A 54,984-nucleotide genomic window follows, 5' to 3' on the forward strand; every position below is an offset into this window, starting at 1 on the left:
CCGATGCACGAGGCGGTCGGGCCGCCGGGCGACGGCTCGACCGCCTCGTGCATCGGACCGTCCTCGATCACAGGGCGGCCTCAACCGCCGTGCGCGCGGCGATCCTGGCCGACAGCACGTGCTTGCACGGCCCGCGCGACCCCCGGTGGTCGAACCACCACGGGCAGTTGCACGTGCCCTCACCGACGCGCACCCGCCGCAGCCCGCCGTCGGTGGTCACCTCGGCGTGGTCGTCGGGCAGCAGGCGGACGGCCCCCGCCTCGACGAGCTTCCTGGCCGCCGTGAGGCGCGGATTCAGCTCGGCCACCTGGTCCTTGTCGTAGGGCAGCTCGCGGTGGAAGTGGGCGGCCTCGTGCAGGTCGTAGCCGACCCGCCCGGACGTGCCGAGCTGGGTGAGCGCCGCGCGGACCCGCTCGACGGGCAGCCCCGAGCGCTCGGCGAGCAGCCCCAGCTCGACGGTGGGCTCGAAGTTGAGCAGCATGCCCACGAGGTCGGCGTCGGCCGCGGCCTCGTCGGTGGCCAACGCGTCGAGGACCTGGCCCTCGCCGGAGAAGCCGCGCCACGGCTCCGGCGAGACGGCCAGCGTGTACCGCATGCCGGGCAGCTCCAGCTCCCAGGCCCCGGCGGTGGACGAGCCGTCGGCGGGCCCGTAGACGCGCAGCGCCTTGGCGAAGCGCAGCAGCGGCAGCAGTGTGGCCACCCGTCCGGCGCCCGACAGGCACACGCCGCCGCGCCCCGGCCCGGAGGACAGGCGCAGGTCGCGCCCGGCGGGCACGGCCCAGACGGTGGAGCGGGCGCCCTTGGGCAGGGAGCGCAGGAACCGTACGGCCTGCGGCCCGGCCAGTTCGGCCCGCAGGTCCCAGCCGGCGGCCATCACCTGCACCTCGGCGAACCCGCGCAGCCACCGGGTCGGCAGCGGCACCTTCTTCTCCACCACCGCGCCGTCGAGCGTGGTGACGGCCAGTTCGTCGGGGCCGACGCCGACGTGGAGCGGGTCGCGTCCGCCGACCCTGGCCAGCGCCTCCCGCAGCGGGCCGTTGACGTCGACGTTGGTGGTGCCCCGGTCGAGCACGTCACCGTCGAGGGCGAGCACGTCGAGCCGGGCGTAGACGCCGCCGCAGGCCGAGAACGACTCGAACCTGAGCCGCCCGCCGTCGCACGTCACCACCGGGTCGCGGGTCCAGCCCGGCCGGGGCTGGTGGTAGCGGGCGAGCGCCACGTCGGCCACGGCCAGCAGCCCGGCGGCGGCGGGCGCGGCGTGGGTGAGCAGGCCGCTGAAGAACCGGGGGTGGGCCGCAGGGCCGGATAACGCCGTGCCGCCGGAGGTCGAGAGGCCGAGCCTGCCGTCGGTCAGCACGGACGGACCGGCGTAGGTGTAAGCCTGTACCGCAGAAGTCATGCCCCGAACGATAGAGATGATCACCGACACAATCGGGGCCCGTACGTAAACCATCCGATGCGTGACATGAGGTGCAAAAGCACAATGGGGCTGGTGCTCACCGTCGATCTGGCCCGTGTCGCCTTCACCCGCTTCACGGTGTCCCCTGAAGCGACCCCCGAAGCGACCGCGCCCCCCGGAGCCGGGACGACGGCAGACAGGACGACGGGAGCCGGGAGGTGGATCGGCGGCGAGCGCCCGATCGGCTTCCCCGCCACCCAGATCGTCCCGTCGTGGACCGCGCGCACCCCGCCGGGCACGTGGATCGAGGTCGCGCTGCGGGCCAGGACCGCCTCCGGCGACCTCACCAAGTGGTACGTCATGGGCCGCTGGTCCGAGCACGGCCGTCCGCGCACCTCGGTGCCCGGCCAGGGCGACGAGGACGGCGACGTGGCGGTGGACACGTTCGTGGCCAGACGGCCGGTGACGGCCTACCAGGTACGGATCACCGGGCACGGCGCGGGAGCCCTGGTGACGGGGCTGGGCGTGATGGCCTCCGCGCTGCCGCGGCAGCCTCCGCCGCCGAGCGCGCCGGGGCCCGGCGGGGCGGTCGAACTGGCGGTGCCCCCGTTCTCGCAGCACGCGCACGCCGGCCACCACCCGCGTTACGACGGCGGGGGCGCCAACTGGTGCGGCCCCGCCTCGGTGGCCATGGTGCTGGCCTTCTGGGGCCGCGGGCCCGCGCCGGACGAGCTGGCCTGGGTGGGCGACGGCGATCCGGCCCCGGCTGTCGACCACGCGGCGGCGGGCACGTACGACGAGAGCTACCAGGGCACCGGCAACTGGCCGTTCGGCGTGGCGTACGCGGGGCGGTTCGGGCTGGCGGGGTTCGTGACGCGGCTGCGGTCGGCGGCGGAGCTGGAGCGGTTCGTCCGCGCCGGGATCCCGGTGATCACCTCGCAGTCGTTCAAGGCGCACGAGCTGCCCGGCTCCCGCTACTCCACCAACGGCCACATCCTGGTCGTCACCGGCTTCACGGCCGGGGGCGACGTCGTGGTGAACGATCCGGCCGCGCCCGACGCCGAGGTCCGGCGGGTCTATCCGCGGGCGGCGTTCGAGCACGTGTGGCTCAGGAGCTCCGGCAGCGGCGGCATCGCGTACGTCCTGCATCCCGCGGACATCACTCTTCCCCCTTCTACCGACGGCAATTGGTGAGTTCATGAGCATTCGACCGATCGACGTGGCCCGTACCGACGGCGGCCCTCAATGGGTGGAGGCGGTGGCCACGCCCGCCGGTGTCGAGGTCTGGTGGGACGAGCCGCGTCCGCACGAGGGCGGCCGGCGCTGCGTGGTGCGCCGCCTGCCGGACGGCTCCCGCGCGGACGCGCTGCCCGCGGGCTGGAACGCGCGCAACCGGCTCGTCGAGTACGGGGGCCGGTCGTGGCGTCCGCTGCCCGGCGGCGGGCTCGTCTTCACGAACTGGGCCGACCAGCGCCTGTACCGGCTGGACGGCGGCGACCCGGTCCCGCTCACGCCGGAGGGCCCGTCGCGCTACGGCGACCTCTACCTCCCGCCGGGCCGGGACGAGGTGTGGGCGGTCAGGGAGCTGTCCGACGTGCGGGACCTGGTGGCGGTCCCGCTGGACGGCGGCCCGCTCAGGGTCATCACCAAAGCCCAACATTTCTTGATGAATCCCCGCATCTCCCCCGATGGCCGCCATGTCGCCTGGATCGGCTGGGACCACCCGAACATGCCGTGGGACGGCACCGAACTGTGCGTGGCCCCGCTGCGCGCGGACGGCACGGCCGGGCCGTACGAGGTGGTCGCGGGCGGCCCGAGCGAGTCGGTGTGCCAGGCCGAGTGGCGCGACGCCACCAGCCTGTACGCCGCGACGGACCCGACCGGCTGGTGGAACGTGCACCTCGTCCCCCTCGACGGCTCGCCCGCCCGCAACCTCACCCCGATGGAGCTGGAGTTCGGCACGGCGACGTGGAAGCCGGGCACGGCCTGCTTCGCCGTGGCCGGGGACGGCCGCCTGGTCGTCGTGCACGGCACCGCCGACCACCGCCGCCTGGGCGTGCTCGACCCGGAGAACGGCGAACTGCGGGAGATCGGCGGCCCGGCCACGTTCTGGTCCTCGACCGTCTCCGTCGCCGACGGCAGGGCGGCGGCCGTGCGGGCGACGCCGTGCACGCCGCTGGAGGTCACGCTGGTCGGCCTGGACGACGGCGGGCACGAGGTGGTCTCGGCCCCCAAGCCGCTGCCGGAGCGCGCCCTGCTGCCGGATCCGGAGGCGGTGACGATCGAGGGGGTGCACGCGCACCTGTACCCGCCGTCGGGGGCGAGCGGCCCGGGACCGTACGTGATCTTCGTGCACGGCGGCCCGACCGGGAACCTGCCGATCGTGCTCGATCTGGAGATCGCCTACTTCACCAGCAGGGGCATCGGCGTGGCCGTGGTGAACTACGGCGGCTCCACCGGCTACGGCCGCGCCTACCGGGAGCGGCTGCGCCACCAGTGGGGCGTGGTGGACGTGCACGACTGCGCCAGGGTGGCGCGCGGGCTGGTCGAGCTGGGCCGCGCCGACGCCGCCAAGCTGGCCATCAGGGGTGGCAGCGCGGGCGGCTGGACCACGGTGGCGGCGCTCGTGCACAGCGACGTGTTCGCGGGCGGGGTGGCCCACTACGCGATCACCGACCCGGAGAGCTGGGCCGCCGAGACGCACGACTTCGAGTCCCGCTACCTCGACGGGCTGGTGGGCCCGCTCCCGGAGACGCGCGAGCGCTACACCGAACGCTCCCCCCTGCTGAACGCCTTCCGCGCCTCGGGCCCGTGCCTGATGCTGCACGGCCTGGAGGACGCGATCGTGGACGTCTCGCAGGCCGAGCGGTTCACCGCCGAACTGGACCGGCACGGCAAGGAGTGGGCCCTGCGCACCTTCCCCGGTGAGCAGCACGGCTGGCGCAGGGAGGAGACTGTCGTCGCGGTGCTGGAGGCCGAGCTGGCCTTCTACGGGCTGATCTTCGGCATGGAGACGCCCGAGGTGCCGCCGTTGTCCTTGAAGGGAAGAGTGTGAAGAGCGTTGCCGAGATCTGCTCGGATCTGATCAGGTTCGACACCACGAACCCGGGCTCGGGAGAGCGCCCGGCGGCCGAGTACGTCGCCACGCTGCTGGCCGACGCGGGCCTGGAGCCGGTGGTGTTCGAGTCCGCGCCCCGGCGGACCACGGTCGTGGCCAGGATGGACGGCGACTCCTCCGACGCGCTGCTCGTCCACGGCCACCTCGACGTGGTGCCCGCCGACCCGGCGGAGTGGCGGCTGCACCCGTTCTCCGGGGAGATCGAGGACGGCTGCGTCCACGGGCGCGGCGCGATCGACATGAAGGGCTCGTGCGCGATGACGCTGGCCGCCGTGCTCGGGATGCGGGCGCGCGGCGAGCGGCCGAAGCGGGATCTGGTGCTGGCGTTCCTGGCGGACGAGGAGGCCACGGGCGACTACGGCTCGCGGCACGCGGTGAGCGAGCACCGCGAGTTGTTCGACGGCGTGAGCCAGGCGATCAGCGAGTCCGGCGGCTTCAGCGTCGCCTCCGACGGGCACCGGGTGTACCCGATCGCGGTGGGCGAGCGCGGCACCGCCTGGATGAAGGTGACGGCGCACGGGGTGGCCGGGCACGGGTCGCGCCCGGCCGTGGACAACCCGGTCGCGACGCTGGTGCACGCGCTGTCGCGGGTGGCCGCGCACCAGTGGCCGGTGCGCCTGACGCCGTCGGTGGCGGCGCTGGTCCAGAGCCTGTCGGAGATCACCGGCCGGCCGATCGACCTCGACCGGCTGGACGACGAGGCGGCCCGGCTCGGCCCGCTGGGCGGCCTGTTCGAGGGCCAGATCCGCAACTCGGCGAACCCGACGATGCTGGAGGCCGGGTACAAGGTCAACGTCGTGCCCTCGACGGCGTCGGCGCACGTGGACGGACGCTACCTGCCGGGCCTGCAGCAGGAGTTCCTGGAGACGATCGACCGGCTGCTCGGGCCGAAGATCACCCGCGAGTTCGTGAACCTCGAGGAGGCCCCGGACGCGCCCTACCCGTCGCCGTTCTTCGACGAGCTGGCCGGGGCGCTGGTGGCCGAGGACCCGCAGGCCAGGCCGGTCCCGTACGTGATGGCCGGGGGCACGGACGCCAAGTCGTTCGCCAGGATCGGCATCGAGGGCTACGGGTTCGCCCCGCTGATGCTCCGGCCCGATCTGGACTACTTCGGGATGTTCCACGGCAAGGACGAGCGGGTGCCGGTGGAAGGGCTGGAGTTCGGCACCCGGGTCCTGACCCGCCTCCTGACCTGACGCCTGATCGCCGGGCCCGCGCGAGGCCGGCCCGGCGGTCAGGCGAACTTGCTCTTCGGGCGCTCCTGCAGCACGCCGTCCACGTACACGTCGAGCTTCTCGTCGTAGAAGGCGATCAGCCCGGCGATCTTCTCGCTCTCGGGCAGCGGCGTCCGGTACGACCAGGCGAGGTCCTCCTCGCCGTTGACCGCCCAGTACTCGGCCGTGCCCTTGTACGGGCAGTGCGTGACGGTGCCGGTGCGCTCCAGCAGGTCGAGCCGTACGTCGGTCTTCGGCAGGTAGTAGCGGGTGGGCAGGCCGGTCTCGAAGAGGATGCGCGGGGCGCGCGAGTCGGCCACGGTCACGCCGTCGACCTCGATCCGCACGTGCCGCGAACCGGTCAGGATGTCCACCCTCGTGTACGGGTCGCGCGGGTGGACGTACACCTCCTCGTCCTCCTCGAACCAGGCGTCCATGGCCGCCCATTCGAAGCGGACGTGCCCGCGGAGTTGCTCCAGCGGCGAGTCGGGGTAGGCCAGCGCCGCGTCGGCGGCCTCGGCGGCGCCGGAGGTCACGGTGTAGAGCACCGCCTCGCCCCGGCTCGGCGAGTGCCGGGTGGCCCCGCTCGCCTTCAGCGCGGACGCGTCCACGTCGTCGAGCGGGAAGTAGTAGGTGGGGTAGTACGGGACCTCCCACACCAGCAGGGCGCGGGTGGTGTCGGCCACCACCCGGCCGCCCAGGTAGGTCCGCACGCGCTTGGCCGTGCGCTCGACACGCACCCGGCCGCGGTTCGTGGCATCCATGTACGCGCCAACCCCGCGCGCGCCACCCCTATTCCGGCGGCGGTCAGCCGACCCCGAAGGCGGTCAGGGTCGCCCACGTGGTCAGCGCGCCGACCGCCGCTCCGGCCGCGACCTGGGCCGGGGTGTGGTGCGCGAGCCGTACCCTGGCCCAGCACACCAGCCCCACGACGGCCGCGCCCGCGATCGCGGTCGGCCACGGGGGCAGCACGTGGGCGAGCACCACGACGGTGCCCGCGGAGACGGCGGCGTGGAAGGAGATCTTCCAGCGCAACGTGATCGGCACGGTCACGGCCAGCGCGACCAGCATCGCGGTCACGGTCGCGACGAGCAGCGTCGGCGCGCCCAGCACCACCAGCAGCGCCAGCGCCAGCAGCACGGCGGCCACGGCCGCGAGCAGCGGGCCGGTGCGCCGGGCGCGGTCCACGATGTGGTGCGAGTCCAGCTTCCCCGAGCGCACCCCCACCGCGATCACCGCGGCCGGCACGCCGCCGCAGAACGCCGAGGCCATCAGGCCCCACGCCGCGCCGCTCCACCCCTGGGCGATCAGGCCGACGACCGGGGGCATCATGATCACCAGCACCTGGGGCGCCAGCACGTTGGTCACCCGTTTCGCCACAAGGTCGGCCGTCATGCGGAAACCCTACGCGATCATGCACACCGCGCCGCGCAGGGACGCCGCCGCCGGAAGCGGATCAGCCCTTGCCGGCCGCGTTGACGATGCGGGTGGTCGAGCGGTCGGCGATGGCGGACATCTCCCAGCACTCGGCTCCGAGGATGGCCGCCGCCGCCGCGCGGGCGCCCGCGTGGGGGTCGCCCGCCGTGTGCGCCAGGGCGGCGGGCCGCATCGGGGCCAGCAGGTCGATGTAGTCTTCCGGCCCGTGCGCCTCGGGCGGGCCCGTCACGATGAAGACGCCGGTCACGAAACGGAGCGCGGCGAGCACCTCGGCCCGCTCCGCCGAGGGGTTGAACGGGCGGCTCGGCCCCTTCCAGGCGCGCACGCGCGGATCGTCCTCGACGCCGACGATCAGCGGCAGCCCGCGGGCCGCCACCGCGCCCAGGTAGCGCACGTGGCCCACGTGCAGGATGTCGAAGACGCCGGTCACGACTGCCGCCCCCGGTCGCTCGTACGGCTGCGTCCAGACGGCCTCCAGGCTGCTCACGTGACCTCCCGCTCCCCCATGGGCCTAGACGACTCGTCGATCGCAGCGTACTCGGTCGGCGCACCGGCACGTGCAGGCGACCTCGGGAAAGGTCATTCCTACCTTTTCGCGATAATCTCCGGGCCACCCCCGGCGCGTCTCATAACGTCACCGGATTTGGGGGAGGTCGCCGTGGCATCGCCGGACTCGAACCACGCGAATGGAGACGATCAGCCCGGCGCAGGCGACGTCGTGGCCCGGTTGCCGGGGACGCCGTCGCAGGTGGCCAGGGCCAGGCAGCTCGTCACGGCGGCGCTCGGGCGCGATCACCCGCTCTACGACGAGGCGGTGCTGCTCACCAGCGAGCTGGCCACGAACGCGGTCCTGCACACCGAGTCGGGCTCCGGGGGCTCGTTCACGGTGACCGTGAACAGCACGGCGACGGCGGTGCGGGTGTTCGTCGCCGACGGGGGCTCGGAGCAGCCGCCGTGTGTGTGCCGCGCGAACGCACGTGCCACGAGCGGGCGCGGCCTGCCGCTGATCGAGGCGCTCAGCGACCGCTGGGGGTTCACCCGCGAGGAGGGGGCCACCACGGTCTGGTTCGAGATGTCGCACGACCGGCTGCCCGCCCAGGTGGCGGTGTAGCCGGGGTTCCGGACCGTCCCGAGCCCGGGTCGCCCGGGGTTCCGGCCCGGCCCGGCCTTGATCGGGAGCCGCTCCCGCAGGAGCATGGTCGGCGGGACCCGAGGACGGGAGACGACTCGGCGTGAGTGAGCACGGCGTGGACGAACAGGGCGTGGACGAACACGGCGGCATCAGGAAGATCGAGCGGCCCGGCCCCGCGCCGCGACCGCGCACCTGCCCGATCGGCCGGGCGGACGACGGCGTCTGGCAGGTGAGCGGCCAGGCGGCGGCCCGCGCCGTGCTGCGCAGCGACGCCACCGTGCAGGCCGGTCTCGGCATCGAGACGATGAACAAGCTGCCCACGAGGATCCGGCGGCCGGTGTTGTACCGCGACGGCCCCGAGCACCGCGAGGACCGGCGGCAGACGGCCCGCTTCTTCACGCCCCGCCGGGTGGACGAGCGCTATCGCGCGATGATGGCGCAGGTCGCCGACGCGCAGCTCGCCAAGCTGCGGGCGGCCGGCACGGCGCAGCTCTCCGAGCTGAGCTTCGGGATGGCGATCGAGGTGGCGTGCACGGTCATCGGGCTCACCTCCAGCAGGCCCGGCCTCCGCGAGCGGCTGGAGCGCTTCTTCCCCGAGAAGTTCGGCCGGCCGGGCCTGAGGAGTTTCTCGGGCGTCTACTGGGCCGTCCGGCAGAACGTCAACTGGCTGCGCATCTACCTGGGCGACGTGCGCCCCGCGATCCGCGCCCACCGCCGCGAGCCACGCGACGACCTCATCTCCCACCTGCTGGACGACGGCTGCTCGGCCCCCGAGATCCTCGGCGAGTGCCTGACGTTCGCGGCGGCCGGGATGGTGACCACCCGGGAGTTCATCTGCGTGGCGGCCTGGCACCTGTTCACCGACGACGCGCTGCTGGCCCGCTACCGGGCGGCGGACGAGCCGGAGCGGCTGGCCGTGCTGCACGAGATCGTCCGGCTGGAGCCGGTGGTGGGGCGGCTGCGGCGGCGCACGACGGCCGCGATCGAGCTGCCGACCCCCGGCGGCCCGGTCACGGTGCCGGCCGGCGAGGTGGTCGAGGTGCTCGTGGACGCGGTCAACGCCGATCCCGACGCCGTGGGGGCCGAGCCGCTGGCGGTGCGGCCCGGCCGGGCGATCGAGGGCGGCGCGGGGGCCGCGGCGCTGGCGTTCGGCGACGGCCCGCACAAGTGCCCGGGGGCGGGGATCGCGATCCTGGAGACCGACGTCTTCCTCAGCCGGCTGCTCGCCATGGAAGGGGTCGGGATGGCTGAGGCTCCGAGGGTGACGTTCAACAACGACATCGGCGGATACGAGATCAGGGGCCTGGTCGTCAGCGTGTCATGAGCCGTCCCCGTCCGGGCCGGCGGCCTCGCAGGCGTGCAGCCTGTCGCGCAGGTGCGCCCGCTCGGGCTCGCTCCCGGCCAGGGCGAGGGCCTCGCGGTAGGCGCCGGCGGCGGCCCGGTGGCGGCCGAGCCGGCACAGCAGTTCGGCCCGCGCCGCCGCGTACGGGTGGTGGCCGCGCAGCAGCGGCTCCCCGGCCAGCGCGTCGAGCAGCGCGAGCCCGGCCTCGGGACCGTCGCGCATGGCCACCGCCACGGCCCGGTTGAGCGCGACCACGGGCGACGGCGTGAGCGCGAGCAGCACGTCGTACAGGGCCACGATCTGCGGCCAGTCGGTGGTGGCCACGCTGTCCGCCTCGTCGTGCAGGGCGGCGACGGCGGCCTGGACGCCGTACGGGCCGGGCGGACCTCCGGTGAGCGCGGCGACCACGAGGTCCTGGCCCTCCTCGATCATCGCGCGGTCCCAGCGGCCGCGGTCCTGGTCGCCGAGCAGCACCAGCTCGCCGCCCGACCCGACGCGCGCCTCGTGGCGGGCGTGGACGAGCAGCATCAGGCCGAGCAGCCCGGCGCTCTCCCGCTCTCCGGGCAGCAGCCGGCGCAGGATGCGCGCCAGCCGGATGGCCTCCTCGGCCAGGTCGAGCCGCTGCAGGTGGGGGCCGGAGCTGGCGGCGTACCCCTCGGTGAAGATCGAGTAGATCACCTGGAGCACGCCGGGCAGCCGTCCGGGCAGCTCGTCCGCGCCGGGGACGCGGAACGGGATGCGGGCCTCGCGGATCTTCTTCTTGGCCCGCACGATGCGCTTGGCCATGGTGGCGGCCGGCAGGAGGAAGGCCCGCGCGACCTCCGGCGTGCTCAGCCCGGCCAGGCAGCGCAGCGTGAGCGCGACGCGGTCCTCGGCCGACAGCGCGGGGTGGGCGCAGGTGAAGAAGAGCTGCAGCCGCTCGTCGGGCAGCCCGCCGTCGAGGCCGGCGGGCGCGGCGGGACCCGCCCGGTCGGCCTCCACCTGGAGGACGGCCAGGCGCGCGGCGTACGTGCGGTCGCGGCGCAGCCGATCGACGGCGCGGCGGCGGGCGGTCGTCATCAGCCACGCGCCCGGGTTCGGCGGCACGCCGCCGGCCGGCCAGTGCACCAGCGCCGCCTCGATGGCCTCCGAGGCGACCTCCTCGGCCAGGTCCAGATCGCCGAACCGGCGCACCAGGGCGGCCAGCAGCCGGCCGTGCTCCTCGCGGAAGACCGCCTCGACGGACGCCGTCCCGCCCCCGCTCCCGTGTGTCACCCGCGACCGGTCCGGCTCAGCCGAAGTCCGCGACCGGCCGGACCACGACGGAGCCGCCGCCGCGCGCCCCGGGGCAGCGGGCCGCCCAGTCGAGGGCGACGTCGAGGTCGGGCACGTCGATGACGTAGAAGCCGCCGAGGACCTCCCGCGTCTCGGCGAACGGCCCGTCGGTGACGGCACGCTCCCCGGACGGGCCGACGCGGACGGTGGTGGCGGTGGTCAGGTCGGCCAGCGACTCGCCGCTGACGTAGGCGCCGGACTCCCTGACGGTCTTGTCGTAGGCCACCCACTCCTCGAACGAGGCCGCCCCGGCGTCGTCGTCGCCGGTGGCGGCACTGTTGATCAGCAGCATGTACTTCACGGTGGTTCTCCTGTGTCGTCCGCGCGGCGGTGGCGCCGCGTCCCCATCTCCACGAACGGGAAGGGCGCGCGAGGACACACCCCGGAGACTTTTCTACCGTCGCCTGCCGGATGCGCGGGCCGCGCTCAGGCGAGGTCGAGGCGGCACAGCCCTTCGGCCAGGGCCTTGGTGGTCAGGCGGGTGCGGCTGTCGCAGCCGAGCTTGGCGAAGATGTGCTCCAGGTGCGTGGTGACGGTACGCACGCTCAGCACGAGGGCGGCGGCGATCTGCGGGTTGGAGTCACCGGCCGCCACCCGGGTGAGGACGTCCACCTCCCGCCCCGTCAGCTCGTACGGCAGCCGGCACGGCCGTTCGGCGGCCACCGCGCCCTGCACCGAGCCCTGGAACCCGACGCCCGCCCGCAGCAGCCGCACCTCGTGCCAGCGGCCGTCGGCGCCGAGCCAGAGCCCGTGGCGGCTCAGCTCGCGCGAGTCGATGAACGCCCGCGCGCAGGCGGCCATCGCCGGGTCGTCCCACAGCGCCGGTGAGCTCTCGTGGCCGGGCACCGCGCGCCGCCTGCCGAGCCGGTCGAAGGCGACGGCGCGGAAGTCGGCGGGCAGCCCCACGGGGTCGATCACGCACCTGCTCAGGTCGGTGACGTGCGCCAGCAGCGGGCTGACGGCCGTGACCAGCGCCCCGGTGATCCGGGGGAAGCCCTGCCGGGTGGTCAGGTGCAGCAGCCCGGTGTAGCGGCCCTCGTCGAGGAAGAGCGGCGCGGTGAGCCCGGCCCGCCAGCCGTAGGGGGCGAGGTGGCGGCGGAAGTAGCGCTCGGTGCCGGGCTCCGGCATGGGGACCGGCGCGCGGGTGGTCATGGCCCTGCGGTACGCCTCCAGCCCGGCGTACTCCTCGGCCGCGTCGTCGTCGATGCGCGGGTGGCCGTCGGAGACGACGCTGTGGTGCCGGCCCGTGGCGGGGTCGTAGGCGACGAACTCGTAGGCGTCGAGCGGGACCACGCGGCGCAGCGCCGCCATCGCCCCGTGCGCGCCCCCGCCGCCCGCCACCTGGTAGCCGACCTCGGCGAACGCCTGGAGATGGCGCACGTCCACGGTGATCTGGGCCACGCAGCTTTTATATCACTTGACGATCTCCAGGCCAGGGATCCATCAGGGCGTGCCCCGGCCGGTGCGGTGGAAATCAAATGGGTAACAGAGGCTTCCCTGATCACGCAAACGGCTCGTAAAGTCCCTGCAAAGCCGTGTCGGGGAAGGACTGACTTGACCGAGCTGAGCGATCGTGAGGCCGAACTCGTCTCCGCCCACGAGCAGGAACGTCCGGCGCGGCAATTGGGCGGACCGCTCAAACTCGGCGTCTGGGTCGTGGGCGGGCTGCTTTCCGCGTACTCGCTGGTGGTGGTGTTCCGGCCGGTCGAAGCGATCGAGCACCGGATGACGTTCCTGGCGGTGGCGCTGCCGCTGGTCTTCCTGTGTTACCGCTCCGGCCTCGCGCCGCAGGTCCGGCGGCTGCTGCGGCGGCCGGAGCCGGCCGCGCCCGCCGGGCGTCCGGGGGTGGAGTGGCCGAACGCGGCCGACTGGCTGCTGGCCGCCGCGTCGCTGGCGGTGCTGGTCTACCCGCTGCTCGACATCGACGGGTTCCGCGATCGGGGCTCGGGCGCGGCGCTGACGGACCTGGACGTCGTGGCGGGCGTGCTGCTGACGGTGTTGCTGCTGGAGGCGGTACGGCGCACGGTCGGCTGGTCCTTCGCCATCATCTGCGCCATTTTCCTGCTTTACACCTATTACGGCTCATATTTGCCTATTGATTGGTCTATTGGCCACTCTGGGTTCGATATCGGACAAATCGTGTCGCAGCTCTACACCGGCACCGAAGGCTTCTTCGGCGTGCCGATGCAGGTGGCGGCCAGTTACATCATCCTGTTCACCATTTACGGCGCGGTGCTCGACTACTCGGGCGCCAGCAGGTTCTTCATCGACCTGAGCTTCGCCGCCTTCCGCAGGTCCCGCTCGGCCCCCGGCCGCACCGTCACCACCGCCGGCTTCCTGCTCGGCACGGTGTCCGGCTCGGGCGTGGCCACCACGGTCAGCCTGGGCAGCGTCGCCTGGCCGGTGCTGCGCCGGGCCGGCTACCCCAGGGAGCAGGCCGGCGGCATCCTCGCCGCGGGCGGCATCGGCGCCATCCTGTCGCCGCCCACGCTGGGCGCGGCGGCGTTCATCATCGCCGAGTACCTCGGGGTCGGCTACCTCCAGGTGCTCCTGTACGCGACGATCCCCACCCTCCTGTACTACCTCGGCATCTTCCTGGCCATCGAGATCGACTCGCGGCGTTTCGGCACCGAGGCCGTACCGGTGGACGCGCCCAGGCCCGGACGGCTGCTGCTGCGCTTCGGCTACCACTTCAGCTCGCTGATCCTCATCATCGTGCTGATGGCGCTGGACCGCTCGGCCTTCCAGGCGGTGGCGATCGCCACCGCGATCGCGTTCCTGCTGTCCTTCCTCGACCCCGAGCGCCGGATGGGGCCGAAACGCATCGGGCAGGCGCTGGCCAAGGGCACGCTGGAGGTGCTGCCGGTGACCGCGGTCTGCGCGGCGGCGGGCATCATCGTCGGCGCGATCACGCTGACCGGCCTCGGGCAGAAACTCGCCGACATCATCGTGGACATCGGCGCCGGCAGCCTGATCCTCACGACCGTCATGGCGGCCATCGCGGTGCTGCTGCTCGGCCTGGCCGTGCCGGTGACCGCCAGCTTCATCATCGCCGCCGTGATCATCGGGCCCGCGCTCTTCGACCTCGGGGTCACCAGGCCCGAGGCGTACATGTTCGTCTTCTACTACGCGGTGCTGTCGGAGGTGAGCCCGCCCACGGCGCTGTCCGCGGTCGCGGCGGCGGCGATCACCGGCGGCAACACGTACCGGACCATGATGCTGACCTGGCGTTACACGTTGCCGGCGTTCCTGGTGCCGTTCGCCTTCGTGCTGACGCCGAACGGGCAGGCGCTGCTCGGGCAGGGGCCGATCGGCACCGTGCTGCTGATGACCGCCGTCTCGGCGATCGCGGTGGCCGCCCTCGCCATGGCCACCGGCGGGCTGGCCGCCTGGCCGGAGCGGCTGCTCGCGGCGGTCGCGGCGGTGCTGCTGCTGTTCCTCGAACCCGTCCCCATCGTGACCGGCCTGGCCGTGCTGGCCGTGGCCGTCGCCGTGCACCTCATCAGAAGAAGGAGAAGGAACCCAGCGTGAAGCGCATTCTCACGATCGTCGCCGCCGTCCTGGTCGCGGCGGGCTGTGGCGGCCAGGGCGCGGGCGGGGGCGCGGGCAACCGCATCTCGATCGCCACCGGCGGGACGACCGGCGTCTACTACGTCTACGGCGGCGGCCTGGCCAAGCTGCTCTCGTCCGGCATCCCCAACACCAACGCCACCGCGTCGGTCACCTCGGCCTCCGTCGAGAACATCAAGCTGCTGGCCTCCGGCAAGGCCCAGATCGGCTTCTCCCAGGCCGACACGGCCGCCGACGCGGTCAACGGCAAGGACACCTTCACCACCAAGCAGCCGATCAAGGCCCTCGCCCGCATCTACGACAACTACGCGCACGTCGTGGTCGCCCCCGGCGTGGACGCGACCAAGATCGCCGACCTGAAGGGCAAGCGCGTCTCGCTCGGCCCCGCCAACTCCGGCACGCAGGTCGTGGCCAGGCGCATGCTGAAGGCCGCCGGGATCGACCCCGACACCGGCGTCACCAAGCAGCAGCTCTCGATCAACGAGGCGGTGCAGGCGGTCAAGGACGGCACCATCGACGCGTTCTTCTGGGTCGGCGGCCTGCCCACCGCCGGCATCACCGACCTCGCCACCAGCAGGCCGGACATGAAGATGCTCGACGCCGGCGACGTGCTGGGGACGATGCACACCACCTACGGCGAGCAGTACGTCGCCCTCGACGTGGACATGGCCGCCACCTACAAGCTGTCCGGCTCGCTGAAGACCGTCGGCATCGCGAACGTGCTGCTGGTGCCGGACTCGATGAGCGAGCAGCTCGCCCACGACATCACCAAGCTGCTGTTCGACAAGAAGGCCGATCTGTCGGCCGTGCACCCGGAGGCCCAGAAGCTCGACCCGGCGCTGGGCCGGCAGGTGGCCCCGGTCGAGCTGCACCCGGGCGCCGCCCGCTACTACCAGGAGCTGGGCTGAGCCTGACGGGCCGGTTTCCGGTGGCGCTCGCGCTGGTGGCGGCGCTCGGCTCCGGCGGCGGCGCGGGACGCCCGGCCGTGAACGGCCTGCCCGTCGTGGCGGGCGCCTTCGCGATCGGCTACGTGCACTCGATCTACCGCGCGCCCTCCGCGGAGGTGTTCACCGTGGAGGGCCGCCGCTTCACCATGCGGGCGGTGCTGTCGGTGAACGAGGGCGTGCTGGACTACTACGCGGTCGAGGGCGAGCGGGTGCGCCTGCCGGGGGACGTGTGGCTGCTGCGGCTGGCCGAACCGGCCTCGTACGAGGAGCTGTCGCTGCTCACGACCTCGATCGGGCGGCGGACGGTCGTCTCGGGCGGTCGCTGCCTGCCCCTCTACCCGGCCACCGGCGCGCGCGAGGTGCGGCTGACGGTCGGGCTCACCCAGGACGCGCACGGCGGGCCGTGCGATCACAACCAGTCCTTCTTCTTGAAGACGATGTACAACCCCACCGACATCGCCACCATCAGCACCGAGGACACCCAGAAGCCCCAGACCTCCCCCGTGCCCGGATAGGGCAGGTTCTGGCCGTAGAAACCGGTGATCGCGGTGGGCACGGCGATGATCGCGGCCCAGCTCGTCAGCTTCTTCATGATCTCGTTCAGCCGGAAGCCCTGCTGGGCCAGGCGGGTCTCGCGGACGTTGGCGAGCATGTCGCGGATGGACTCCACCCCCTCGCTCACGCGCAGGACGTGGTCGTCGACGTCCTGGTAGTAGGGGGTCATCTCGGGGTCGCCCACCACGTTCTGGTCGTGGCGGAGCAGGGTGCCGATCACCTCGCGCATGGGCATGGTGATCCGGCGCAGCTTGGTGGTGTCCTTGCGCAGCAGGTACATGGACTGCTGCAACGCCCGGCCGTCGCGCACGTTCTGCGCGAACAGCGCCTCCTCCATCGCCTCGACCTGGCCGTCGAGCTCCTGCACCAGGTCGTACTGGCGGTCCACGACGTAGTCGAGCAGGCCGTGCAGCAGGAACGTCACGCCGTGCCCGGCCATCCGGGAGGCGGCGTCCCACCGCCTGACCACGCCGCCGATGTCGAAGTGCTCGTTCTCCCGCACGGTGACCAGGGCGTTGGGGGTGACGAAGACGTTCACCTCGACGGGGACGAGGCGGCCGGCGTCGAGGTGGGCCCCGTACACGGTGATGAACAGGTGGTTGTCGTAGACGTCCACCTTGGGCCGCTGGTGGTCGCCGAGAACGTCCTCCACCGCCAGCTCGTGCAGCCCCAGCTCCTCGCTGATCACGCCGAGCTGATCGGGCGACGGGGCGCACAGGTCGAACCAGACCGTGTTGCCGGGGTCCGCCAGGTAGTCGGAGACCTCCTCGATCGGGAAGCCCACCTTCTCCAGGACGCCACGGCGGTAAAGGCGTGTGTTCACCGGCAGAGTCTGGCAAATCGTCTGGCGTTGCGCACGGCGGCCCCTCCCAGGTCGTTGTTGAAGTAGACGTAGGCGTCGGGCCAGCCCGCCTCCCGCAGCCGGGCCGCCCAGGTGCGCAGGGCGCTCTCACCGTACTCCACGCCCGAGCGGCCCTGGTGCAGGCGCAGGTAGCCCCAGTCGGCGGTGCGCCAGAGCGGCGTCAGCGGCCGGCTCAGCCGGTCGGCCCAGCACAGGGCGGCGCAGCGGGCGCGCAGCAGGTCCCGCACCTCCTCGGTCCACCAGGACGTGTGCCGCGGCTCCACGGCCACCCGCACGCCCTCGGGGAAGCAGCCGAGGCACCGGTCGAGCCGCGCCGGGTCGGCCTTGAGCGTCGGCGGGAGCTGCAGCAGGATCGGGCCGAGCTTCTCCTTCAGCCCGGCCGCGGCGGCCATCAGCCGCGCGACCGGCTCCTCCGGCTCGTCCAGCCGCTTGATGTGGGTGAGGTACCTGCTCGCCTTCACCGCCATCACGAAGCCGGGCGGCGTACGGTCGCGCCAGGCGGCGAACGACTCGGCGCTCGGCAGCCGGTAGAAGGCGTTGTTGCTCTCGACGGTGGCGAACTCGGCCGCGTACGTCTCCAGCCAGAGCCGCTGCGGCACGCCCTCCGGGTAAAGGACCCCCCGCCAGTCCCGGTACTGCCATCCCGAGGTCCCCACCAGCCGTGTCATGCCGTCTGGCCTACCCCGCAGGGCCGGGTGCAGTACAACTGTCCTAGTTCGTCAGCCGAGGAGGACTTTCCACGCAATGGGCGCCAACCACGCGCACAGCACCGCCGTCCCTCAGTCGCGGCGCACGGTGGTGGCCGGTCTGGCCGTCCTGGTGCCGCTGGCCGTCGTCACGCTGGCCGCCCTGGTGTGGCTCTGGCCGGACGGCGGCGAGGAGGCCGCCCAGGCGCGGTCCGGCGTGCAGCGGCTCGCCGGCACGGTCGTCGGCGTCACGCTGAAGAAGTGCCCGGCCGCCCTGGAGGGCTCCCCGCAGCCGGACCCGGCCACCTGCGGCAACGCCGTCGTCAAGGTGGGCGACGGTCCGGACGCGGGCCGCGACGTCGAGCTCCGCCTGCCCAGCGGGCCGGGGGCGCAGCACTTCACCGTGGACGACGCCGTCATCCTGCTGCGCGCGGACGACGGCACGTACCAGATCTCCGACCACGACCGCTCGACGCCGCTGTGGCTGTTCGGGGCGGCGTTCGCGCTCGCGGTGATCGCCTTCGGGCGGTGGCGGGGGCTGACGGCGCTGGTCGGGCTGGCGTTCACGTTCGTGCTGCTGCTGACGTTCGTGCTCCCCGGCATCCTGGAGGGCCGGCCGCCCATGCTGGTGGCCATCGTGGGGGCCGCGGCGATCATGCTGACGGTGCTGTACCTCACGCACGGGTTCTCGTCGTCCACGTCCGTGGCCGTGCTCGGGACGCTGGCCAGCCTGTCGCTGACGGGGGCGCTGTCGTACGGGGCGCTCGGGTTCACCCGGCTCAACGGCGTCACCGACGACAGCGCGCTGGCCCTGGACATGAGCCTGTCCATCGACACGCAGGGCCTGCTGCTGGCCAGCATCATCATCGGCGCGCTGGGCGTGCTCGACGACGTGACGGTCACCCAGGCGGTCACGGTGGCCGAACTGGCCCGCGCCAACCCGTCCTACGGCTTCGCCCGCCTCTACCGGGCGGCGAGCCGGATCGGGCGGGCGCACATCGCGTCGGTGATCAACACGATCATCCTGGCGTACGCGGGGGCGTCGCTGCCGTTGCTGCTGCTGTTCAGCATCGGCGAGCAGCCCCTCGGGGAGGTGATGACGACGCCGGTCATCGCGCAGGAGATCGTCCGCAGCATCGTCGGCACGCTGGGGCTCATCGCGGCCGTCCCCATCACCACGGCCCTGGCCGCCCTGACGGCCTCCCGCCGGTGGGACGCCGACGCCGAACCGGACGAGAGCCCCTCCCCCCGGGGCGGCGGCCTGTTCTCCCGCCGCCCGCGCGCGGACGAGCACGACCACGACGACGACGGCTTCTTCTCCCGGCGGCCGGACCAGGACGACCACGACGACTTCTTCACCCCGCGACCCCACGCCGACGTGCCCGCGACGCACGCCGGGCCGTCCCCGTCGCCGGCGCAACCGCCGTCCTTGGCGCAACCACCGTCACTCGCGCAACCGCCGTCGCTGGCGCAACCAGCGTCATACCCGCAACCGCCGTCACAACCGCAAGCGCCGGCGCAGCTTCCGAGCCGCTCGGCCCGGCACCGCCGCCGCGCGGACCCCTGACGAGCGGAAGCGGCGCGGTCAGCCGGGCTCGGTGAGGCCGCCGTCCACGCGCAGCTTGCGGCGGGCGCGCTCGTAGAACGTGGTGCCCAGCCGCACCACCTTGGCGGCCCCCGGCCAGGCCGAGACCGTGACGCTGTCGCCCGGGTGCAGGTGGCCGACCACGGCTCCGTCCACCTCGACGGCCAGCCGCCCGCTGCTGGGCAGCACCTTGAGCGTCACCTCCTCGTCCGCGGGCAGCACCAGCGCCCGGTTGAACGACGAGTGCGCGGCGGCGGCCACGACCAGCACGGCCTCCACCCGGGGCGAGACGATCGGCCCGCCGGCGGAGAAGCTGTAGGCGGTGGACCCCGTGGAGGTGGCCACGATGACGGCGTCGGCGGAGTAGCTCACGAAGGGGCTGCCCGCCGGGGTGACGGACACGCCGGCCAGCCCGTCGCCGGGGGTGCGGACGAGCGCGATGTCGTTGAACGCCGTCACGTGCACCCCGGCCACCGTGCTGCGGATCGCCATCCGCGGCTCGATCGTGTACGCGTGCTCGTCGATCGCCGACAGCGTGGCCTGCAGCTCGTCCACGTCGATCTCGGCGAGGAACCCGAGCCGGCCGAGGTTCACGCCGAGGATGGGCGTCGGCCGGCCGGCCAGCAGCCGCATGGTGCGCAGCATCGTGCCGTCGCCGCCGAGCCCGACCAGCAGGTCGGCCCGCTCCACGAGCGTGGTGGCGTCGACGGCGACCGCGGTGCAGTCGATGCGGCCCACCTCCTCGGGCAGGCCGAGCACGGTGGCGCCCTTGTCGGCGGCCCAGCGCAGGATGGTGTCTATCGCCTTCTTCGAGTCGCGCTGGGGATGCAGCACCAGCCCGACCGTCCCGACCATGCCCATGGCGCCAACACTACGTCGGCCGGATCGGCGGTCGGGCCATCGGGCCCGGGGCCGGCCGCGCGCCGGTGCGGGAGGCGCGTGATGGGCGATAACGTCGTGCCCATGCGGCTTCACGTGGGATGCGCGATGTGGACACACGCGCGGTGGCAACGGCGCTTCCTCCCCGACCGGCTGGCTCCGGGCGAGCGCCTGCGCGCCTACGCCACCTGGTGCGACGCGGTGGAGGGCAACACCACGTTCTACGCCACCCCGTCCCGCGCCACGGTCGAGTCGTGGGCGGAGCAGACCTCGCCCGGCTTCCGCTTCGTCGTCAAGCTGCCCAAGCCGATCACCCACGAGCGCCGCCTGACGGGCGCCGAGGAGGAGCTGACGGCGTTCCTGGAGGCGATGGAGCCGCTGGGGCCGCGGGTGCACGCCTTCTGGGTCCAGCTCCCGGGTTCCTTCTCGCCCGCCGACCTGGGCACGCTGGCGGCGTTCCTGCGCAGGCTCCCGCAGGGGCACCGCTACGCCGTCGAGGTGCGTCACCCCGCCTTCTTCTCCGACGAGCGCGCCGCCCGGCTGCTGGAACGCGTGCTCGCGCCGGTTGACGCCGAATGGGTGCCCTTCGACACCACCGTCATGTTCGACGGCCCGCCGACCAGCGACGCCGAGCGCGAGGCGTGGACGAAGAAGCCGCGCCTGCCGCGCCGCACCCGGGCGCTGACCGCCCGCCCGATCGTGCGCTACCTGGGCCGCGACACGGAGGAGCGCACGGTCGAGGGCTGGCGGCCGTGGGTGGGGCAGGTGACGCGGTGGCTGCGCGAGGGCCGGGAGCCGACCGTGTTCATCCACACCCCGGACAACGCCGACGCGCTGCGGCTGGCCCGCCGCTTCCACGACGAGGTGCGTGCCGGCGTCCCCGGGCTGGAGCCGCTGCCCGAACCGATGCCGAACGAGCCGCTGACCCTGTTCTGACCGCTAGCGCACCAGGCAGGGCCGCTTCGGGTCGAACGTCCAGCCCTCCAGCAGGTACTGCATGGCCACGGAGTCGTCGCGGGCGCCCAGCCCGTGCCGCAGGTACAGCTCGTGCGCCGCGTCGAGGGCCGCGCGGTCCAGCTCGACGCCGAGTCCGGGCGTCCTGGGCACCTCGATCGCGCCGTCCGCGATCCGGAAGGGGTTCGTGGTGAGCGCCTGGCCGTCCTGCCAGATCCAGTGGGTGTCCAGCGCCGTGATCTCGCCCGGGGCGGCGGCCCCGACGTGCGTGAACATGGCGAGCGAGATGTCGAAGTGGTTGTTGGAGTGCGAGCCCCACGTCAGCCCGAAGTCGTGGCAGAGCTGCGCGACGCGGACCGACCCGGCCATGGTCCAGAAGTGCGGGTCGGCCAGAGGGATGTCCACCGCGTCGGAGCGGATGGCGTGGGCCATCTCCCGCCAGTCGGTGGCGATCATGTTCGTCGCGGTCGGCAGGCCGGTGGCGCGGCGGAACTCGGCCATCGTCTCCCGTCCGGAGAAGCGTCCCTCCGCGCCGCACGGGTCCTCGGCGTAGGCGAGCACGCCGCCGAGGCCGCGGCACAGCCGTACGGCGTCGGCGAGCAGCCAGCCGCCGTTGGGGTCGAGCGTGACGCGGGCGTCGGGGAACCTGCGGGCCAGCGCCGTGACCGCCTCGATCTCGTCCTCGCCGGCCAGCACGCCGCCCTTGAGCTTGAAGTCGGCGAAGCCGTAGCGCTCCCGCGCGGCCTCGGCCAGCGCGACCACGGCATCGGGTGTGAGCGCCTCCTGGCGGCGCAGCCGGGACCAGGCGTCGTCGCCGCCGTCGTCCACGAGGTAGGGCAGGTCCGTCCTGCCGGGGTCGCCGACGTAGAACAGGTAGCCCAGCATCGGCACCCGGTCGCGCTGCCGGCCGTCGCCGAGCAGGTCGGCCACGGGCAGGCCGAGGTACTGGCCGTGCAGGTCGAGCAGGGCGGACTCGAGGCCGGTGACCGCGTGCACGGTGGTGCGCAGGTCGAAGGTCTGCAGGCCGCGCCCGCCCGCGTCGCGCGCGGCGAAGCGCTCGGCCACCGAGCGCAGCAGCCCCCGGTACGCGGCCACCGGCCGGCCCGCCAGCAGTTCGCCGGCCTCCTCGACGGTACGCCTGATGGCCTCGCCGCCGGGCACCTCGCCCAGCCCGGTACGTCCGTCGGAGTCGGTGAGGATGACGACGTTGCGGGTGAAGAAGGGGCCGTGCGCGCCGCTGAGGTTGAGCAGCATGCTGTCGTGCCCGGCGACCGGGACGACCTCGACACGGTGAACCGTGGGAGACAACGGACCCCCTAGCTGATCTTGTTGATGAGGGCGGTCAGCTCGGCCAGCTCGCCGTCGGTGAGGTTCGTCAGGGGCGGGCGCACCGGGCCGCCCGGACGGCCGACGGCGGTCAGGCCAGCCTTGATGATCGACACAGCGTATCCCTTCACCCGGTCGCGGATGTCCAGGTAGGGCAGCACGAACTCGCGGATGCGCCGGTAGACGGCCGCCTGGTCCTGGGCGAGGACGTCGGCGTAGAAGTCGAGCGCGTACTGCGGGACGAAGTTGAAGATGGCCGAGGAGTAGGTGCTCATGCCGAGCTGGAGCAGCGGCAGCGCGAAGGTCTCGGCCGTGGGCAGCCCGCCGACGTAGGCAAGGCGGTCGCCGACGGCGGCGTAGATGCGGGTGAGGTTCTCGATGTTGCCGACGCCGTCCTTGAAGCCGACGAGGTTCTGGTTCCGCTCGGCCAGGGCCGCCACGGAGCGGTCGTTGAGGATCGCGTTGGCCCGGCTGTAGACGATCACGCCCAGGCCGGTGGCGCGGCACACCGCCGAGACGTGCTCGACCAGGCCGTCCTGGCCGGCCTCGGTGAGGTACGGGGGCATCAGCAGCAGGCCGTCGGCGCCCGCGTCGGCGGCGGCCCTGGCCTGGGCCACGGCATTGGCGGTGCCGCCGGTGGCCGGGGCGATGACCGGCACCCTGCCGTTGACCTCGCTCACCGCGGCGCGGACCACCTGGTCGATCTCGCCGGGGGTCAGGGAGAAGCCCTCGCCGGTGCCTCCCGCGGCGAACAGCCCGGCCACCGGGTACGAGCTCAGCCAGGACAGGTGGTCGCGGTAAGCGGCCTCGTCGAACTCGAGGTCCTGGGTGAAATGGGTGACGGGGAACGACAGCAGGCCGCTCTTGAGCTGTGTGGCGAGCTCCTGCGGGGAGTAACTGGGCATGGCGGACGCTCCTCGCTTCACTTGCGGCCGCAGGATTTCCCGCACCGCCGGTAAGGACTGACGCTGGTCAGGCTAAGGAGGTGGGGCGATACTTGTCCAAGTGCGATTATGTATCCGGCGATACCCGCACGGCATCGTCATGATCCCAGGTCGGGAAGCAGCTCCAGTACGCGGGCCAGCGCGGGGTTGGTGGAGTGCCGATCCCAGATGACGTGCAGCTCGACCGGCTCCCCCGAACCCTCCTCGCCGTCCAGCGGGTCTCCGCCGCCGCGTACGAGGTCGCAGAAGGCGATGCCGTCCACGCCGAGCGAGCGGGCGCTGGCGGGCGTCAGGGCCACGCCCCGCCCGGCCGCGACGAGCAGCACCGCGGTGAGGATCTGGTGGACCTGCTGCTCGATCCGGGGGTGGGAGTTGGTCAGGAAGCGGACGGTCAGCTCGTGGAAGTAACGCGACTGCACCGGGTTGTAGCTGATCACCGGCAGGCCGTCGAAGTCGTCGGGGGCCAGCGGGCGGCCCAGTTCGGCCAGCGGGTGGCCGAGCGGCACGGCGGCGCACAGCGGCTCGCGGAAGACGACGCGGGAGTCGAGCGTGTCGATGTCGAACGGCGGGCGGGCCAGGCCCAGGTCGAGTTCGCCGCGCAGCAGGCCGTCCACCTGCCCGGCGGTGACCCGTTCGTGCAGGATGACGTCGATCTCCGGCAGCCGCTCCGACAGCCGCCGCAGCAGCGCGCCCAGCATGCTGATGGCCGAGACAGCCGTGAACCCCAGCCGTACGGTGCCGGCCGCGCCGCTGGCGATCCGGCGCGCCCGGTCACCGGCCGTGTCGACGAGGGAGAGCATACGGCGGGCGTCCTCCAGGAAGCCGCGCCCGGCGTCGGTGAGCACCACGCGCCGGTTGTCACGTTCCAGCAGGGTCACGCCGACGACCCGCTCCAGCTTCTGGATGTGCCTGCTCAGCGGGGGCTGGGTCATGCGCAGCCGATCAGCCGCGCGGCCGAAGTGCAGTTCCTCCGCGACGGCCACGAAGGCCCGGATCTGATCGAGTGTTAGCATGATGCGCGAAGAGTATCACTTGATACCGAAATGAGCCTGGACAGGCATCGAAGCTGGTCCATAGTCTCCGGAGACTACAAAGCGGAAACCTTGCCGTAACCTTACGCAACCCCCTCTCCGCTTCACAGAGATCCACGGGCGGTCTCCGCCCGCACAAAGGAGAAGTCAATGCCGACATCTCGGACAGCCCCCCGCCGAATCCTCCACGGTGTCGTCGGCGTCGCCGCCGCGATCACGCTTGCGGCCTGCGGTGGCGTCAAGACGACCTCTTCCGGCGGCGGCGACGGGGAATATCCGACGGGCAACATCGAGTTCAGCGTCGGCGCCTCCGCGGGCGGCTCGACCGACCTCATCACCCGCGCGCTGGCCCAGGGCATCGGCAAGGAGGTCGGCGTCTCCACGCCCGTGCTCAACAAGCCCGGCGCGAACGGCGCCCTGAACGCCAAGGAACTCCAGGCCGCCAAGCCCGACGGTTACAAGATCGCCGTGCAGAACGCCTCACTCTTCACGATCACGCCGCTCACGGTGTCGGAGGCCGAGGCCACGAAGATCGACTCGTTCGACGTCATCACCGGCATCTCCCGTGACGACTACGTCATGGCCACCAACACCAAGTCCGGCTACAAGTCGATCGACGACATGAAGAAGGCCGGCAAGACGATCCGGTACGGCACCACCGGCGTCGGCACCGGCGCGCAACTCGCCTCGGCGCTGACCTTCAAGACGGCCGGCATCGAGTCCACGGCCGTGCCGTTCGACGGCGGCGCCCCCAACCTGACCGCCCTGCTGGGCAACCAGGTGGACGTGTCCACCATGCAGATCGGCGAGGCCATCGAGAACATCAAGGCCGGCAAGCTCGTCCCGCTCGCCGTCTTCTCCGCGGAGCGCATCCCGTTCCTGCCCGACGTGGAGACCGCCAAGGAGCAGGGCTACGACGTCCTGGTGACGCAGTACCGCTTCCTGACCGCGCCCAAGGGCACGCCGGAGGACGTCAAGACCAAGCTGCTCGACGCGGCCAAGAAGACGTTCGCCACGGAGGAGTACAAGAAGTTCAACGAGCAGAACTCCCTCACTCCGATGGAGGTCTCCCCGCAGGAGGTGCTCACCTCGCTGCAGAACGACACCACCACGTTCACGGCGAAGCTCGACGAGTTCGGCATCAGCCTGGCCGGTTGATCCCGGCGGCCGGTGGCCCCCCACGCACGAAGGAGTGTGCACATCCATGTCCGACCCCACGAGCCCGCCCGGCCCCAAGTCCGTGCAGGACGGGCCGCCTGAGCCGGATCCGCGGGCGGCAGACCTGCAGGAGGAGGCCGACCGGCTCCAGGCCGAGATGGAGGAGGCCAGGCCGCCGCACGGCGGCCCCATCTCCCAGGTCGCGGCGGCCCTGGTGGCGCTCGCCGTCGGCGTCTTCGGTGCGGTCGGCTCGTACGCGCTCGGGCTCGGGCGGCTCACGCAACCCGGCCCCGGGCTGTGGCCCTTCGCCATCAGCGTCGTCATCGTCGTGCTGTCGGTGGTGCTCCTCCTCACGGGCCGCCACCTGCGGGACACCGAACGCTTCTCCCGCTCCAGCCTGCAGACGGCGGCGGGCGTGCTCTCGCTCGTCGGGCTCGCCGTGCTGCTGCCGGTGATCGGCTTCGAGATCCCCTCGCTGCTGCTGATGTTCGTCTGGCTGCGCCTGCTGGGCAAGGAGTCGTGGCGCTCGTCCATCGTGATCAGCTTCGGCGCCGTGGCCGCGTTCTACGTGCTCTTCGTGCTGCTGCTGCAGATCCCGCTCCCCCGCCTCGTCTGAGAAAGTCACATGGACATATCCCCGATCCTCGAAGGCTTCGGCGTCGTCCTAGAGCCGGCCAACCTGCTCTACTGCCTGATCGGCGTCATCATCGGCATGCTCATCGGCGTGCTGCCCGGCCTCGGCCCCGGCGCGACGATCGCCATCCTGCTGCCGATCACGTACAGCATCGAGCCCGTGTCGGCGATCATCATGCTGGCGGGCATCTTCTACGGCGCCCAGTACGGCGGCACGATCACCTCGGTGCTGCTCCGCCTGCCCGGCGAGGCGTCCTCGGTCGTCACCGTCTTCGACGGCTTCGCGATGGCCAAGCAGGGCAGGGCGGGCACGGCGCTGGGCATCGCGGCCATCGGCTCCTTCATCGGCGGCACGGTCTCGATCATCGGCCTGACGCTGGTCGCGCCGGTGGTGGCCGGGTTCGCGCTCGACTTCGGGCCGCCCGAGTACGCCGCCCTGGGCATCCTGGGCGTGCTGCTGATCTCCTCGGTCGGCAACGGCAACAAGCTCAAGGCCATCATCGCGGCCGGTATCGGCCTGCTGATCGCCACCGTCGGCCGCGACACGTTCACCGGCGCCGAGCGCTTCACCTTCGGCAGCCTGAACCTGGCCGAGGGCATCGACTTCATCCCGATCGCCATGGGCCTGTTCGGCCTCAGCGAGATCCTCTACAACCTGGAGGAGCGGCACAACCGGGTGCACGCGCCCGCCAAGGTCGGCAACGTGTGGCCGTCGCGCGGGGACCTCAGGCAGTCGGGCGGCGCGATCGGGCGCGGCTCGGTCATCGGGTTCGTGCTGGGCGTGCTGCCCGGCGGCGGCGCGGTGCTGTCGTCGCTGGCCGCGTACGCGTTCGAGAAGCGCCGCGCCAAGCGGCCCGAGCGCTTCGGCCAGGGCGCGGTCGAGGGCGTGGCCGCGCCGGAGACCGCCAACAACGCCGCCGCCACCTCCTCCTTCATCCCGCTGCTGACGCTCGGCATCCCCGCGAACGCGACGATGGCGCTGATGTTCGGCGCGCTGCTCATCCAGGGCATCCAGCCGGGGCCGCAGCTCGTCACCGAGCACCCCGACGTGTTCTGGGGCGTCATCAACTCGATGTACATCGGCAACATCCTGCTGCTGATCATGAGCATCCCGATGGTGGGGCTGTTCGTCCGGATCCTGCGGGTACGCCCGGCCATCATGGCCCCGATCACCGTGCTGATCACGCTGCTGGGCGCGTACACGGTGCGCAACCAGGTCTACGACATCTTCCTCGTGATCGCGTTCGGCGTGCTCGGCTACCTGATGAAGAAGTTCGGCTTCGAGCCGGGGCCGCTGGTGCTGGCCTTCGTGCTCGGCTCGATGATCGAGAGCTCGGCGCGGCAGGGGCTGCTCATCCTCGGCGGCGACCCGGTGGGCTTCCTCACCCGCCCGATCTCGGGCACGGTGTTCGCGCTGATCGTGGTGGTGCTGCTGTGGCCGCTGATCCGCGGCGCCCTACGCCGTAAGACCTCCCATCGTGTTGAGGAGAAGATCTCGTCATGACCATCCTCGTCGGTTACCTGCCGACGCCCGAGGGCGAGGCCGCCGTGGACGCGGGCCTGCGCGAGGGCGCGCTGCGCGGCGAACGCGTGATCATCGTCAACTCCCCGCGCCGCGGCGCGCCCGTGGACGAGCGCAAGATCGACGACGCCGCCGGCGCCGAGCTGCTGCGGCGGGCCCGGGAGTCGGGCGTGGACGCCGAACTGCGCCAGCCGCTGCACGACGACGACCTGGCCGAGACGTTCGAGACGCTGGTCGAGGAGACCGGCGCGAGCCTCATCGTGATCGGGCTGCGGCACCGGTCGCTGGTGGGCAAGTTCATCATGGGCAGCGAGGCGCAGCGCATCCTCATGGAGTCGACGATCCCGGTGCTCACCGTGAAGGCCGCCCTGTGACGGAGCGTACGAGCCCGCCCGGCCCCCGCGAGGCCGGGCGGGTCAGCCGGGTCACCGTCACCCCCGTCGCCTTCCGCGACCCGCCGCTGCTCAACGTCGTGGGCGTGCACCAGCCGTACGTGCTGCGCGCCATCGTGCAGGTGCACACCGACGAGGGGCTGGTGGGGCTCGGCGAGACCTACGCCGACCAGGCCCACGTGGAGCGGCTGCGGGCGGTGGCCGCCGCGCTGCCCGGCGCGGACGTCTTCGACCTGCACGCCCTGCGCCGGATCGTGACCGAGACGCTCGGCGCGGCCACGGGCGGGGCGGGCGCGAGCTTCGGCGGCATGCTGGAGATCTCCAGCGCCGTGGACACCGTGGTGTCGCCCTTCGAGGTGGCGCTGCTGGACCTCCAGGGCAGGGCGCTGGGCCGGCCGGTGAGCGACCTGCTCGGCGGCGCGGTACGCGAGCACGTGCCGTTCTCGGCGTACCTGTTCTACAAGTGGGCCGGCCACCCGGGCCACGACGAGGACACCTGGGGCGAGGGCCGCACGCCGGAGCAGATGGTCGCCCAGGCCCGGCGGATGGTCACGGAGTACGGCTTCACCGCCGTCAAGCTCAAGGGCGGCGTGTACGAGCCGAGCCACGAGATCGAGACCGTCGAAGCGCTGGCCGCGGCCTTCCCCGGCCACGCCCTGCGCATCGACCCGAACGGCGCCTGGACCGTCGAGACCTCGATCGGGGCGGCCGAGCGGCTCTCCGGCGTCCTCGAGTACCTGGAGGACCCGACGCCCGGCATCGAGGGCATGGCCCGGGTCGCCGAGCGCACCTCGCTGCCGCTGGCCACGAACATGTGCGTCATCTCGTTCGAGCACGTCAAGCCGGCGGTCGCGGCGGACGCCGTGCAGATCGTGCTGTCGGACCACCACCTGTGGGGCGGCCTGCGCCGCTCGGCGCTGCTGGGCGGGATCTGCGAGACGTTCGGCATGGGCCTGTCGATGCACTCCAACTCGCACCTCGGGGTCAGTCTGGCCGCCATGACCCACCTGGCCGCCGCCACGCCGAACCTCACCTACGCCTGCGACACGCACTACCCGTGGAAGACGGAGGAGGTCGTGCGGCCGGGCGTGCTGGAGTTCCGCGACGGCGGCATCGCCGTGCCCACCGGGCCGGGGCTCGGGGTCGAACTGGACGAGGACGCGCTGGCCGCCCTGCACGAGCAGTACGTCAGGTGCGGGCAGCGGGGCCGCGAGGACACCGCGTACATGCGCTCGATCGTCCCGGACTTCGTCCCGAACACGGCCCGCTGGTAGCCGCGGCGGTCAGGGGGCCTGCAGCCGGGCCCGCGAGTTGGACAGGTGCAGCCGCATGGCGGCCCGCGCCGCCGCCGAGTCGCGCCCGGCGATGGCCCGGTAGATGTTCTCGTGCTCCAGCGTCACCCGCGTGAAGTGGGTGGCGTTGGAGACGGTGTAGACGTGCTCCAGCCGGGTGCGCGGCAACATGATCATCATGGGGCCGAGCGAGGTGAGCAGGTCGGCGTAGAACCGGTTGCCGGCGGCCAGCGCGATCTTGAGGTGGAACTCGAAGTCGGCCTCGACGGCGTTGCTCGGCTGCTCGCCGGCGCGTCCCAGATCGACCAGCGCCCGTTCGACGGCCTTGAGCTGCAGGTCGGTCCGGCGCTCGGCGGCCAGGCCGGCCGCCTCCGTCTCGATCCCGATCCGGAAGTCGATCATGTCGAGGACGTCGCGGTGGGTCCGGACCTGCGACGCCTCCACGGAGAAGGCCGTGGAGGCGGGCAGCGCCAGCACGAACGAGCCGCGCCCCTGGAAGGTCTCGACGAGCCCGGCGGCCTGCAGCCGCGAGACGGCCTCGCGCACCACCGTACGGCTGACCCCGAACTCCTGGATGAGCGAGGACTCGGTGGGCAGCTTCTCCCCCGGCCTGATCTCACCGGCCAGGATGCGGGCCTTGAGCCGTTCGACGAGCTCGTGCGCGAGCCCGCGCCCGGTGTCGCGGTCGAGCCTGTTGTCCGTCGGCCGATCCGTCGGCCGGTCTGACGGCCGGTCTGACGGCGGCCGGTCTGACGGCGGGTCCGGCTGCGGGTCTGGCGGCTCGCTTGGCGGCTGGTCGGGCGGCACGGCGGACAATCTACCGGCCGTCCGCGCGGAACTCGACCTCGTCGAGCCGCCAGTCCCGTGCCCGGCCGGACAGGCTGAGGCCGAGGCCCGGCCGGTCCGGCACGAGCATCCGGCCGTCCTCGATCTCGAGCCGCTCCTCGAACAGCGGCGAGAGCCACTCGATGTGCTCGACCCAGGAGTCGCGCGGGTAGGCCGCGGCCAGGTGCACGTGGATCTCCATCACGAAGTGCGGAGCGACCTGGAGGTGGGCGTGGTCGGCCAGCGCGGCGACCTTGAGGTACGGGGTGATGCCGCCGACGCGCGGCACGTCGGGCTGCAGGAAGTCGACGGCCCGCAGGTCGATGAGCCGGACGAGGTCGGGGACGCCGGCCAGCATCTCGCCGGTGGCGATGGGCGTGTCGAGCGCGGCGGCGAGTTGCGCGTGCCCTTCGGCGTCGTAGGCGTCGAGGGGCTCCTCGATCCACACCAGACCGAGGTCCTCCACGGCCCGGCCGAACCGCAGCGCGCTCGCCCGGTCCCACTGCTGGTTCGCGTCCACCATCAACGGCACGTCGTCGCCCAGGTGCTCACGCACCGCCGCCAGCCGCCGCAGGTCCTCCCGCATGTCCGGCTGGCCCACCTTGATCTTGATGCCGCCGATGCCGCTCTTCAGCGACTGGCCGGCCTTCTCCTTCACCTCCTCGATCGGCGCCTGGAGATAGCCGCCGGAGGTGTTGTAGACGCGGACGGAGTCGCGGTACGCGCCCAGCAGCTTGGCCAGCGGCAACCCCGCCCGCTTCGCCTTCAGGTCCCACAACGCCACATCGACCGCGGCCAGCGCCGCATGTCGATCTGGGACAGCGGGCGCTGCCGCCCGGTCGCCACCTTGGCGTCGCTGACCGGCCGTTCGAGGGGGACGGCGTGGCGCGCGAGGCGTACCGACTCGATGCGCATGGCTCAGGCCCTCCCGAACTCGACGGAGTCCACGGTCCACTTGCGGCACTGCTCGCTGAGCGTGAACCCGAGCCCGGGACGGTCCGGCACGATCATGCGCCCGTCGCGGGTCTCCAGCCGCTCCTCGAACAGCGGGTTGAGCCACTCGAAGTGCTCCACCCAGGGCTCGCGCGGGTACGCGGCGGCCAGGTGGAGGTGGATCTCCATGGCGAAGTGCGGCGCGAGCTGCAGCCCCGCGTGGTCGGCGAGCGTGGCCAGGCGCAGGAACGGGGTGATGCCGCCGACGCGCGGGGCGTCCGGCTGGATGATGTCGGCGGCGCGGGCCTCGATGAGGCGGACGTGCTCGGCGACGCTGGAGAGCATCTCGCCGGTGGCGATGGGGGTGTCGAGCGCGGCGGCGAGCTGGGCATGCCCTTCGGCGTCGTAGGCGTCGAGGGGCTCCTCGATCCACACCAGACCGAGGTCCTCGACCGCCCGGCCGAACCGCAGCGCGCTCGCCCGGTCCCACTGCTGGTTGGCGTCCACCATCAACGGGACGTCGTCGCCCAGGTGCTCACGCACGGCCGCCAGCCGCCGCAGGTCCTCCTTCATGTCGGGCTGGCCAACCTTGATCTTGATGCCGCCGATGCCGTCCGCCAGCGACTGCGACGCCCGCGCCTTGACCTCCTCGATCGGCGCGTGCAGGAAGCCGCCGGAGGTGTTGTACGTCCGGACGGAGTCGCGGTACGCGCCCAGCAGCTTGGCCAGCGGCAACCCCGCCCGCTTCGCCTTCAGGTCCCACAACGCCACATCGACCGCGGCCAGCGCCCTGAGGAGAGCGAGACGTGGCGGATGCGGTCCATGGAGGTCCTCGGAGGGTCGGCGGACGAATTCATACGTCATCGTATGACTGTGTAAGTCGTATGACAACTGCCTCCCCGGGGGGACGGGGTCAGGCCGGAGCCACGCCGTCGTAGTCCACCACCAGGTGCCGCGGCCCCCGCAGGACGGCACTCGGCCGGTACGGCGGCGGATCGGCGACCAGCCGCGGCCCACGCAGCCTGCGGACCAGCTCGCCCAGCACGACCTGCGCCTCCAGCCGGGCCAGCGGCGCGCCGAAGCAGTAGTGCACGCCGCCGCCGAAGCCCAGATGCTCGTTACGGGGCCGGTCGAGCACGAACTCGTCCGGACTGGCCACGTGGCCCGGGTCGCGGCTGCCCGCCGCCATCGCCAGCACCACGGGCGAGCCGGCCGGGATCGTGGTGCCCGCGATCGTGATGTCGTCGAGGGCCACCCGCGACGACACGAACTGCACCGGCGGCTCGTACCGCAGCAGCTCCTCGACCGCCGGGATGATCAGGTGCGGGTCGGCGCGCAGCCGGTCGAGCAGCTCGGGCCGGCGCAGGAAGGTGAGCATGCCGTTGGCGATGAGGTTGATCGTGGTCTCGTGCCCGGCGATCAGCAGCAGCACCGCCGTGGACACCACCTCCTCCGCCGTCATGCCGCCCTCCGGGCCGCGATAGGTGACGAGCCCCGACAGCAGGTCCCCGCGCGGCTCCCGGCCACGCGCCTCGACGAGCCCGCCGAGATACCGCGACAGCTCCAGGGAGGCCGCCCTGCGGGCCCGCTCGCGCTCCGCCCGGTCCTCCTCGCCCGGCCCGAGCGTCTCGACGACCTCGTCCGCCAGGGCGTGGAAGTGCGGCTCGTCCTCCTCGGGCACGCCGAGCAGCGCGCAGATCACCGCCACCGGAAGCGGGTAGGCCACCTCGTCCACGATGTCCGCCCTGGTCCGGCCGTCGAGGGCGTCGATCAGGGAGGTGGCGAGGCTCAGCATCTTCGGACGCAGCCGCTCGACCGTCTCCGGCGAGTGCGGCGGGCCGAAGTGCCGCATCGCCAGGCCGCGCAGCCGGTCGTGCTCCGGCGGGTCGAGACCGATGAAGGACGGCTCGGGATCCGCCAGCCGCGCCGCGTCACCCTTCAGGTTGCGCCGGTCGGAGCTGATGCGCGGGTCGTGCAGCAGCGCGACGATCTCGCGATAGGTGCTGACCAGGTACGTGCCGTCCTCCTGCAACGCCACCGGGCTCGCCCGCAGCTCGCCGAAGAACCGGTACGGGTCGGCGCGGCCCGCCGGGTCGAGGATCCGCTTCAGTACGCTCATGCTCTCTCCTGCCGTCAGCGCGGGTGCACCAGGGACACGCGGCGTTCGGCCGGGTCGTGGCCGGTCACCACGACCGTCGCCCCCGCGCTGGGCACCAGCCGCTCGGGCACCCGCGCCGGCACCGGCCCGCCGTCCGCCGCGCCCATGCCCACGTGGCGGTAGTCGGGCGGGAACGGCGCCGCCTGCTCGATCCGGTGCTGGTAGAACTCCAGCCACATGGCCTGGTCGAAGGTGACCGCCGCGGTGATGCGGCCCTTGTAGCCGTAGACGGCGACGAAGCGCCGCTCCTCCGGCGAGCCCTGGGTGAAGACCACCTGGTCGGCGAACGTGGGCACCCCGACCGACTTGATGTTCACCCCGAACTGGCTCGACCAGAAGACCGGCACCGACAGGTGCGGCCAGCGGTGCGCCTGGTCGCTGACCATGTTGTGCGCCGCGATCTCGGCCTGGGAGACCGCGTTGCCCCAGTGTTCGAGGGTCATGAACTGGTACTCGTACAGCGGGTGCGGGAAGCGGGCGATGTCGCCGGCCACGAAGACGTCGTCGGTGACCAGGCCGTTGAGGTCCACGGCGCGGCAGCCCGCGTCGCAGGTCACCCCCCAAGCGCTCACGGCCAGGCCGGAGTCGCGCAGCCACTCGACGTTGCGCACCGAGCCGAGCGCCACCACCGCCACGTCCGCCTCAACCGTGCCGCCGTCCGACAGCCGCGCCCCGGTCAGCCGGCCGGCGCCGTCCGACAGCAGCTCGGTGACGGTCGTGTCGCAGCGCAGGTCCACACCGTGCTCGCGCTGGAGCCCGGCGGCCACGTCGCCGATCACGCCGCCCATCGCGCTGTAGAGCGGGGCCGGGCCGCGCTCGACGACCGTCACCGGCAGGTCCAGCTCCCGGCAGACGGAGGCGATCTCGCTGCCGGTGAACCCCGCCCCGAGGATCAGCACGCGGCGCGGGCCCGCGGCCAGCGCCCGCCGCAGCCCGGCGGCGTCGCGGGCGTCGCGCAGCGTGTGCACGCCCTCCAGGGCGGCCTGGGCCTCGTCCGGCCAGCGCCGGGCGCGGGTGCCGGTGGCCAGCAGGACGCGGTCGAAGCCGACCTCCCTCCCGTCCGCCAGCCGTACCCGCTTGCCGGCCACGTCCAGGCCGGTGGCCGGGGTGCCGCACAGCCATTCGGCGTCGATCTCGCGCAGTCGGGGCAGCAGGGTGTGCTCGGGCGGCACCTGGCCGGTGAGCACCTGCTTGGACAGGGGCGGCCGGTCGTACGGCTCGCCGCGCTCGTCGCCGATCATCGTCAGCGACCCCGCGAAGCCCTCCCGCCGCAGCACCTCCGCCGCCCGCGCGCCGGCCAGCGAGGCCCCGACGATCACGATGCGGCCGTCCTTCATCACCTCGCCGTCGGCCTCCCTGGGCGGGCCGGCCGTCCGGTCGAGGTGGATGGCCTGCACCGGGCAGGCGGCGGCGGCCCGCAGGACGTGCTCGCGCCGCTCGTCGGCGGGCTGCAGGTCGTACAGCAGCGCCTCGTCGCGCATGGTGAACACGTCGGGCGCGAGGAAGACGCACTGCCCGTACCCCTGGCAGCGCGTCAGATCGACGACGACTCGCACAACCACTCCCCCGATGAGCGTCGATCGACGGGATCAGAGCGCGACCAGGCCGGCTCTGGCCAGGACTCGCAGGTGCGCCACCAGTTCCTCGGCGCTGCGGGTGAGCGGCTGGACGCAGACGTGGTCGGCGCCCGCGTCGAGGTGCGCGCGCACCCGCTGGACGAGGGCGTCCGGATCGCCCCACGCGACCACGGCGTCCACCAGCGCGTCGCTGCCTCCGTCGGCCAGGTCCTCGTCCGGCCAGCCCAGGTCGCGCAGGTTGTTGGCGTAGTTGGGCAGCGCCAGGTAACGCGCGGTGAACTGGCGGGCGATGCGCCGCGCCCGCTCCTGGTCGGCCTCCAGCACGACCGTCTGCTCCGGCGCCAGCAGCGGCCCGGGGCCGAGGGCGGCCCGCGCGCGGACCGTGTGCTCGGGAGTGACGAAATAGGGATGCGCGCCGTAGGCCCGCTGCGCGGCCAGCTCCAGCATCCTGGGACGCAGCGCGGCCAGCACGCGCGGAGCCGGATGCGGCAGCGGGGCGGCGTACTCGGTGGCGTCCATGGCGTCCAGGTAGTGGCGCATGGCCGAGACCGGCTTGCGGTAGTCGTGCCCGCGCGCCGCCACCGCGGGGGCGTGGCTGACCCCGAGGCCGAGCAGGAAACGGTCGTCGAACGCCTCCGCCAGCGTGTTCGCGCCGTTGGCGGTGGCCGTGGGGTCGCGCGCCCAGATGCTGGCGATGCCGGTCGCCACCGTGAGCCGGCTCGTCGCGCCCAGCAGGATCGCCGCGTGGGCCAAGGACTCCTTGCCGTTCGGCGTCTCGCCGATCCACAACGCGCCGAAGCCGAGACTCTCGATCTCCGCCGCCGTCTCGCGCTCGACCGCGGCCCGCTCCCTGCTCAGGGTGGCGTTCCAGACGCCCACGCGCCCCAGGCGCCGCTTCAGCGCCTTGACCTCGTTCGTGTCCGGCATCACGCCCCACCGCTCTCATCGCACCGGATGTGCCCGAGTTTCACGATAAGCAGCCCATGGTCGAGCCACGTTAATGACTCGCCGTATTCCCGGCCATTCTGGACCGGGTGCCGGGCTACGGCGTCGTGGCCTGGTCGAGCAGTTCGAGCAGGTGACGGTACGTCTCGCCGGTGGCCCTGGTCAGGCCCAGCTCGCAGGTGCGGTTGACCGAGGCGTGGGCGGCCGGGCCCGCCTCCCGCACACCCTCCGCCTCCGCCCGGGTGGCCGAGGCCGTCAGCTCCGGATGCAGCAGGCCCCGGTCGCCGGCGAAGGCGCAGCACTGCCAGCCGTCGGGGACCGTCACGCGGTCGGCGACCGCCTCGGCGACGCGCGTGATGGCGGCGTCCAGGCCGAGCCGGGTGCTGGAGCAGGTGGGGTGCAGGACCAGGGACGGCAGGCGGCGCTCGACGGTCAGGCGGGGCAGGAGGTGCTCGGCGGTGTAGGCGACCGCGTCCAGCACCTGCAGGCCGGTGGACGCGGCGAGGCGGTGGAAGCCCTCGGTGCAGGAGGCGGCGTCGCTGACCACCGGCACCCGCCCGCCGTCCGTGGCCTCGGCCAGCGCCGCGCGCACGCGCCCGCCCATCTCCGCGTAGCCGTCGGTGAAGCCCTTGGACGACCACGGCGTGCCGCAGCACAGGCCGCCGATGCCCTCCGGGACGCGCAGCCGCACCCCCGCCCGCTCGGCCAGCCGGGCGAAGGCGGCCATCACGCCTGTGCCGCCGCCGGCGGGGGCGAACAGCGTGTTCAGGCAGGACGGCACGTAGACGGCGTCGGCCTCGGGAACGGCCGACGGGCGGCGGCGCGTACCGCCCCGGGGCAGGTCGCGGCTCCACTGCGGCACGGTCTCGGTGCCGGCGACGGCGCGGGCGGCCCGCGCGGCGGCCTCGGCGAGCCCCGGCGGGCCGGCCGCCGCGGCGTCCAGGGCGAGGTTCATCGACCGGGTGACGCCGTCCCAGTGCCGGGCGGCCGTCCGCCAGCCACGCCGTGCCGCCGGGCCGTGCCGTTCGGCGCGCAGCCGCCGGGTCAGGTCGCCGGTGTTGATGCCGACGGGGCAGGCGGTGGCGCACATGCCGTCCACGGCGCAGGTGTCCACGGCGTCGTAGCCGTACTCAGCCTCCAGCCGCGCGGCCAGCTCGTCGTCGCCCGCCTCCTTGGCGGCGGCCAGCTCCCGGCGCAGCACGATGCGCTGGCGCGGGGTGGTGGTCAGGTCGCGGCTGGGGCAGACCGGCTCGCAGTAGCCGCACTCCACGCACCGGTCCACCTCGGGCTCGACGGTGACGACGGCCTTCAGGTCGCGCAGGTGGGCGTCCTGCCGGTCGGTCAGGACAACGCCCGGGTTGAGCGCTCCTGCCGGGTCGCACAGGCGCTTGACCTCGCGCATCACCTCGTACAGCTCGTCGCCGTACTGGCGGCGGACGAACGGGGCCATGACCCGGCCGGTGCCGTGCTCGGCCTTGAGCGTGCCGCCGCGCTTCAGCACCGCCGCCACCATGTCCTCGGTGAAGTCGGCGTAGCGGCCGAGGTCGGCGTCGAAGCGCTCGTTGAGCATGAAGTGCAGGTTGCCGTCCTTGGCGTGGCCGAAGATGACGCTGCGCTCGTAGCGGTGCTCGGCGAACAGGGCGGTCAGCTCGTCGCACAGGTCGGCCAGGGCGGGCACGGGGACGGCGACGTCCTCCAGCAGCGCGGTGGTGCCGCTGGGCCGGGCTCCGGCGACGGAGGCGTACAGGCCCTTGCGGATGTGCCACAGCGCGGCCCGTCCGGCGGCGTCCCTGCTCAGCCTGCCGGGGACGGCCAGCTCCAGGGTGGTCAGCAGTTCCGTGGCGGCGCGCTCGCGCCCGGCCAGCGGCTCCTCCTCCGGCTCCTGCCACTCGACCAGGAGCGCGGCGTGCTCGGTGACGGCCAGGGTGCGCAGGACGTCGTCGGCCTTGGGGTCGTTCTGGGCCACCCGTAGCGACTCGGCGTCCAGCAGCTCGACGGCGGCGGGGGCGGCCTCGACCAGCCGCGGCATGGCGGCCATCGCCTCGCGCAGGGCGGGGAAGACGAGCAGGCCGGTGGCGGCCAGCGGGTGCGCGGGGACCGTGCGGAAGACCGCCTCGGCGACGAAGCCGAGCGTGCCCTCGCTGCCGATGATGAGGTGGGCCAGGAGCTGGGCCGGGGTGTCGTGGTCGAGGAAGCTGTTCAGGCCGTAGCCCATGGTGTTCTTCAGCGCGAACTGCTCGGTGATCCGCCGCACCGAGTCAGGATTTTTCCGGACTCGGTCGCGTAGCCTGGCCAGGCCCTCCGCCAGACCGGGCTCCAGCGCGCGCAGCCGCTCGTCGGCGTCGGCGGCGCCGGTGTCGATCACGGTGCCGCTCGCCAGCACCACCGTCATCGACTCCAGCGTCCGGTACGTGTTGGCGTGCGTGCCGCACGTCATGCCGCTGGAGTTGTTGGCCACGACGCCGCCGATCGTGCACGCCGACTCGCTGGCCGGATCGGGGCCGAGCTTGCGCCCGTACGGTGCCAGCCGGGCGTTGACCTGCCGCAGCACCGCGCCCGGCTGCACCCGCACCCGCTGCCCGCCGTCCAGCACCTCGATGCCCCGGAAGTGCCGCCGGGTGTCCACGAGAAGGTGCTCGCCGACCCCCTGCCCGCTCAGGCTGGTGCCGCCGGAGCGGAAGGTGAGCGGCAGGCCGGTACGCAGCAGCGCCGCCACTTGCTCCGCGCTCTCGGGAACCAGCACGGCCTGCGGGGTGAGCAGGTAGTGCGAGGCGTCGTGGGCCATGCCGAGCCGGTCGCTCGCGCGGGTGCGGGCGATGCCCGGGACGGCGGCCTCCACCGTGGCGAGGACGGCGGGGTCGGGTGCGGTCAGGCTCATGCTCTCTCGATCTCTCTCTGCGCGGGCATCCGCGCGGGGTGCGGCGTCAGCGGGGGCCGACGACCCGCTGACGCTGGCCGCCGAGCCCGTCGATGCCGAGCTCCATGACGTCGCCGGGCCGCAGCCAGAGCTGCGGGTCGTGGCCCATGCCGACGCCGGGCGGGGTGCCGGTGTTGATCAGGTCCCCCGGCTCCAGCACCATGAACTGGCTCAGGTGGTGCACGATGAAGTACGGGTCGAAGATCATCGTCTTGGTGGTGCCGGTCTGGCGGCGCACGCCGTTGACGTCCAGCCACATGCCGAGGTTCCCGACGTCGGCGACCTCGTCGGGGGTGACCAGCCACGGCCCGGCCGGGTTGAACGTCTCGGCCGACTTGCCCTTGCTCCACTGCCCGCCGCGCTCCATCTGGAAGGCGCGCTCGCTGACGTCGTTGACCACGCAGTAGCCCGCGATGGCGGCGGCGGCCTGCTCCACCGAGTCGAGGTAGGAGGTGCGCCTGCCGATCACGATGCCCAGCTCCACCTCCCAGTCCGTCTTCGTGGAGCCGCGCGGGATGCGCACGTCGTCGTACGGGCCGACGAGCGTGTTGGGCGACTTGGTGAACAGGATCGGCTCGTCCGGCACGGCCTGCCCGGTCTCGGCGGCGTGGTCGCTGTAGTTGAGCCCGATGCACAGGATCTGGTGCGGACGCGCGATCGGCGGGCCGACCCGCTCCCCCGCGAACGCCTGTGGCCGCCCGGTGGCGACCTTCCCGGCCAGCAGGGCGGGGCCGCCGGCGGCGAAGAACCGCTCGTCGAAGTCGGGGGTGACGTCGGAGACGTCGACGTAGTGGCCGTCGTCCACGCGGACGACGGGCTTTTCGGCGCCCGGCGCGCCGATGCGCATGAGATACACGATCGTTTCTCCGTTACTTGGAATCCCAGTAGGGCGTGGGCAGGCCGCGCACGCCCACGCGGGCGGTGAACAGCCGGCCGGAGTCGGGGTGCGCGGCCAGGCGCTCGTCCGGCAGGCCCGCCGTGGCCGTCGTGATGACGAGCACGTCCAGGTCGGGGCCCGCGAAGACGGGGCAGGAGGTGTGCGGCGCGCCGGTCTCGACGGTGGCCAGCAGTTTGCCGCGCGTCGTGCGGCACTCGACCCGGCCGCGCCCCCAGTTGGCGATCCACAGGTTGCCGTCGGCGTCGGCGCACATGCCGTCGGGCGAGCCCTCCTTGATCGTGAACGCCTCCCGCCGGGGCCCGGTCTCGCCGCTGACGGGGTCGTACTCGCGCGCCCACACCGTGCCCGGGGTCGTGTCCACGCTGTAGAGCCGCCCGTCCACCCAGGCCAGGCCGTTGGACAGGCCGAGGTCGGTGTCGAGGTAGGTGAGCCCGGTGGCGTCGAGGCGGGCCAGCACCTCCTGCCCCCGGCGGTCGTCCTGGGCCAGGCTGCCGACCAGGAACCGGCCCGCCGGGTCCACGGCTCCGTCGTTGAGCCGGCTGCGCACGCCCTCGGGCAGCACCCTGGCCAGTTCGACGCGACTGCCGTCGAGGCTGACCCGGATCAGCGCGTCCTTGCCGGCCACGATGAGCTCGCCGTCGGCGGCCACGGCCACCGCGCCCACAGTGCCGTCGAAGACGTGCTCGCCTTTGACCTCGACGTGCCCGGTCGCCGCGTCGAGCAGCCCCTCGTACACGGTGGCCGCGACGATGTCGACCCACAGCAGGCGCTGCCGGACGGGGTCCCACACGGGCCCCTCGCCCAGGGTGTAGACGCCGGCCGAGGCCGGGACGGCGGTGAAGGTCACTGAAGGTCCTCTCCTGAGACGATGGCCCGGATGGCGGGCAGGTCGGCGACGAGCCGGTCGATCGGGGTGCGGTAGGCCAGGCCGCTGACGCTGATCGCGCCGCTGGGCGCGGTGGGCGAGGTCAGGTAGGCGGCGACCGCCACGCAGTTGACGCCGGGCTCGTTCTCCTGGTCGTCGGCGGCGTACCCCTGCTCGCGGACGCGAGCCAGCTCGGCGTGCAGTTCCCCGGCGGTCGCGATGGAGCGCCCGGTCGGCCTTTCCAGGGTACGTCCGTCCGCCCAGGCGCGGACCGCGTCCGCGTCGGGCAGCGCGTGGGCCAGCAGCACCTTCCCGACCGCCGTGCAGTGCGCCGGGTTGCGCCCGCCCACGATCGAGGTCAGCCGGACGGCCCCCGCGTCCGGGTCCAGCTTGGAGCGGTAGACGACCGAGTGCCCGTCGAGCACGGCGTAGTGGGCCGTCTCGCCGTACCGCTCGCACAGCGCCTTGAGCACCGGCATGACGCGGACGTGGTCGGGACGCGCCTCATGATGCGCGAAGGCCATCCGCAGGAACTCGTCGCCCAGGACGTAGCGGCCGTGGCCATGCTGTGCGGCCAGCCCGGCGCGGCGCAGCGCGGCCAGCGCCCGGTGCACGGTCGGCTTCGGGCTGGCCACCGCCCGCGCCATCTCCTCCAGCCCGATCCCGTCGGGATGACGGGCCAGCTCGGCCAGGACCGCGAGCACGCGGTCGGAGCCGACGAGCTTGTCGGCCTGGCTCTGCGTGGACACGTTCCGAACCTTAGACCATCGTTCCATCAGACGAAAAATCGCCCTGGAACGTCAGCGAGCTGGACGGTCACCACCTTGCCCGGCCGGACCGGCTCAAACGGGGCGCTTGCCCCCGGTGTCGCCGTCGGCCAGCACCCTGGCCGTCTGCGGCGTGCGGACGACGGTCGCGTCCGTGGCCGGATCCGTGGACGGATCGGCCTGCGCCGGAGCGGCGCCCAGCGCCAGCACGGCGGCCAGGGCCGCGCTCGCGGCGGCGGCGCGGTGAGTCCAGCTACGGGGCTGCATGGGCCCTCCCAGGTGACCGATGAGCACGACGGTGCCGCACACCAGCATCGGCCGCCGCGTCCCCGCCCGTCCACCCCCAAAGCAGGCGAATGCCACAAGTGGCCACTTGTGGCCATTCATCCGGTCCCGGAATTCCGGCCTTCCCGCCAGTTGCGCCGCCCCCGAAGTCCCGTAACGTCCACACCAGCGACCCCGCCCCCGACAGTGAGGAACGGCCTGCATGTCCGACGACGCGGTGCGAAACGTCTTCCAGGCAGTGGACTCGTTCGACGTCGACGCGTTCACGCGCCTGCTGGCCGAGGACGCCACACTGGTCTTCGGCAACGCCGAGCCGTCGGTCGGCCGCGAGCCCATCGCCGCCGGGCTGCGCACGTTCTTCGCCACCATCGCCGGCCTGCGGCACCGGATCGTCAGGAACTGGCAGGCGGGCGACGAAACCATCGCCGAGACCGAGGTCACCTACCGGCGGCTCGACGGCAAGCACGTCAGCGTCCCGGCCGTGTCCATCTGGCGTACCCGCGCGGACGGCCTGATCTCCGACTACCGCATCTTCGTCGACCTCGCCCCCGTCTACGCCCCCTAGCCGTACCGCCCGGAGCGGCCCGGCGCACCCGCGTAGGGTGACGTCATGCGCATCGACCGGCTCGACCACCTGGTGCTGACCGTCGCCGACATCGAGGCCACCGTCGGCTTCTACACCCGCGTCCTGGGCATGGAGGCGGTGACGTTCGACGCGGATCGCACCGCGCTCACCTTCGGCCGCAGCAAGATCAACCTGCACCCGGCGGGCCACGAGTTCGAGCCGAAGGCCCACCACCCGGCACCCGGCAGCGCCGACCTCTGCCTGATCACCACCGACCCGCTGGACCAGGTCATCGAGGAACTCCACGCCTGCGCCGTCCCCATCGAGGTGGGCCCGGTGGAACGCACCGGCGCAACCGGCCCGATGCTCAGCGTCTACGTACGCGACCCCGACCGGAATTTGATCGAGATCAGCACCTACCTCTGATCACCCTCACCCGATGCCCCGACCCGCGCCATGAGAACCCGGCGCCACACGAGCGGCCGTCAGGCCGGAGACCCGATACATGCAGCGCCGGTCACGCGGCATGGGTGTCGGCGCCGCGCAGGATGTAGAGGTCATCGCCGAACACGGCCGAGACCTGGAGTTGCCCGCCGAGCGCCTGCACATAGCGGGCAATGGCCTCCACGGTGGACACCTCACCGCGCTCGATCTGGGAGACCCGGCTCTTGGTCACTCCCATCAGGTCAGCAACCTCGGCCTGTGACAGACCCTGGCTCTTGCGCCGTTCAGCCAGCCGGTGGCCGTCGATATAAGCCTGATTACGCCGTCGAGCCTCAGCCACGGCCTCCTCACCGCCGGAGGCGGCCACGATGCCGGCGCGAACATCGCCCCACTTAGGAAAATTCGTCATCGGTCCTTCTCCTCCGCCTCGCGTTCGATCAGGTATTTCGCGTACAACTCTTCGGCGAGCGGGACAGCCCGCCGATACCAGCCCGACCCCTGGCGACTTACCTGCTCCGGGCCAGATGCCCGTTCGCTGATCGACTCGAGGTCGTCCGGGCCGCTCGTCACCCAGTCAGTCACTCGGGATCGGGCCTGTGGGCTGGGGCTGCGGCCACCCGTCACGGCCGTTACTCCACAGCTCGGAGGCGTGATAGGCGAACCGGTCGAACAGCCCGTCTTCCTGGTGCCGCCGCAGGTGCAGCATCGGCGAGTCGTGCCCGACGAGCTTGGCCAGGTGGGGCGTGACGAGCATCTCGGAGTCGAATCGGAACACGCTCATGGCGATGTGCTCGCTTCCGCTTGAGGACCTTCGCCAGGTTCGGATGTTCCAGCCAGAGGAAGTAGTTCGTGTAACCGGCGAACACGATCTCATTCCGTGCCGAGTTGATGAGATTGCGCCAGATTGATTTCGGACATGCGGAGCGCTACGGATAAACGGTCAATACCTCTTTGTCGGGCCCTGTTTTCACCGTATTGCGAATGTTGGTCACTCAGAAGGCCGCCCGTCCGCGCGAGCGCTCAGTTCTCGATAAGCCTCGCGCAGTTCTGTGGCTTCCGGCATGCGGAGTGCTTCGATGGCGCTGATCACCTCGTGTGCCCTCCAATAGCTGGACGGCACCAGCACGCCGCTGGTCATCGTCATGAGGGTAAGCCGACCGGCCTCGTCGGGCTGATCGGCCGCCAGCAGCGCCAGCGCCAGGTCAAGGCGCGCGGATGCCGCCCTGCGCGGGCGAAACGGCCCATCTGCGGCTGACTCCATACGCGCGAGCACCTGCCGGGCGTATGACTCGGCGGCCGGATCTCCCAGCCATGACAGTGTGGTCGCGACGTATGCGTCGCTCTTGGAGGGGTCGTACCGGTAGTGATGCTCGGGATGCTCGGGCATCGACAACGGCGAGACCAGCCGGGCGACACGGTTCAGCGCATCACGTGTCTCCGGGCCGGACCCGAGCCGCGCCCATACCCGCCCTTCCTGCGCAGTCGCCTGGATGTAGACGGAACTTCCACGTGGCGCGATCACCTGCGCTCCCTGAGTCAGGGTCAAGGCTCGGCGGTAGTCGCCGGTGGTGACCGCCTGCCATGCCTCCGTCTCCAGGCACCATGCCGCGATCTCGGGACACTCAGCGTGCTTGGCCAACTGCGCGGATGTCTGAAGCCATGTTGCAGCGGCATCGAACTCGCGAAGATCGATGTAGCAGGTGGAAGCCAGCAAGGACAGCCACCCACCGGTCGTGAGCAGGCGGCGGTGCTCGACGATCGTCTTCTTCGCGTTGATCAGATGCGAGACGTAGGACAGGTGCTGGCGTGCTCGTTTGAGCAATTCGGCCGGTGGTGTTCTCTGGTAGGCCATCGCGAGGTCATCGACGGCCGATTCCAGCCGGTCAAGCGTCTCGTCACCCACATCGCTCGCCGCAACCCGACGGGCCAGTTCCAACGCCTCGATCTCGCCTTCAAAGCGAGCGTCGTCCCGCACCGTGGCTTCCGCGTCATCGGCGAACAACTCGGCTTCCTCCATGCCGAACACTCGGCAGTAGAGCAATCGATAGGGATCCTTGGGCTGGTGCCTGCCGGCCTCCCAATCCTTGATCATACGGATCAGGGATTCCCGCTCCGGTAGACGAGCCCGGGTGTGTGGGTCGGCTGCGTCGGCAAGGCGCTTGGCCATGTCTCGCTGTGTCCACAACTCGCCACGCCTTTCGGCGCGCAACCGTACGGCCCAGGCCGGAACGCTATCCATTGTGTGCACCTCGGGGGACGTGGGGTCCGCCTGTCTCCCCCAGTCTCCCTTACTCGCACTGTCGGCGCGGGGGTACCGGGAGATGTCATGAGAGGACCCTGAAAAGGCGGAACCCGCAGGCGCTGACACGCCGTACGGGTTCCTTGATCGCACACTGGAGGTGCGACCCATGGACAACTCTAGAGGCGCCCCGATCCCCGCGAACAGCGTCACAGCGAGCCATCAGGACAGGGCATCAGACGTCGCGTCGGTGCCTCTTGCGAGCTACCGAGGCTGGGATCCGGACAAGCGACGCGCCGCATGGGAACTGGACCGCTCTGAGCCTGGATGGGCAGTGTTCTATGGCCCGTACACTCGCCGCTTCTACGCGATCGCCGCCTGGCCGTCCCCACGCCCGCTCGTCTTGGACGCCGGAGACACCGACGAGCTACGCACTCTCATGCACGAGGCGCACGCCGGGTGTTGGCCGAGGATGGCATGACAGCGCGTGGCTCGTGGCAGCAGCCGGGGTGCCGAATCGAGATCAGGAGCATGGAGCACAGCCCGACGACGACACGGGTACTCGGATCGCGGCTCATCGGCCGCAAGGGCCGGGTGGTCGCCAATATCCGTCCCGGCGTGATCGCCTTGGTCCAGCTCGATGGGCCTCAGCAGGACCTACCGATGGGGATGCGGCGATGGTCGGTTCACTGGGATGACCTCGCTCCCTGCCTTGCGTGGCGCGCTGATCCCCCTCACTCCTACTGGCTGGGACTCTCGCATCTTGATCGGGATGCCGTGCAGCACGCCGTGCTTGACGGTGAGGTTATTGGCCTCTGCGGCGATGCGGCATATCCCTTGCCGTTCACCGGCTGGTCTCTTGCATTCGACACCACCAGCGCGCGAGCCTGCCCGACCTGCGTACGGCTGGTAGGAGCGGCCCCATGCCCGAGTGGTGCGGTGGGCCAGGGCTGAGGAACGAAGCCATGGACCGTCGATCGCCCCCAGCCGGATACGCAGATCAGCCGAAGTCAGGCGATCGTAGGCTGTTCCGAAGTATGGCGCTGAGACCTGTGCCGGATGGCTGCGGGCGGCTTGGCCGCTCCCGCCGGGACCGGCCCCCAGGCCGCAGCCCGGCGGGGAGGGCGGCCGTCCTGCCGCCCGCGCGGCGGCGCGCCAGCGCCGCCGCCTTGAGTAAAGAAACTCTGAACCACAGGGCGGCCGGTACTCATCGCAGGATACGCATGGGATCACTGGCAGGAGCGAAACCGGCAAGTTTGCTGGGGTCGCGGTCGGTATCTTGGGCCTCTTCCCAGCCAACGGCCTGGGTGATGACATAGTCCTGCTCGTTGGCCGTCTCCAGGATGAGGCAGTGGGCTTCACGGTCGACCGCGGCGTTTTCCGTGTAGATACGTTCGCTCTCTGCATGCGTCGCGCATCGAATCAGGAGGCCGTGACGCGATTCCGATGTTCGACCGCTTTTAGACCACGAGGGATATGCCGCTGTCGGAGAGTTCTTGGGGTGTCAAGTCGATGTCGGGGTCGTCGGCGAGTTCGCGGTGGTAGCCGATCTCGAGGCGGTTGGCGGGCGCTTTGACCTCGGTGACTTCGATGGGATGGCCGTTGGGGTGGGCCATGGTGCGGCGGATGATGAGGACGGCTTCGGCGTAGTCCATGCGGAGTGCGGCTCGTTCGTCTTCGTAGGCGATGCGGGCACTGGTGAGAGTCAGCCATCGGACAGGGCCGTGTTCACGGACGAGCGACTGGTAGAAGAAGCCGGGCCGCTTGCGGTACTGGGCGTGGCGCTTGGGGTCGTCCCAGTCGGGGAGCATGTCGGCGTTGGTGTAGGAGTTGATCTCCAGGCGGGCCGATGCGCCGCGGATGACGGCGGTGTGTCCTCGGTGCCACATGCTGCGGCGGTGGATGACCGGGTGGCCGGCATGCCCGCGTACTACTGGACGCCCCGAGAGATGCGGCACAGCTTCGTCTCGCTGCTGTCCGACTCCGGGGTCCCTCTGGAGGACAACGCCCGCCTCGTCGGCCACAGCGGGACGGCGGTCACCGAAGCTGTCTATCGCAAGCAGATCCGCCCCATACTCCTGCAAGGAGCTGCGGCGATGGACACGATCTTCGCCCGGTAGTCACTCAGTTAGTCACTCGTCAATGCGAAAGGGTGCCACTCTGATGAGTGACACCCTGATCGACCAGCTACCTGGTCGGGACGACAGGATTTGAACCTGCGACCCCTTGACCCCCAGTCAAGTGCGCTACCAAGCTGCGCTACGTCCCGGCTGTGTCGGCCGCCTCCTGCGAGGCGAGACGTCATAACCTTAGCGCACATCGGAGGTGCACGCGTACACGGAGAACGGGAGCGGAGGCGGCCAGGTGGGGCGTAAGCCGACCATTGATCGCGAGGAACTGGTACGGCGGGTGGCCGAGGGGATGAGTGTGCAGGAACTGGCCGCTCACTTCGGCGTGAGCGAGTCAGGGGTGTTGCAGGCGAAGCGGTCCGCCGGGCTGGCCAAGCCGATGATGGACCACAGTGCCGCGCTCCCGTGGAAGCTGGCCCGCGCGCACGCGCAGTCGGGCCCGGCCACGAACCTGCGCAACCTGTCGGCGGCGGCTCAGGGCAAGCCGCCGGCGGCGGAGCGGCTGAACACGGCGCTGCGGTGGGCCCAGCGGCTCGTCGATGCCGGGCTCGACCTGCGTTACGACGCCGGTGAGGGCTTCAGCGAGGTGCCCGCCGGGCCGGGCGGCTCGCATGTGGCATCGGTGCTGGCCGCGGCCAGGAAGGCGCTCGAGGGGCGCTGAACGGCGTTTCGACCGCCCGTTCGAGGGCAGTCGCCGGTCTCGACACAGAGACCGGAGGCGAACAACATGACCCCCTGGGCATGGGTGGCCGTCGTGGTCGCGGTGGTGGCGCTCGCCGCAGTCGGTTTTCTCACGCTGCGGCAGAGGCGTCGCGCCCATCTCCGCGAACGTTTCGGCCCGGAATATGAACGCGCGGTCGCCGAGCACGGCGACAACCGCCGCGAGGCGGAGCAGGAGTTGCTCGATCGGGAGCAGCGGCACGCGGAGCTCGACATCCGTCCCCTGTCGGAGGAGTCGCGCGAGAGCTACGCCGGCCGCTGGGGCGAGGTGCAGGAGCGCTTCGTGGACGCCCCTGGGCCCGCGGTGACCGAGGCCGACCAGTTGGTCACGGCGGTCATGGCGGAACGGGGTTACCCGACGGACGACCTGGAGCAACGCATGTCCGACCTGTCGGTGGGACACCCCTCGACACTCGGCCGCTACCGGACGGCTCGCGAGATCAGCGGGCGCGCGGCCAGGAAGGAAGCCTCCACCGAGGACCTCCGCCAGGCCATGGTGCACTACCGCGCGCTGTTCGAGGAACTGCTGCACGAGACGACCCCCCGAGGACGGTGAACGATATGAGCGACAAGCCGAAACCCCCGTCGCAACCCGGCGACGACCCGAACGGCACGCACGACAGAGACGCGATCCACGGCCCGCTCCCCGACGACGAGGAGTTCACCCGCAGCGAGGCCGAGACGGAACAACTTCCCCCGCAGCACATCGAACCGCGGCCGAGTATCAACATCGACCTCCCGCCCGAACCCGACCAGCCGCACGCCGCCCCCGGCACCCACGCGGCCCCCACCGACGCCGCGCTGTTCGACCAGGACCCCGCCGAGGTGCAGGCCCGCTGGCGCGACCTGCAGTCCTGCTTCGTGGACGACCCCGGCCAGGCGGTGCAACGGGCCGACGGGCTGGTGGGCGAGGTCGTGGAGTCCCTCACCAGCACCCTGACCAGCCGGACGAGCGCACTGCGCGACCGCTGGAAGAGCACCGACGCCGACACCGAACAACTCCGCCTGGCGCTGCGCGACTACCGCAACGTCCTGGAACAGCTCCTGGCCCTGTCCAGCGGGCCACCGCTCCAGAGCCAGGGAACGAGGTGACCTGACATGCTCGCGATCATCGCGGCGATCGTCTTCGGGCTGGGCTTCCTGCTCGACCTGGTGAACGCGCGGATCCCCGGCGGCTTCTCCGGCATGACGTTCGTGCTGCTGGGGCTGACCCTGCTGGCCCTGCACCAGGCAGGCGTCGGCACGGCCGGCCTGCGTTCGGGATTCGGCAAGTGGCGCGGCGGCCGAACTCGCCGCTGAGCCTCGTGCGGGAGCTACCCCTTACCGGGAAACCGCATGATCACCGTGCTGCCGCCGCTGCCGACGCGCAACGTCAGGTCGGAGGAGAGCAGCCGGGCCACCCACAGCCCCATGCCGCCCACCGCGCCCGGCATGGGGCCCGGTTTCCAGAGGCCCTCGTCGTGCACCTCGACGACCAGGTCCCCGCCGCTCACCCAGGTACGCAGGTGGGCGGAGGCGGCCCCGTGGGTGACGGCGTTGGTGGCCACCTCGTTGACGGCGATGACGAAGTCGCCGACGACCTCTTCGGGCATGCCGGCGGCGCGGGCCTCGTCCTCGGCGAACTGCCGGACCCGTGGCAGGTCCGGCAGCCGGAAGCGCAGCGCCTTCACGGGCACGCCGGGTGGCGGGCTCGTGTGGCCCGACTGAGGCTCGACGTCCTCGTTCACCCGGCGACCGCCTTCGTCAGCCGACCAGCTCGGCGCGAAGCTGGTCGAGAACCTTGCGGAGAATGCGGGAAACATGCATCTGGGAGATCCCGAACTCGGCGGCGATCTCGGCCTGCGTCATGTTGCCGAAGAAACGCAGCAGCAGGATGTGCTTCTCGCGGGAGGGCAGCGCGTCGATGAGCGGTTTGACGGCTTCCCTGTCGACCATGGTGCTCAGCGTATCGTCGTCCTCCGGAATGACGTCGCCCAGCGAGGCCGCGTCGTCGTCGGTGCCGAGCGGCGCGTCGAGCGACAGCGTGCTGTAGGCGGCGGAGGCGTCGAGCGTGAGCAGGACGTCCTCCTCGCTGATGTTCATCTTCGCGGCCAGTTCGGCCACGGTCGGCGAGCGGCCGAGGTCCTGGCTGAGGTCGGCGACGAGCCGGTTGAGCTCCGAGCGGCGCTCCTGGTACAGGCGGGGCACCCGGATGGCCCAGGTGCGGTCGCGGAAGTGCCGCTTGACCTCGCCGGTCATCGTGACGACCGCGTAGCCCCTGAACGCGTGCCCGAGGGTCGGGTCGAAGCCGTTGACGGCTTTCATCAGCCCGACGTACGCGGCCTGGAGGAGATCCTCCAGGGGTTCGCCCCGGTAGCGGTAGCGCCGGGCGATCTCCATGGCCAGCGGCCGGTGCATCTCGACGATGCGCTCGCGCAGACGCTCCTTGAGGCTGTCGGGCGTTTCTTCCCTGACCATCTCGGCCAGAAGTTCTTCGGCGGTCATCTCCTCGAGGACGTATTCCTGCACAGCCATCGCTGCTCCTCATATGGATCGCAGGCGGCCCGCCGCAAAAGGAAAAAGCCCATGCAGAGGCACGCCTCGCTCTACTCTCGAGACCGAAGCCCTCTGCTGGACTTCGGCTCCAGTATCCCCCCTGCGGCCGGAAGTATTCCTCGATCGCGTGGTGACAGTAGGGTTGCCCCGTGACAATGCCGGAGAACGGCGAGGAGCCGATGGCGGCCCTCAGCCTGACGTCGTCGACCGTGGACGGGATCACCGTGGTCAGGGTTCATGGCGTGCTCGACGCCACGACACGGGCGCAGTTCGCCGACTACCTGACCATGGCGGGCGCCGACCTGATCCTGGATCTGGCCGGGGTGACGTTCATGGATTCGCGTGCCCTCGGGCTGATCGTCCATCGCTGGCAGACGAGCACGACGGGGGGCGCCAGGTTCGCGCTGATCGGGGTGGAGTACTCCAAGTCGAAGGTGATGTGGATCACCGGCCTGGCCCAGCGCCTGCCGCTCTACGACACCCTCGATGACGCGCTGGCGGCCATCGGCTGACCGGCTTTCAGCGCTTCGACTTGCGCTGGTGCTCGTCGACCAGCGACCTGGCCAGGTCGGCCACCTTGACCTGATGGTGCTGCGAGATCCTGCGCAGTTCCTCGAAGGCGGCCTCGGCGGTGCAGTTGCTGGTCTGCATGATGATGCCCTTGGCCTGGTCGATCACCGAACGGCCGGCCAGGGCCTCCTGGAGCTGCGCGTGGTCGGTGCGCACCTCCTCGAACTCCCACATGTTCGTCATGGCCACGCCGACCTGCTCGGTCAGCATGTCGGCGAGCGAGCCCGCGCCCTGCGGGGAGAAGGCCCCGGGGCGTACCGAGTAGAGGCCGACGACGAGCAGCGCGGGCGGGGCCTCGATGGGCACGACGAGCACGGAGCGCACGCCCCAGCGGGTGGCCAGCGCGTCGTAGCGGGGCCAGCGGGTCTCCTTCAGCACGTCGGTGACCGTGGCCCGGCCGCCGCTCTGCCTGGCCTCGATGGACGGGCCCTCACCCAGTTCCCGTTCGCCCTCGACGAGCATGATGAGCTCGCTGTGGGACCCGGAGACGATGACACGGTGGTCACGCCAGTGTTCGGCCGAGGCTCCTGAGCAGTTGGGGACGCCTGTGGCCAGTGCCGTGGTCAGACCGCGCAACACGCTCTCCGTCGAGGTGTCCTCCCCCAGCCGGCCCAGGGCGGCGAGGTCACGAGCGAGTCCGGGGGTGATCATCGCGGTCGATTCCATAGCAATAAGCATCTACCCCTTATGGCTAGCATTATCCCGAGTGGCGTAGCGTTCAGACCATGACCATGCCGGACCTCGAACACGCGCTTGACGCGCTGACCGGGCGCGTCGCCTCGCTGCGCGCGGCGAGGGCCGCCTATCCGTCCGACCTCGCACCCACGCTGGACGCCGCGCTCGCCGAGCTCGACACGGCCGCCGAGTTGCTGGCCGCGGCCCGCGAGGAACTGCGCAAGGCCCCCAAGCGGGCCCCCGGGCGCAAGGACGGTGGTCAGCGGGAGCTCAAGCTGCTGCGTCAGGTCTTCAGGGCCTTCCCGGTGCCGGTCATCGTGCTCGACGGCGGCGGCGTCGTCCGGCGGATCAACCCCGAGACCTCGCGCATGCTCGGCAGCCCCGACGGTTACCTGGTGGGCCGGTCGTTCCCGCTGCTGGTGGACGTGTCGCGGCGGGCCGCCTTCCGCTCGCACCTGACGTCGGTGCTGCAGACCGGGCAGCCGGCGGCGTTCGAGACCCGGCTGGCGCACCAGGGGCGCACGCACACCGTCCAGCTCGCGCTGACCAGGCTGACGATGCCGGGCGAGCCGCAGCAGATGGTGGCGGCGGTGGCGCTGCCGACCGAGGTGCAGCTCCCGGAGCCGGGCGCACGGCGGCCCGAGCAGTCCGACGGCGCGCTGCTGCTGGCCGCGGCCAGGCGGCAGGACCTGCTGACCCGGATGGGCCGGCTGCTGCTCGACGAGGAGGCGCTGCTGCGTCCCGTCGTGCTGCAGCGGGCGGCGCGGCTGCTGGCCTCCGAGTGGGCCGACTGGGTGCTGGCCGACATGGTGCGTGACGGAGTGCCGCGCCGCGCGGTCGTCGCGGCGCCCAAGAACCACCCTCTGGGCGGATTGGTCCGGCAGGTGGAGTCCGCGGAGCCCGCGGGCAGCCAACTCGTGCTGCAGGTGCTGGAGCGCGGCTCCGGCGTGGTGCTGGAGATGGTGGACGACGACGCCCTGCTCGGCTTCTGCGCCGACGGGCCGCTGCTGACCGCGATGGGCGCCGGATCGGTGCTGTGCGTGCCGATCGGCCACTCCGACGGCGCGCTGACGCTGGTGCGCGCGCACGACAGGCCCCCGTTCGCGCTGGCGGACCTGGCCGTCATGCAGGAAGTGGGGGTGCAGATGGGGCTGGCGGTACGCGCCCAGAGCAGCTTCCAGAGCCGCTCGCTGGCCGCGGACGCGCTGTCGGCCAGCGTCGCCCCGCGCAACCTGCCCGACGTGCCCGGCTTCGAGGCGGCGGCCGTCTACCACCCGGGGGCGTCGGTGGGCGCGGAGTTCTACGACGTGTTCCCGGTCTCGGGCGGCTGGGGCTTCGCGCTGGGCGGGGCCGCGGGCAAGGGCGAGGAGGCGGCCTCGGTCAGCGCCATGGTGCGCGGCGGGCTGCGCGTGCTCAGCGTCTGGGAATCCGACCCCGACCTGGTGATGCGCAAGGTGAACGAGGCCCTGACGACGCAGGGCACCGGCATGTTCGTGATGGCCGCGGCGGGGTTCGTGACCGGGCGGGAGATCCGGCTGTCCTCGGCCGGGCACCACCCGGCCGCGCTGCTCCAGCCCGACGGCGGGGTGCGCTTCGCCGCGGGCGGCGGCGTGCCGCTGGGCATCTCGCCGGAGGCCGAGACCAGGGTGGAGACGCTGACGATCGCCCCCGGGGAGACGCTGCTGCTGTATTCGGAGGGGCTGATCTCCTCCAGGAACGAGCACGGCGAGCCGTACGGCGAGGAGCGGCTGGCCGACGCGCTCAGCCGGTGCGCCGGGCAGGCGCCGTCCACCGTGGTCAAGGCGGTGGAGGCGGACCGGCACGCGTTCTCGGGCGGACAGGTCTGGGACGAGATCGTGGTGTTCGCCTTGCGATGTGTCTGATCTGCATGGGTTTGCGAGCGCCGCAAACCTGGGTATGGTCGAAATCGTAGAACGACGTGCCTAAGACGCAGGCACACCTTCAAGGCTTTCCACGCTTCTGAGGTGTGCCATGAATATCGCGATCGTCGCTTCCGCAAACGGCAACCAGCGTCACCGCATCCTGTCTGTCGCACGAGAGCTGGGCCGCGAGCATCACGTCACCGTCTACTCCCGTCGTGACAACGCCGAGAGCAAGCCCAAGACGCGGGTGGCCCCGGGAGTCACGCTGGAGAGCATCGACGTGGGGCCGGCCAGGGAACTCGCCGGCGACGACGTGGCGCCGTACCTCAACGCGGTCGGCACCGAGCTGAGCAGGCGGTGGAACCAGGAGCGGCCCGACGTGATCCACGCGCACTCGTGGACCGGCGGGCTGGTCGCCGTCGCGGGCGCGAAGGGGCTCGGTGTCCCCGTCACGCAGACGTTCCACACGGTCGACGCCACGCACATCGAGCTGGAGCGGGCGCTCGGCCGCCGGGCCGACGCGGTCATCGCGGGCTCGGGCGACGAGGAGTCGGCCCTGATCAGGCTCGGCGTGCCGCGCGGGAACATCGCCGTGGTGCCGTACGGCGTCGACACCGAGCGCTTCCAGCGCCGGGGCGCGATCGCCACGCGCGGCAGCAGCAAGCGCCTGCTGCACGTGGGGCCGCTCACCATCGAGCGCGGCGCGCACACCATCGTCCGGGCGCTGCCGGGTCTCGGGGACGTCGAGCTGGTCATCGTCGGCGGGCCCGAGCCGGAGGACCTCGACCAGGACCGGGACGCGCGCCGCCTGAGCGCGCTGGCGGAGCAGCTCGGGGTGGCCGACCGGGTGACGCTGCTCGGCCAGGTCAAGCGGGCCGCCGTGCCGAAGCTGATGCGCAGCGCGGACGCCGTGGTCTCGGTGCCGCGCGAGGCCGTGACGGGCATCGTGGCGCTGGAGGCGATGGCCTGCGGCGTGCCGGTGATCGCCTCGTCCGTGGGCGCCCACCTCGACTCCGTCATCGACGGCGTCACCGGCCTGCTGGTGCCGCCGGACCGGCCCGCGCGCACCGCGCGGCTGGCCCGCGAACTGCTCTACGACCCGACCCTGCGCACCGCGCTGGGCTACGCGGGCGCGGACCGGGTGCGCTCGCGCTACTCGTGGGAGCGGGTGAGCCAGGAGCTCGTACGGGTCTACGAGGCGGCCTGCGCCTGATCTAGCGCAGTTCTTCCCAGGCCGCCTGGAACAACCGGTCCTGCAGTTCCTGGAACCGGTCCTGCTCCGGCAGCACCCCTTGGGCGTTCTGCAGGATCAGGTCCTGGAAGCTGCCCATGCCGCCGTAGAGGCTGAGGATCGTGCGCACCGCATCCTGGAGCAGTTCGGGAGAGTCGCGGTCGCGGGCCTCCTCGACCATCCGGTCCAGGCGTCTCAGCCCTTCGGCATGGCCCGCGTGGGGTTCTCCGAGGCTTTCCAGCAGCTCGATCAGGGCGAGCAGCACGTTGCGCAGCCGGTCCTGTTCTAATGAAGCGGCCATGAGCCCACCACCTCCACTCCAGGAATATCCCGCGAATCGGGAATGTAGATCTGACCGGTGCCGCCCATGTAGAGGGAACCCTGATTGGCGACCTCTCCTTCGAAGACTTTCACACCCGCGGGGAACTTGACGGCGAAGCCGGTGTCCAGCACGCAGCGTTCGCCGCTCGGCCATACCGGGGGTAACGCCTTGTCGATGCGTGCCTGGATGACTCCCAGAGGCTTCTCCAC

Annotated in this window: 59 protein-coding genes and 1 tRNA gene (1 of these 60 only partly in view); 25 read left to right on the forward strand and 35 right to left on the reverse strand. The window is 71.9% G+C overall.

All coding sequences use genetic code 11. The annotated features are described in order from the left end of the window. Positions 1–67: 67 nt before the first annotated feature. Positions 68–1,399: an SWIM zinc finger family protein gene (locus tag FAF44_RS31685; protein ID WP_237106985.1), complete on the reverse strand. Its 1,332-nt coding sequence runs from the start codon at positions 1,397–1,399 to the stop codon at positions 68–70. Positions 1,400–1,483: 84 nt separating this feature from the next. Between FAF44_RS31685 and FAF44_RS31690 the strand changes: the two genes are divergently transcribed. The 3 genes from FAF44_RS31690 to FAF44_RS31700 are packed head-to-tail and all read left to right on the forward strand — an operon-like array spanning position 1,484 to position 5,713. Beyond that, positions 1,484–2,593, forward strand: coding sequence for a C39 family peptidase (locus FAF44_RS31690; protein WP_237106986.1), 1,110 nt, complete (start codon positions 1,484–1,486; stop codon positions 2,591–2,593). Between the two features lie 4 nt (positions 2,594–2,597). Then, positions 2,598–4,454, forward strand: a complete 1,857-nt coding sequence (locus tag FAF44_RS31695) for a prolyl oligopeptidase family serine peptidase (protein WP_237106987.1) — start codon at positions 2,598–2,600, stop codon at positions 4,452–4,454. Next, on the forward strand, positions 4,451–5,713 hold the full coding sequence (locus FAF44_RS31700) for a M20/M25/M40 family metallo-hydrolase (protein WP_237106988.1): 1,263 nt from the start codon (positions 4,451–4,453) through the stop codon (positions 5,711–5,713). The genes FAF44_RS31695 and FAF44_RS31700 overlap by 4 nt, the downstream gene beginning before the upstream one ends. A 38-nt stretch (positions 5,714–5,751) precedes the next feature. Here FAF44_RS31700 and FAF44_RS31705 read toward each other — a convergent pair whose 3' ends face one another. The 3 genes from FAF44_RS31705 to FAF44_RS31715 form a co-directional block, all read right to left on the reverse strand. Then, on the reverse strand, positions 5,752–6,495 hold the full coding sequence (locus FAF44_RS31705) for a DUF427 domain-containing protein (protein WP_237106989.1): 744 nt from the start codon (positions 6,493–6,495) through the stop codon (positions 5,752–5,754). 43 nt (positions 6,496–6,538) lie between these two features. Further along, complete coding sequence (locus FAF44_RS31710) at positions 6,539–7,126, reverse strand: hypothetical protein (protein WP_237106990.1); 588 nt, start codon at positions 7,124–7,126, stop codon at positions 6,539–6,541. A gap of 61 nt (positions 7,127–7,187) precedes the next feature. Further along, a complete protein-coding gene (locus FAF44_RS31715) occupies positions 7,188–7,655 on the reverse strand; it encodes an adenylyltransferase/cytidyltransferase family protein (RefSeq protein WP_237106991.1) in 468 nt (155 codons plus the stop codon). A 171-nt stretch (positions 7,656–7,826) separates the two neighbouring features. On the opposite strand from FAF44_RS31715, the gene FAF44_RS31720 reads away from it, so the two are divergent. Then, positions 7,827–8,279 carry an ATP-binding protein gene (locus FAF44_RS31720; RefSeq protein ID WP_237106992.1) on the forward strand — a complete coding sequence of 151 codons (453 nt, stop codon included), beginning with the start codon at positions 7,827–7,829 and terminating at the stop codon, positions 8,277–8,279. A 121-nt stretch (positions 8,280–8,400) separates the two neighbouring features. Further along, positions 8,401–9,624, forward strand: coding sequence for a cytochrome P450 (locus tag FAF44_RS55995; RefSeq protein WP_237106993.1), 1,224 nt, complete (start codon positions 8,401–8,403; stop codon positions 9,622–9,624). Here the strand turns inward: FAF44_RS55995 and FAF44_RS31730 are convergent. From FAF44_RS31730 to FAF44_RS56000, 3 genes are all read right to left on the reverse strand, one after another. Beyond that, positions 9,619–10,896 (reverse strand): RNA polymerase sigma factor, encoded by a 1,278-nt coding sequence (locus FAF44_RS31730; protein WP_237106994.1) that lies wholly within the window; start codon positions 10,894–10,896, stop codon positions 9,619–9,621. The two genes, FAF44_RS55995 and FAF44_RS31730, sit on opposite strands and share 6 nt — an antisense overlap. A gap of 16 nt (positions 10,897–10,912) precedes the next feature. After that, complete coding sequence (locus FAF44_RS31735; RefSeq protein ID WP_237107065.1) at positions 10,913–11,248, reverse strand: YciI family protein; 336 nt, start codon at positions 11,246–11,248, stop codon at positions 10,913–10,915. Positions 11,249–11,382: 134 nt separating this feature from the next. Further along, the gene (locus FAF44_RS56000; protein WP_237106995.1) at positions 11,383–12,357 is read right to left on the reverse strand and encodes a helix-turn-helix transcriptional regulator; all 975 of its coding nucleotides are present in this window, start codon (positions 12,355–12,357) and stop codon (positions 11,383–11,385) included. A 153-nt stretch (positions 12,358–12,510) separates the two neighbouring features. Here FAF44_RS56000 and FAF44_RS31745 point away from each other — a divergent pair, with 153 nt between their 5' ends. The 3 genes from FAF44_RS31745 to FAF44_RS31755 are packed head-to-tail and all read left to right on the forward strand — an operon-like array spanning position 12,511 to position 15,988. Next, on the forward strand, positions 12,511–14,487 hold the full coding sequence (locus FAF44_RS31745) for a TRAP transporter fused permease subunit (protein WP_237106996.1): 1,977 nt from the start codon (positions 12,511–12,513) through the stop codon (positions 14,485–14,487). Next, positions 14,484–15,434 (forward strand): TAXI family TRAP transporter solute-binding subunit, encoded by a 951-nt coding sequence (locus FAF44_RS31750; protein WP_237106997.1) that lies wholly within the window; start codon positions 14,484–14,486, stop codon positions 15,432–15,434. Before FAF44_RS31745 ends, FAF44_RS31750 begins: the two co-directional genes overlap by 4 nt. Before the next feature lie 20 nt (positions 15,435–15,454). After that, entirely contained in the window at positions 15,455–15,988 is a 534-nt protein-coding gene (locus FAF44_RS31755; RefSeq protein ID WP_237106998.1) for a DUF1850 domain-containing protein, read from the forward strand. Here FAF44_RS31755 and FAF44_RS31760 read toward each other — a convergent pair. Both FAF44_RS31760 and FAF44_RS31765 read right to left on the reverse strand, forming a co-directional pair. After that, entirely contained in the window at positions 15,883–16,851 is a 969-nt protein-coding gene (locus tag FAF44_RS31760) for a magnesium transporter CorA family protein (protein WP_237106999.1), read from the reverse strand. The genes FAF44_RS31755 and FAF44_RS31760 overlap by 106 nt on opposite strands. Then, entirely contained in the window at positions 16,848–17,558 is a 711-nt protein-coding gene (locus FAF44_RS31765) for a DUF72 domain-containing protein (protein WP_237107000.1), read from the reverse strand. The genes FAF44_RS31760 and FAF44_RS31765 overlap by 4 nt, the downstream gene beginning before the upstream one ends. A gap of 76 nt (positions 17,559–17,634) precedes the next feature. Here FAF44_RS31765 and FAF44_RS31770 point away from each other — a divergent pair, with 76 nt between their 5' ends. Continuing rightward, positions 17,635–19,143 carry a YibE/F family protein gene (locus tag FAF44_RS31770; RefSeq protein WP_237107001.1) on the forward strand — a complete coding sequence of 503 codons (1,509 nt, stop codon included), beginning with the start codon at positions 17,635–17,637 and terminating at the stop codon, positions 19,141–19,143. An 18-nt stretch (positions 19,144–19,161) separates the two neighbouring features. Here FAF44_RS31770 and FAF44_RS31775 read toward each other — a convergent pair whose 3' ends face one another. Next, a complete protein-coding gene (locus FAF44_RS31775) occupies positions 19,162–20,022 on the reverse strand; it encodes an NAD(+)/NADH kinase (protein WP_237107002.1) in 861 nt (286 codons plus the stop codon). A 102-nt stretch (positions 20,023–20,124) separates the two neighbouring features. On the opposite strand from FAF44_RS31775, the gene FAF44_RS31780 reads away from it, so the two are divergent. Beyond that, positions 20,125–20,976, forward strand: a complete 852-nt coding sequence (locus tag FAF44_RS31780) for a DUF72 domain-containing protein (protein ID WP_237107003.1) — start codon at positions 20,125–20,127, stop codon at positions 20,974–20,976. A 3-nt stretch (positions 20,977–20,979) separates the two neighbouring features. On the opposite strand, the gene FAF44_RS31785 is transcribed toward FAF44_RS31780, so the two are convergent. From FAF44_RS31785 to FAF44_RS31795, 3 genes are all read right to left on the reverse strand, one after another. Beyond that, positions 20,980–22,302 (reverse strand): enolase C-terminal domain-like protein, encoded by a 1,323-nt coding sequence (locus FAF44_RS31785; protein ID WP_272895290.1) that lies wholly within the window; start codon positions 22,300–22,302, stop codon positions 20,980–20,982. Positions 22,303–22,310: 8 nt separating this feature from the next. Continuing rightward, entirely contained in the window at positions 22,311–23,225 is a 915-nt protein-coding gene (gene kdgD, locus FAF44_RS31790) for a 5-dehydro-4-deoxyglucarate dehydratase (RefSeq protein WP_237107004.1), read from the reverse strand. A gap of 137 nt (positions 23,226–23,362) precedes the next feature. Then, positions 23,363–24,277 (reverse strand): LysR family transcriptional regulator, encoded by a 915-nt coding sequence (locus FAF44_RS31795; RefSeq protein ID WP_237107005.1) that lies wholly within the window; start codon positions 24,275–24,277, stop codon positions 23,363–23,365. A 168-nt stretch (positions 24,278–24,445) separates the two neighbouring features. On the opposite strand from FAF44_RS31795, the gene FAF44_RS31800 reads away from it, so the two are divergent. The 5 genes from FAF44_RS31800 to FAF44_RS31820 are packed head-to-tail and all read left to right on the forward strand — an operon-like array spanning position 24,446 to position 29,274. Beyond that, positions 24,446–25,453 carry a tripartite tricarboxylate transporter substrate binding protein gene (locus FAF44_RS31800; protein WP_237107006.1) on the forward strand — a complete coding sequence of 336 codons (1,008 nt, stop codon included), beginning with the start codon at positions 24,446–24,448 and terminating at the stop codon, positions 25,451–25,453. Between the two features lie 46 nt (positions 25,454–25,499). Then, the gene (locus FAF44_RS31805) at positions 25,500–26,069 is read left to right on the forward strand and encodes a tripartite tricarboxylate transporter TctB family protein (RefSeq protein WP_237107007.1); all 570 of its coding nucleotides are present in this window, start codon (positions 25,500–25,502) and stop codon (positions 26,067–26,069) included. Between the two features lie 9 nt (positions 26,070–26,078). Beyond that, a complete protein-coding gene (locus tag FAF44_RS31810; protein WP_237107008.1) occupies positions 26,079–27,590 on the forward strand; it encodes a tripartite tricarboxylate transporter permease in 1,512 nt (503 codons plus the stop codon). Then, positions 27,587–27,982: a universal stress protein gene (locus tag FAF44_RS31815; protein WP_237107009.1), complete on the forward strand. Its 396-nt coding sequence runs from the start codon at positions 27,587–27,589 to the stop codon at positions 27,980–27,982. Before FAF44_RS31810 ends, FAF44_RS31815 begins: the two co-directional genes overlap by 4 nt. Next, positions 27,979–29,274: a glucarate dehydratase family protein gene (locus FAF44_RS31820; RefSeq protein WP_237107010.1), complete on the forward strand. Its 1,296-nt coding sequence runs from the start codon at positions 27,979–27,981 to the stop codon at positions 29,272–29,274. The genes FAF44_RS31815 and FAF44_RS31820 overlap by 4 nt, the downstream gene beginning before the upstream one ends. A gap of 9 nt (positions 29,275–29,283) precedes the next feature. Here FAF44_RS31820 and FAF44_RS31825 read toward each other — a convergent pair whose 3' ends face one another. From FAF44_RS31825 to FAF44_RS31875, 12 genes are all read right to left on the reverse strand, one after another. Continuing rightward, positions 29,284–30,099, reverse strand: a complete 816-nt coding sequence (locus tag FAF44_RS31825) for a FadR/GntR family transcriptional regulator (RefSeq protein WP_237107011.1) — start codon at positions 30,097–30,099, stop codon at positions 29,284–29,286. Positions 30,100–30,109: 10 nt separating this feature from the next. Continuing rightward, a complete protein-coding gene (locus tag FAF44_RS31830; RefSeq protein WP_308193414.1) occupies positions 30,110–30,916 on the reverse strand; it encodes a mandelate racemase/muconate lactonizing enzyme family protein in 807 nt (268 codons plus the stop codon). Further along, a complete protein-coding gene (locus tag FAF44_RS56005) occupies positions 30,883–31,032 on the reverse strand; it encodes a hypothetical protein (protein ID WP_308193415.1) in 150 nt (49 codons plus the stop codon). The genes FAF44_RS31830 and FAF44_RS56005 overlap by 34 nt, the downstream gene beginning before the upstream one ends. 3 nt (positions 31,033–31,035) lie before the next feature. Beyond that, entirely contained in the window at positions 31,036–31,914 is an 879-nt protein-coding gene (locus FAF44_RS31835) for a mandelate racemase/muconate lactonizing enzyme family protein (RefSeq protein WP_272895292.1), read from the reverse strand. A gap of 49 nt (positions 31,915–31,963) precedes the next feature. Next, positions 31,964–33,169 carry a cytochrome P450 gene (locus tag FAF44_RS31840; RefSeq protein WP_237107012.1) on the reverse strand — a complete coding sequence of 402 codons (1,206 nt, stop codon included), beginning with the start codon at positions 33,167–33,169 and terminating at the stop codon, positions 31,964–31,966. A 14-nt stretch (positions 33,170–33,183) separates the two neighbouring features. Continuing rightward, positions 33,184–34,764 (reverse strand): FAD-dependent oxidoreductase, encoded by a 1,581-nt coding sequence (locus tag FAF44_RS31845; protein ID WP_237107013.1) that lies wholly within the window; start codon positions 34,762–34,764, stop codon positions 33,184–33,186. 33 nt (positions 34,765–34,797) lie between these two features. Further along, a complete protein-coding gene (locus FAF44_RS31850) occupies positions 34,798–35,712 on the reverse strand; it encodes an LLM class F420-dependent oxidoreductase (protein WP_237107014.1) in 915 nt (304 codons plus the stop codon). 115 nt (positions 35,713–35,827) lie between these two features. Beyond that, positions 35,828–38,608, reverse strand: a complete 2,781-nt coding sequence (locus FAF44_RS31855; RefSeq protein ID WP_237107015.1) for an FAD-binding and (Fe-S)-binding domain-containing protein — start codon at positions 38,606–38,608, stop codon at positions 35,828–35,830. A gap of 46 nt (positions 38,609–38,654) precedes the next feature. Further along, on the reverse strand, positions 38,655–39,503 hold the full coding sequence (locus FAF44_RS31860) for a fumarylacetoacetate hydrolase family protein (RefSeq protein WP_237107016.1): 849 nt from the start codon (positions 39,501–39,503) through the stop codon (positions 38,655–38,657). A gap of 13 nt (positions 39,504–39,516) precedes the next feature. After that, positions 39,517–40,392 carry an SMP-30/gluconolactonase/LRE family protein gene (locus tag FAF44_RS31865; RefSeq protein WP_237107017.1) on the reverse strand — a complete coding sequence of 292 codons (876 nt, stop codon included), beginning with the start codon at positions 40,390–40,392 and terminating at the stop codon, positions 39,517–39,519. Then, a complete protein-coding gene (locus FAF44_RS31870; protein WP_237107018.1) occupies positions 40,389–41,159 on the reverse strand; it encodes an IclR family transcriptional regulator in 771 nt (256 codons plus the stop codon). The genes FAF44_RS31865 and FAF44_RS31870 overlap by 4 nt, the downstream gene beginning before the upstream one ends. Positions 41,160–41,252: 93 nt before the next feature. After that, positions 41,253–41,444 (reverse strand): hypothetical protein, encoded by a 192-nt coding sequence (locus FAF44_RS31875; protein ID WP_237107019.1) that lies wholly within the window; start codon positions 41,442–41,444, stop codon positions 41,253–41,255. A gap of 220 nt (positions 41,445–41,664) precedes the next feature. On the opposite strand from FAF44_RS31875, the gene FAF44_RS31880 reads away from it, so the two are divergent. Both FAF44_RS31880 and FAF44_RS31885 read left to right on the forward strand, forming a co-directional pair. Next, positions 41,665–42,027 (forward strand): nuclear transport factor 2 family protein, encoded by a 363-nt coding sequence (locus FAF44_RS31880; RefSeq protein WP_237107020.1) that lies wholly within the window; start codon positions 41,665–41,667, stop codon positions 42,025–42,027. Between the two features lie 45 nt (positions 42,028–42,072). Further along, positions 42,073–42,453, forward strand: coding sequence for a VOC family protein (locus tag FAF44_RS31885; RefSeq protein ID WP_237107021.1), 381 nt, complete (start codon positions 42,073–42,075; stop codon positions 42,451–42,453). Positions 42,454–42,544: 91 nt separating this feature from the next. Here FAF44_RS31885 and FAF44_RS31890 read toward each other — a convergent pair whose 3' ends face one another. The 4 genes from FAF44_RS31890 to FAF44_RS31905 all read right to left on the reverse strand — a co-directional run bounded on the left by FAF44_RS31890 (position 42,545) and on the right by FAF44_RS31905 (position 46,599). Next, the gene (locus FAF44_RS31890) at positions 42,545–42,880 is read right to left on the reverse strand and encodes a helix-turn-helix domain-containing protein (RefSeq protein ID WP_237107022.1); all 336 of its coding nucleotides are present in this window, start codon (positions 42,878–42,880) and stop codon (positions 42,545–42,547) included. A gap of 165 nt (positions 42,881–43,045) precedes the next feature. Beyond that, a complete protein-coding gene (locus FAF44_RS31895) occupies positions 43,046–43,252 on the reverse strand; it encodes a hypothetical protein (RefSeq protein ID WP_237107023.1) in 207 nt (68 codons plus the stop codon). Between the two features lie 207 nt (positions 43,253–43,459). Then, positions 43,460–44,638 carry a hypothetical protein gene (locus tag FAF44_RS31900; protein WP_237107024.1) on the reverse strand — a complete coding sequence of 393 codons (1,179 nt, stop codon included), beginning with the start codon at positions 44,636–44,638 and terminating at the stop codon, positions 43,460–43,462. A gap of 1,532 nt (positions 44,639–46,170) precedes the next feature. Then, the gene (locus tag FAF44_RS31905) at positions 46,171–46,599 is read right to left on the reverse strand and encodes a hypothetical protein (protein ID WP_237107025.1); all 429 of its coding nucleotides are present in this window, start codon (positions 46,597–46,599) and stop codon (positions 46,171–46,173) included. Positions 46,600–46,608: 9 nt separating this feature from the next. Between FAF44_RS31905 and FAF44_RS31910 the strand changes: the two genes are divergently transcribed. Next, positions 46,609–46,830 (forward strand): hypothetical protein, encoded by a 222-nt coding sequence (locus FAF44_RS31910; RefSeq protein WP_237107026.1) that lies wholly within the window; start codon positions 46,609–46,611, stop codon positions 46,828–46,830. A 72-nt stretch (positions 46,831–46,902) separates the two neighbouring features. Here the strand turns inward: FAF44_RS31910 and FAF44_RS31915 are convergent. Further along, positions 46,903–46,979: transfer RNA gene (locus tag FAF44_RS31915), tRNA-Pro, on the reverse strand. A 95-nt stretch (positions 46,980–47,074) separates the two neighbouring features. Between FAF44_RS31915 and FAF44_RS31920 the strand changes: the two genes are divergently transcribed. The 4 genes from FAF44_RS31920 to FAF44_RS31935 all read left to right on the forward strand — a co-directional run bounded on the left by FAF44_RS31920 (position 47,075) and on the right by FAF44_RS31935 (position 48,858). Continuing rightward, a complete protein-coding gene (locus tag FAF44_RS31920; protein WP_237107027.1) occupies positions 47,075–47,500 on the forward strand; it encodes a helix-turn-helix domain-containing protein in 426 nt (141 codons plus the stop codon). Between the two features lie 66 nt (positions 47,501–47,566). After that, positions 47,567–48,115: a hypothetical protein gene (locus FAF44_RS31925; protein WP_237107028.1), complete on the forward strand. Its 549-nt coding sequence runs from the start codon at positions 47,567–47,569 to the stop codon at positions 48,113–48,115. Positions 48,116–48,120: 5 nt separating this feature from the next. Continuing rightward, complete coding sequence (locus tag FAF44_RS31930; RefSeq protein WP_237107029.1) at positions 48,121–48,651, forward strand: hypothetical protein; 531 nt, start codon at positions 48,121–48,123, stop codon at positions 48,649–48,651. A gap of 6 nt (positions 48,652–48,657) precedes the next feature. Next, a complete protein-coding gene (locus FAF44_RS31935; protein ID WP_237107030.1) occupies positions 48,658–48,858 on the forward strand; it encodes a hypothetical protein in 201 nt (66 codons plus the stop codon). A gap of 14 nt (positions 48,859–48,872) precedes the next feature. On the opposite strand, the gene FAF44_RS31940 is transcribed toward FAF44_RS31935, so the two are convergent. After that, positions 48,873–49,286, reverse strand: coding sequence for an ATP-binding protein (locus tag FAF44_RS31940; RefSeq protein WP_237107031.1), 414 nt, complete (start codon positions 49,284–49,286; stop codon positions 48,873–48,875). A gap of 16 nt (positions 49,287–49,302) precedes the next feature. Next, positions 49,303–50,073, reverse strand: a complete 771-nt coding sequence (locus FAF44_RS31945) for a SigB/SigF/SigG family RNA polymerase sigma factor (RefSeq protein ID WP_237107032.1) — start codon at positions 50,071–50,073, stop codon at positions 49,303–49,305. Positions 50,074–50,249: 176 nt separating this feature from the next. Between FAF44_RS31945 and FAF44_RS31950 the strand changes: the two genes are divergently transcribed. Next, positions 50,250–50,606 carry an STAS domain-containing protein gene (locus tag FAF44_RS31950; protein WP_237107067.1) on the forward strand — a complete coding sequence of 119 codons (357 nt, stop codon included), beginning with the start codon at positions 50,250–50,252 and terminating at the stop codon, positions 50,604–50,606. Positions 50,607–50,613: 7 nt separating this feature from the next. On the opposite strand, the gene FAF44_RS31955 is transcribed toward FAF44_RS31950, so the two are convergent. Then, positions 50,614–51,330, reverse strand: coding sequence for a GAF and ANTAR domain-containing protein (locus FAF44_RS31955; RefSeq protein WP_237107033.1), 717 nt, complete (start codon positions 51,328–51,330; stop codon positions 50,614–50,616). Between the two features lie 59 nt (positions 51,331–51,389). Here FAF44_RS31955 and FAF44_RS31960 point away from each other — a divergent pair, with 59 nt between their 5' ends. Together FAF44_RS31960 and FAF44_RS31965 are read left to right on the forward strand one after the other, a co-directional pair. Then, positions 51,390–53,222, forward strand: coding sequence for a SpoIIE family protein phosphatase (locus FAF44_RS31960; protein ID WP_237107034.1), 1,833 nt, complete (start codon positions 51,390–51,392; stop codon positions 53,220–53,222). Positions 53,223–53,331: 109 nt separating this feature from the next. After that, a complete protein-coding gene (locus FAF44_RS31965) occupies positions 53,332–54,435 on the forward strand; it encodes a glycosyltransferase (RefSeq protein ID WP_237107035.1) in 1,104 nt (367 codons plus the stop codon). A gap of 1 nt (position 54,436) precedes the next feature. Here the strand turns inward: FAF44_RS31965 and FAF44_RS31970 are convergent, their stop codons facing one another. Together FAF44_RS31970 and FAF44_RS31975 are read right to left on the reverse strand one after the other, a co-directional pair. Next, on the reverse strand, positions 54,437–54,754 hold the full coding sequence (locus tag FAF44_RS31970) for a hypothetical protein (RefSeq protein WP_237107036.1): 318 nt from the start codon (positions 54,752–54,754) through the stop codon (positions 54,437–54,439). After that, positions 54,739–54,984: the final stretch of a DUF6531 domain-containing protein gene (locus tag FAF44_RS31975; RefSeq protein ID WP_237107037.1), read on the reverse strand. The gene runs 4,314 nt beyond the window's last position; 246 of the gene's 4,560 nt are visible here — the last part of the coding sequence; its start codon lies beyond the right edge, outside the window; the stop codon is at positions 54,739–54,741. Before FAF44_RS31975 ends, FAF44_RS31970 begins: the two co-directional genes overlap by 16 nt.

It is taken from the genome of Nonomuraea sp. MG754425 (assembly GCF_021699195.1).
Lineage (GTDB): Bacteria > Actinomycetota > Actinomycetes > Streptosporangiales > Streptosporangiaceae > Nonomuraea.

Bases quoted from the DNA above. Each gene is read 5' to 3' on its own strand.
- FAF44_RS31705 (WP_237106989.1), bottom strand. From the start codon at position 6,495: ATGGATGCCACGAACCGCGGCCGGGTGCGTGTCGAGCGCACGGCCAAG.
- FAF44_RS31955 (WP_237107033.1), bottom strand. From the start codon at position 51,330: ATGGAATCGACCGCGATGATCACCCCCGGACTCGCTCGTGACCTCGCC.
- FAF44_RS31965 (WP_237107035.1), top strand. From the start codon at position 53,332: ATGAATATCGCGATCGTCGCTTCCGCAAACGGCAACCAGCGTCACCGC.
- FAF44_RS31960 (WP_237107034.1), top strand. From the start codon at position 51,390: ATGACCATGCCGGACCTCGAACACGCGCTTGACGCGCTGACCGGGCGC.
- FAF44_RS31805 (WP_237107007.1), top strand. From the start codon at position 25,500: ATGTCCGACCCCACGAGCCCGCCCGGCCCCAAGTCCGTGCAGGACGGG.
- FAF44_RS31770 (WP_237107001.1), top strand. From the start codon at position 17,635: ATGGGCGCCAACCACGCGCACAGCACCGCCGTCCCTCAGTCGCGGCGC.
- FAF44_RS31945 (WP_237107032.1), bottom strand. From the start codon at position 50,073: ATGGCTGTGCAGGAATACGTCCTCGAGGAGATGACCGCCGAAGAACTT.
- FAF44_RS31900 (WP_237107024.1), bottom strand. From the start codon at position 44,638: ATGGCCAAGCGCCTTGCCGACGCAGCCGACCCACACACCCGGGCTCGT.
- FAF44_RS31810 (WP_237107008.1), top strand. From the start codon at position 26,079: ATGGACATATCCCCGATCCTCGAAGGCTTCGGCGTCGTCCTAGAGCCG.
- FAF44_RS31855 (WP_237107015.1), bottom strand. From the start codon at position 38,608: ATGAGCCTGACCGCACCCGACCCCGCCGTCCTCGCCACGGTGGAGGCC.
- FAF44_RS31850 (WP_237107014.1), bottom strand. From the start codon at position 35,712: ATGCCGGACACGAACGAGGTCAAGGCGCTGAAGCGGCGCCTGGGGCGC.
- FAF44_RS31835 (WP_272895292.1), bottom strand. From the start codon at position 31,914: ATGACGTATGAATTCGTCCGCCGACCCTCCGAGGACCTCCATGGACCG.
- FAF44_RS31815 (WP_237107009.1), top strand. From the start codon at position 27,587: ATGACCATCCTCGTCGGTTACCTGCCGACGCCCGAGGGCGAGGCCGCC.
- FAF44_RS31950 (WP_237107067.1), top strand. From the start codon at position 50,250: ATGCCGGAGAACGGCGAGGAGCCGATGGCGGCCCTCAGCCTGACGTCG.
- FAF44_RS31765 (WP_237107000.1), bottom strand. From the start codon at position 17,558: ATGACACGGCTGGTGGGGACCTCGGGATGGCAGTACCGGGACTGGCGG.
- FAF44_RS31690 (WP_237106986.1), top strand. From the start codon at position 1,484: ATGGGGCTGGTGCTCACCGTCGATCTGGCCCGTGTCGCCTTCACCCGC.
- FAF44_RS31875 (WP_237107019.1), bottom strand. From the start codon at position 41,444: ATGCAGCCCCGTAGCTGGACTCACCGCGCCGCCGCCGCGAGCGCGGCC.
- FAF44_RS31970 (WP_237107036.1), bottom strand. From the start codon at position 54,754: ATGGCCGCTTCATTAGAACAGGACCGGCTGCGCAACGTGCTGCTCGCC.
- kdgD (WP_237107004.1), bottom strand. From the start codon at position 23,225: ATGCCCAGTTACTCCCCGCAGGAGCTCGCCACACAGCTCAAGAGCGGC.
- FAF44_RS31795 (WP_237107005.1), bottom strand. From the start codon at position 24,277: ATGCTAACACTCGATCAGATCCGGGCCTTCGTGGCCGTCGCGGAGGAA.
- FAF44_RS31775 (WP_237107002.1), bottom strand. From the start codon at position 20,022: ATGGGCATGGTCGGGACGGTCGGGCTGGTGCTGCATCCCCAGCGCGAC.
- FAF44_RS31925 (WP_237107028.1), top strand. From the start codon at position 47,567: ATGACCCCCTGGGCATGGGTGGCCGTCGTGGTCGCGGTGGTGGCGCTC.
- FAF44_RS31890 (WP_237107022.1), bottom strand. From the start codon at position 42,880: ATGACGAATTTTCCTAAGTGGGGCGATGTTCGCGCCGGCATCGTGGCC.
- FAF44_RS31880 (WP_237107020.1), top strand. From the start codon at position 41,665: ATGTCCGACGACGCGGTGCGAAACGTCTTCCAGGCAGTGGACTCGTTC.
- FAF44_RS31885 (WP_237107021.1), top strand. From the start codon at position 42,073: ATGCGCATCGACCGGCTCGACCACCTGGTGCTGACCGTCGCCGACATC.
- FAF44_RS31905 (WP_237107025.1), bottom strand. From the start codon at position 46,599: ATGTGGCACCGAGGACACACCGCCGTCATCCGCGGCGCATCGGCCCGC.
- FAF44_RS31800 (WP_237107006.1), top strand. From the start codon at position 24,446: ATGCCGACATCTCGGACAGCCCCCCGCCGAATCCTCCACGGTGTCGTC.
- FAF44_RS31930 (WP_237107029.1), top strand. From the start codon at position 48,121: ATGAGCGACAAGCCGAAACCCCCGTCGCAACCCGGCGACGACCCGAAC.
- FAF44_RS56005 (WP_308193415.1), bottom strand. From the start codon at position 31,032: ATGCGCATCGAGTCGGTACGCCTCGCGCGCCACGCCGTCCCCCTCGAA.
- FAF44_RS31895 (WP_237107023.1), bottom strand. From the start codon at position 43,252: ATGAGCGTGTTCCGATTCGACTCCGAGATGCTCGTCACGCCCCACCTG.
- FAF44_RS31840 (WP_237107012.1), bottom strand. From the start codon at position 33,169: ATGAGCGTACTGAAGCGGATCCTCGACCCGGCGGGCCGCGCCGACCCG.
- FAF44_RS31780 (WP_237107003.1), top strand. From the start codon at position 20,125: ATGCGGCTTCACGTGGGATGCGCGATGTGGACACACGCGCGGTGGCAA.
- FAF44_RS31710 (WP_237106990.1), bottom strand. From the start codon at position 7,126: ATGACGGCCGACCTTGTGGCGAAACGGGTGACCAACGTGCTGGCGCCC.
- FAF44_RS31935 (WP_237107030.1), top strand. From the start codon at position 48,658: ATGCTCGCGATCATCGCGGCGATCGTCTTCGGGCTGGGCTTCCTGCTC.
- FAF44_RS31685 (WP_237106985.1), bottom strand. From the start codon at position 1,399: ATGACTTCTGCGGTACAGGCTTACACCTACGCCGGTCCGTCCGTGCTG.
- FAF44_RS31695 (WP_237106987.1), top strand. From the start codon at position 2,598: ATGAGCATTCGACCGATCGACGTGGCCCGTACCGACGGCGGCCCTCAA.
- FAF44_RS31735 (WP_237107065.1), bottom strand. From the start codon at position 11,248: ATGCTGCTGATCAACAGTGCCGCCACCGGCGACGACGACGCCGGGGCG.